Source organism: Microbacterium sp. 05N427, assembly GCF_056397105.1.
Genome location: NZ_JBFTMT010000010.1, coordinates 111,087 through 166,445, shown reverse-complemented (window position 1 = coordinate 166,445; position 55,359 = coordinate 111,087). Strand labels below are relative to the sequence as shown.

The following is a 55,359-nucleotide window of genomic DNA, read 5'->3' as shown; positions in this document are numbered from 1 at the left end:
GTGTCCGCGCTGTTGATCGTGGTCGAAGCCGACGACTGATCGGAGACCGAGAACACGAAGAGGGGAGGTTCGGCACTGACCGAGAACACGCTGGTGGCGGTCAACGCGACCGGTCCGTCGCCCGCTTCCGCGGTGACCAGCGCGACGCCCGCGGGGTGCTCCCGGAACGCCCGTTTGAACTCCTCCGCGGAGAGAGCGTGGGCCCTGTCGAGGTCGTCGCTCTCTCGTCCGTGGCTCTCCACGCCTTTCGGCCGGTCGATCTGCTGAGTCGCCATGACGGATCCCTGCTTCTGCTCGAGACAATGTGGCGGCGCGCGGCACGTGCCGGCTCCGTGGCGCTCAGCCTGCCGCCGCGACGGCGATCGGAACTCCTCTGTGTCGCCAGGTGCAGAACTATTGCGCGCGATGACGTCGGGTGACGACATCCGCCACCGAGCGCACGACCGCGATCTACCGTCACGGTGAGAAGAGCACAGCAGACATCACGAGAGGGGAACGAGGCATGGCGGGCTTGCGAGGCCGTGCGCCCATCCCCCTGCGGATGGCATCCGGATCGGGCGGAGAGGGGCCATGGTGACCGGTGAATGGTATTCAGAGCTGGCGGACGCCACGTTCGCAGGGCTCTCCTCCGCCTCGATGTCCGCCGATCCGCCACCCGACGACCTCGGATCCGAGAGCCTCGGCTCCTATGTCTTCACGCAGGAGTGGCAGCGGTGGCACGACGATCTCGACCTACGCCGGCAGGACCCGCACGGACCTCTCGCGTACACCGGACTGCACTGGCTCGGTGCACGCCCGCAGCGCGTGCCGAGGGTCCCCGGATCCTTCCGCGCGATCCGCGGATCCGTGCTCATCGCCCTCGATCCCGAGGAGCGTGCTCGATACGCCGACGTCGACCTCGCCGGCGAGACCCGCATCGACCCCGGCGAAAACGGCACCCTCGAGTTCGCCGGGGGCACAGCGGAGTTCACCAGGCTCGGCGGCCACGCGGTTCTGCGAAGCCGACTCCAGCCGAGTCCGTTCCTGGAAAGGTTCGAGGACACCCCGACGTTCCCTCCGAACAAGGCGTGGGTGATTCCCGCGGTGTTCCACGCGGATCCGCGCGAGTACGAGGTCGACGCCGCGGTGGGCGACTTCCTTCATCTCCTGCAGTCTCCCGGCACGCTGCGTTTCGCTGTCGGCGAGCGCGTGCATGAGCTCGCCGTCTTCGAAAGCGTGTCCGGCAACGGCTGGCGCCTGCCGTTCACCGACGCCACCTCGGGCCGTGAGACGACCGCCTGGGGCCGCGACGTCGTCCTCAGCCCGGTCCCGGACGGCGAGACCGTGATGGTCGACTTCACCCGGGCCAGCAACCTGCCCTGCGCGTACAGCGATATGACCACGTGCGCGTTGCCACCACGAGAGAACCGGATCCGGACCCGGATCACCGCCGGCGAGAAGACACCCCGCCTGCGCCTCATCGCGGGCGCCCACGGCCCTGCCGTCGTCGCCCAGTCACGGGATGGCTGAGAACGACTACCTCGATGAGGTCGTCGTCCAAGAAGAAACTGACGCGGAAGCAGCCTCACAGATCGCTCGTGATCCCATTCACCCAGTACCTTCGCCGGGTGCGGGATAGCGTGGTGGGATGCGCTCTTTCGAGGAACTGGTGTCGGAGGCCGATGCCGCGGACGTGGACGGGTGGGGCTTCGGCTGGCTCGACGGGCGCGCGACCGAGGAGCGACCGCCCTGGGGGTACGCGAGCCTCCTCGCGGAACGCCTGCGCCAGGCCGGCTCGGCGCTCGACCTCGACACCGGCGGCGGCGAGGTGCTCGCCGAGGCCTCGGTGCTCCCGCCGCGCATGATCGTGACCGAGGGCTGGGCGCCGAACGCGGCGCGCGCCAGGGGGCTGCTGGGTCCGCGTGGCGTCGAGGTCGTCGAGGCCGCGGACGAGCCCCTGCCGTTCCCTGACGGCACGTTCGATCTCGTCACTTCGCGCCATCCGGTGCGCCCAGACTGGCCGGAGATCCACCGCGTCTTGACACCCGGTGGTCGTTACTTCGCGCAGCACGTGGGCGCGGCCTCCGCCTTCGACCTCATCGAGCACTTCCTCGGGCCGCTCCCGGAACAGCGCAAGGGGCGGGACGCCCACGCCGAAGCGGCCGCGGCAGAAGCGGTCGGCCTGGTCGTCGAGGATCTGCGCATCGCACGCTGCCGGATGGAGTTCTTCGACGTCGGCGCGGTCGTCTGGATCCTTCGGAAATGCGTTTGGTGGGTTCCCGGCTTCTCCGCAGCCGAATACGAGCTCCCGCTGCGCGAACTCGATCGCACGATGCGTGCGGGAGAGCCGTTCGTCGCGACATCGACAAGGCACCTGATCGAGGCGTCCAAGCCGGCAGACGCCGTGTAGCCGCCCGGGAGAATCTGCAGGTCCCGTGGGACAGGATCAGACCTTATGAATACGCCCAGACCGTGACCTGATCGTTGCATTCGTTACCCCGCCGTTATACAGTGATCGCACGGTGAAAGTTTTGCTGTGGCTCTCACCGCATGTGATTGCAGGACACTCTTGGTGCAAAGGGACAAAGGCCGGTCGGAAGCCTCTCCGACCGGCCTTTACTGCGCGGCCCTTTGTCCGCCCGGGCGGATATTCTGATGCGATGAGCGATCGGAAGCTGGCCCTGACGGCCTGGGAGACCCTCTTCCGCGCCCAGCACGAGATCTTCGCCGAGATGTCGACCGACTTCGACGGCGCCGATCTCTCGGCTGCGGAGTACGACGTGCTGCTCACCGTCACCCGTTGCGCATCGCACACCGCCCGCCTGCGCGAAGTCACGGCGAACATGCTGATCAGCCAGCCCAGCGTCTCGCGACTGGTCGACCGCATGGTCACGCGGGGACTGCTGGAGAAGTGCCCGGATCCGGAGGACGGACGCGGATCCCTCGTGCACGCGACCGAGGCGGGAACGCGCGCGTTCCGCCAGCTCGCCACCGCGCACGGTCGCTCGATCGCCGAGCGCATGTCGACGCTGGACGACGAGGAGCTGCGCACTCTGACAGCGCTGACGGAGAAGCTCCGCGCCCGGTGACCGCCGTGGCTGCGCCCACTCGTTCCCCACAAGCGGAGCCGCGAGAAAGTTCTCCACAGATCTCGTAGATAGCTTCGAATGTCTTGTAATCCCGCGTAAAATCAAGGCATGACCGGACATCTCGACCCACTGCACGAGGCGCTGACGCGTCTCGATGAGGTGTGGAACGGCGCGCGCGAGGCGGGTGATCTCTCCCGCACGCAGCTGATGGCCGTGACGGAGGCGCTCGGTCTGCTGCATCGCCGGTCCGGGGCGATGCTCGCCGAGGTCGCCGCCTGCGTGGCGCACGAGTCCCGCACCGAGCTGGGCGCGGACTCGCTGGCGAAGGAGCAGGGGTTCCGCAACGCCGCACAGCTCATCGCGACCACGACCGGTGCGACCACGGGCGACGCCTCGCGGCTGGTGAAGGTCGGCGAGGCCACGGCGCCGCGGACGAACCTGGTCGGCGACCGCGTCCCCGCGAAGTACCCGGCCGCGCAGGAGGCGCTCGCCTCCGGCACGCTGACCGCACAGGCCTTCGCCGTGATCCTCGCCCTGCTCGAGCGCGTGCGCGTCAAGATCGGCGCGGCGCAGACCGCCGAGGCGGAGCGACTCCTCGTGGACAAGGCCGCCGGCCTGTCGCACGACGATGTGCGCCGGCTGGTCACGCGCGCGGAGGCATGGCTGGATCCCGACGGGGTCGCCCCACGGGAGCAGGAGCAGCGCGACCGCCAGTCGCTGTCGATCTTCGAGCGCGACGGGCGGATCCACCTCGACGGCGACTTCGACGCCGCTCACGGGGCGCCCATCGTCGCCGCGGTGAACGGGTACGTGTCGGCGCTGTTCGCCGCACGGAAGAACCAGCTGGCTCCGGATGCTCCCGATGCGGACCATCGCTCGGTCGCCGCACTGCGGGCCGAGGCGCTCAGCGCGATCTGCGCGCATGCGGTCGGCTGCGAGAACGAGGCGCCCGCGCTGGCCGGTGCGACCGTGGTGGTGCGGGTCGATCTGAAGGACCTCACCGACGGGACCGGATACGCGACGATCGACGGATCCGACCTCCCCGTCAGCATCGCCACCGCTCGGCAGCTCGCCGCGAGCGGCGGCGTCATCCCGTGCGTGCTCGGGACCGACCGCGAGGTCCTCGACTATGGGCGCCGCCTGCGGTTCTATACGACGGCGCAGCGCCTCGCCCTCGCCGAACGCGACGGCGGCTGCGCGATGTGCGGGCTCCCGCCGTCGATGACCCGCGCGCATCACATCCGCTGGTGGAAACGCGACGCGGGCCCGACGGACCTCGAGAACGGGATCCTGCTCTGCGAGAACTGTCACCATCGGATCCACGACAACGACTGGGAGATCCGGATCGAGGGCAAGGGGCGCCACAGCAGGGTGTGGTTCATCCCGCCGCCGCACGTGGATCCCGCACGCACGCCCCGCCTCGGCGGAAGAGCCCGCTTCGACCTCGCGGCCTGAGGACGGTGTGCCCGCGCGGATGCGCGAGTGCGCGAGTGCGCGAGTGCGCGAACGTTCCACATCCCTCACGGCCGGTTCATAGGTTCTGGCATAGTCGTTCGTGACGCCCTCATCGGGCGCGACCGGAGAACACAGGAGTGCATATGGACCCCGCCGCCCTCATCGGGTTGCTCATCATCATCGGGGCCGCGATCGTCGGCGTCGTCATCATCCTGCTCGTCGTGCTGCTGCTCGCGCGCAGCTGGATCAAGGTCGCCCGCGCCGACGAAGCGCTGGTGATCTCGGGCCGCAAGCAGAAGGTGCAGCGCGCGACCCTGCTGCCCGACGGCTCCACGAGCTCGGAGATATCCGAATCTCCGGTCACCGTCATCGTGAACGGCAAGTCGCTCGTCAACCCGATCACGCAGCGCCACGAGGTCATCTCCCTGCGCTCGCGCCAGGTGCTGCTGAACGCCGAGGCGCAGTCGCTCGACAGCGTCACGCTGAACGTCGACGGCGTCGCGATCGTGAAGATCGGATCCGACCCGCTCTTCGTGCGCCGCGCCGCCGAGCGCTTCGCCTCGCAGGACAAGGCGATCGAGCAGTTCACCACCGAGCAGCTCGAAGGCGCCCTGCGCGGCATCGTCGCGACCCTCTCGGTCGTCGAGCTGATGCGGGAGCGCAAGAAGTTCTCCGACCAGATCGCCGCCGACGTCTCTCAGGAACTCGCCGAGCAGGGCCTGATCCTCGACTCGTTCCAGATCAAGGGCATCACAGACAAGGTCGGGTACATCCAGTCGCTCGGCGCCCCGGAGATCCAGGCGAAGCGTCAAGCCGCCGAGATCGCGCAGACCAACGCCGACCGTGCGATCAACCAGAAGTTCATCGCCAACCAGGAGGCGAACCTCGTCGAGCAGACCGCGCTCGACACCAACACCGCCAACGCGGCCGCCGGCGTCGGTCGCGCCAGGGCCGAAGCCGAGCAGGCCGGACAGCTCGCCCGCGCGCAGTCCGAGCAGGCCGTGCTGCAGCAGCAGGCCGAGAACAAGCAGGCTCAGCTCGACGCCGACGTCAAGCGCGTCGCCGACGCGCAGCGGTACGAGGCGGAGACCCGCGCACAGGCCGAGCTCTACACGCGCGAGCGCTCTGCCGAGGCCGCCGCGATCGAGCAGGTCAAGCAGGCCGAGGCATCCACCCGCATCGCCGAGCAGCAGGCCCAGTCCGACAAGGCCCGCGCCGACGGCGAGGCGGCCGCCGCGGTCGCCAAGGCCACGGGTGAGGCCACCTCCCTGCGCGCCCAGGCCGACGCGGAGGCCGAGGCCCGTCGCGTGCGCGCCACCGCCGAGGCCGAAGCGATCCGCGCCGAGGGAGAGGCCCGCGCCGCGGCCGTCGAAGCCGAGGCCAAGGCCATCGCGTCCAACCAGGAGGCGTTCCTGTCGCAGCGCGTGCTCGAGGTGCTGCCGTCGATCATGGCCGAGTTCGCCAAGGGCTACTCCACGATCGGCAACGTGTCGATCATCGGCGGATCCGGCGAGGACGGCGCATCGAGCGTCGTCGGCGGCGACAACGCGAGGGCTCTGCGCAGCGTGTTCGACAGCGTGCACGCCGCGACCGGCCTCGACCTCGCCGGCATCATCCAGGGCCAGGCCATCGGCCGCGGCTTCGGCGCGGGCCTCGCACAGTCCGAGGCGGCCGAGTAACCCCCTTCGCGAACGGCGCTCGGATCCCTCGGGGTCCGAGCGCCGTTCGCACGCCGGGGCATCCCGGGATCCCGTCTCGGGGCAGACTGGACGGATGACCTCCGCGCCCTTCGACCTGCGTGCGATCGGCGCATCGCTGTCCTTCGCCGCCGCGCTCGACGAGGTGGCCGCCGCGCTCGAGGCCGACACCGCGCTGGTCATCAGCGCCCCGCCCGGCACCGGCAAGACGACGCTGATCCCTCCGCTGCTGGCGTCCCGCGCCCAGGGCCGCGTGATCGTCACCCAGCCGCGCCGCGTCGCGGCCCGCGCGGCGGCCCGCCGGCTCGCGCAGCTCGACGGATCCCCGCTCGGAACCAGGGTCGGCTTCACCGTCCGCGGCGAGCGCGCCGTGAGCCGCGACACACGCGTCGAGTTCGTGACAGCGGGGGTGCTGCTGCGTCGGATGCTCGACGATCCCGGTCTGGACGGCGTGGATGCCGTCGTCATCGACGAGGTGCACGAGCGTGCCCTCGAGACGGATCTCCTGATCGGCCTGCTCGGCGAGGTGCGCGAGCTGCGTGACGACCTGACTCTCGTCGCGATGTCGGCCACCCTCGACGCGACCCGGATCGCCTCCGTGATCGGCAAAGCCGACGCGCCGGCGCCGATCGTCGAGCACGCGGTCCCTGCGCACCCGCTCACCGAGCGCTGGGCGCCGAGCCCCGTGYCTCGGCTGGACGAGCGCGGGGTCACCCGCGGCTTCCTCGATCACTTGGCTCGCACCGCAGGCGACGCCGCGCGGGAACTCGTCCGCGACGTTCCCTCCGCGGACGTTCTGGTCTTCGCACCGGGCGCGCGCGAGGTCGCCGAGATCGCGCGCCGGCTGCGCGAGCGCGGACCGGCGTTCGACGTCCGTGAGCTGCACGGGCAGATCCCGGCGGCGGAGCAGGATGCGGTGATCCGCGGCCGTCGCGCATCCGAGCCCCCGCGCATCATCGTCACCACCTCGCTCGCCGAGTCGTCGCTCACCGTGCCCGGCGTGCGCCTCGTGGTCGACAGCGGCCTGTCCCGGTACCCGCAGCGCGACACGGCACGCGGCATGAGCGGCCTGGTGACCGCCGGCGCCGCCCGCTCCTCCGCCGTGCAGCGCGCCGGGCGTGCCACACGTCAGGGACCGGGCACGGTCATCCGCTGTCTCGACGAACGGACGTTCGCCGCCGCGCCGGCTCGCCCTGTCCCCGAGATCGCCACCGCCGACCTCGCCGATTCCGCACTGCTTCTGGCATGCTGGGGCGCCCCCGGCGGCGCAGGGCTGCGACTGATAGACCCGCTCCCCGCCGAGGCCCTCGCCGAGGCGCAGTCGGTGCTGCACGACCTCGGCGCCACAGACGCCGATGGCCGCGCCACCGCCGAAGGGCGCGCGCTGGCCCGGATCCCGGTCGACCCGCGCCTCGCCCGCGCCCTGATCGAGGGCAGCGGTCTCGTGGGTGCCCGCCTGGCCGCAGAGGTCGTCGCCCTGCTCGGCGGAGACCTGCGCGTGCCGGACGCGGACGTCGCCGCCGCGATCGTCGCGCTGCGGAACGGCCGGGGTCCGGACTCCCGCCGCTGGGCACAGGAGGCCGACCGGCTGCGGCGCTTCCTCCCCGCGGCGCCACCGCCCTCATCGGCGCAGCACGGCGTCGACGAGGCAGGACTCGTGATCGCGCTCGCCTTCCCGGCGCGCGTGGCCTGGCGGGTCGAACGCACGGCCGACGGGGCGACGTTCCTGCTCGCATCAGGAACCCGGGCGGGCGTGCGGCCACCCCTCGCAGACGTCGAATGGCTGGCCGTCGCCGACGTCGCCCGCGCCTCCGGGCGGGTGGCCGGCGCATCAGGAGCCGTCATCCGGGCCGCTGCCGCGATCACCGAGGCGCACGTGGAGCGCGCCGCCGACCACCTGGTCACGGACCGCGTGGAGGCGGAGTTCGCCGGCGCCCGCGTCACCGCCCGGCGCGAGCGCAGGGTCGGCGCGATCGTGCGCTCGTCGGTTCCCCTCCGGCCGAGCGCGGAGGAGGGCCGCGACGCGGTGCGCCGCGCGCTGCACGCGCAGGGACTCGAGGTGTTCACCTGGTCGGAGGCCGCGGATCAGCTGCGCCGCAGACTCGCCCTGCTGCACCATGAGCTCGGATCCGGATGGCCCGACGTCTCCGACGCCGCCCTGACCGCGGCGCTCGACGACTGGCTCGGCCCCGAGATCGACGCGCTCGCGACCGGGACTCCGACGACGAGGATCGATCTCGCCCCGGCGCTGCGCCGGCTGCTGCCCTGGCCCGCCGCCGCGGGGTTCGATGCGCTCGCGCCGGAGCGTCTCGAGGTGCCGACCGGATCCCGCGTCCGGATCGCGTACCCATGGCACGATGATCCCGGCGCACGCCCGGTGGTCGCGGTGAAGCTGCAGGAGTGCTTCGGCTGGTCCGAAACGCCGCGCCTGGTGGGAGGGCGCGTGCCCGTGCTCTTCCATCTGCTCTCCCCCGCCGGACGACCGCTCGCCGTCACCGACGATCTCGCGTCGTTCTGGTCGGGACCCTATGCCCAGGTGCGCGCCGAGATGCGCGGACGCTATCCGAAGCATCCCTGGCCCGAGGATCCGTGGCGGGCCGCGCCGACCCGGCACACCAAGAACCGGGCAGCACGCGACCAGGACGCGCGCCGGCGCGACTAGGACGTGCGCCGGCGCAGGGTCAGCGGTGCGAGCACGAGGAACGCCACGGCGAAGCCCGCCACGATCAGCACCGGGCGCCACAGATCCCAATCCCCGGTGCCGGAGGTCACGGCCTGGATCGCGTCGATCGCGTGGCTGAGCGGCAGCCAGTCCGAGATCGTGTAGAGCACGTCGGGCATCCTGTCCCGCGGCATGAACAGGCCGCCCAGGATGATCTGCGGGAACACCAGCACGGGCATGAACTGCACGGCCTGGAACTCGGTCTGCGCGAACGCGCTCGCGAGCAGACCGAGCGAGGTGCCCAGCAGCGCGTCGACGACGGCGACGAGCCCGAGCTGCCAGAGCGGACCGTCCACGGTGAGCCCGCACACGTACACGGCGAACGCGACCGTGACCACGGCCTGCAGCACCGCCATCAGGCCGAACGCGAGCGCGTAGCCGAGCACGAAGTCGGCCTTGCCGAGCGGGGTCGTCATGAGCCGCTCGAGCGTGCCGGACCGCCGTTCGCGCAGCGTGGTGATCGAGCTCACCAGAAACATCACGATGAACGGGAAGAGCCCCAGGATCGCCCCGCCGAAGGTGTCGAACACGCCCTTGGTGTCGGTGAAGAGCCAGGCGAAGAGCCCGACCAGCAGGCTCGGCGCGACCACCATCAGCGCGATCGAGCGCGGGTCGTGACGCAGCTGGGTGAGCACCCGACCCGCGGTCGCGAACATCCGGCGGGGGTTCATGATGCCGCCGCCTCTCGCTGCTCCCGGCGGGTATGCGGACGGTCGACGGGCTCGGCGGCCTCGTCGCGAGCGATCAGCACCAGGAAAGCCTGCTCAGGATCCGTCTTGCCCGTGTCGGCGAGCAGCTCGGCCGGTGTGGTGTCGGACACGATCCGCCCCTCACGCATGAGCAGGAGTCGGTCGCAGCGCAGGGCCTCGTCCATCACGTGGCTGGAGACGAGCATCGTCGTGCCGGCCTCGGCGATCCGGCGGAACAGGTCCCACAGCTCCGACCGCAGCACCGGGTCCAGTCCCACGGTCGGCTCGTCCAGCACGACGAGCTCGGGCGATCCCAGCAGCGCGACCCCGAGCGACACCCGGTTCGCCTGCCCGCCGCTGAGCGCGGAGACCCGCTGGCCGGCGTAGGGCGTCAGACCGACCTGCTCCATGACGCGGTCCGCATCGGCGTGGCTGACCCCGAGCACCGCGGCGAAATAGCGCAGGTTCTGCCGCACCGTGAGGTCGGAGTACACGGCTGCGCCCTGCGTGCCGTATGCGACACGACGCCGCAGCGAGGCGGATCCGGCCTTCTCACCGAGCACCGTGACCTCGCCGGAGCGGATCCGTTGCACGCCCACGATCGCGCGCATGAGCGTGGTCTTGCCGCAGCCGGACGGGCCGAGAAGACCGGTCACCTCGCCGCGCGGGATCGTCAGCGCCAGGCCGTCGAACACGTCGTGTCGGCCGCGCCGCACGTGCAGCCCGTCGATCACCACCGCGTTATTCATCATGTGATGAATTATGGATCCACGCGGGTCGGCGGTCAAGGGTTACGAGCCTGCCCGACCGTTCTCAGGATGGATCGGGCGATCTCGTCGTGCCGGGGCCGGCTTTCCGCGGATCCGGCGAATCCATCCTGAGAACAGTCACGACCGGACTCGAACTGACGGGAGGACGACGCGACGTCCAGCTCGAGAGGGACGTCCTACTCGAACAGGTAGCGCTGAACCGTGGGGCCCACCCGGGCGACGAGCTCGTCGACGGAAGCGTCGGCGATGGGCTGAAGGCGCGCCACGTAGCGGGTCACGATCAGCCCGGCGATCTGCGAGGCGACGAGCGTGGCGCGGAGAGCCGCGTCGGGCGTCTCCAGTCGTGCCGTGATCCGGCCGATCAGCTCCCGGGACAGGAACCCCACGAGCGGCGGCGACATGACCTTGGATCCGAGTGCGACGCGGATCATCGTCACTCCGCGCCGGCGCACGTCCGGCCGCTCGAACGCCTCGAGCACGTAGCGCACCACGCGCTCGCCGACCTCATCGCGCGGCCCTTCCAGGATCGTGGGGACGTCGACGTCCGGCCGCAGCGGGATGCCGATCACCTCCGCGAACAGATCGGCCTTGGCGCCGAAGTAGTGGTGCACGAGCGCGGAGTCGACGCCGGCGCGCGCGGCGATCGCCCGGATCGTGGCGCCGTCGTAGCCGTTCTCGCCGAACTCGTGCTCCGCGGCGACGACGATCCGCTCCCTGGATCCGGATTCCCCCTTGGGACGCCCGCGCCGCCTGGTCGTGGTCATGCGTTTCACCCTATGCCGCGGGCATGCCGGCGGCGAGGGCGTCCGCTCAGAACACCGGGCGCTGCACCGTCGAGACGAGGACGGGCAGCGCGAGCGCGACCACCGCGAGCACTCCTGCGACGGCCCACTCCCATCCGCGCTGCGGGCTGCGGAGCGCGCGGACCAGGTGCACGATCAGCACCACGACGAGGAGTCCGGCGACCACGGCCGCGACGACAGCGGGGCCGAAGAATGTGGTGTGCTCCGTCGCGCTCCCCTGTGCGGTGGGCAGGTAATACGTCAGCACGATCTGCGAGAGCGCACCGGCCAGGCCGAGGAGGGCGGCGACCAGCATGAGCGATGCGAGGACGATCTTGAGCGGACGCGACATGACCACATCATGCCCGATGCCGGAGGTCCCCGCGAGGGCGCTCAGCACTCGATGACGTTGACCGCGAGGCCGCCCTCGCTCGTCTCCTTGTACTTCGTCGACATGTCCAGGCCCGTCTGCCGCATGGTCTCGACGACGGCGTCCAGCGAGACGTAGTGCTGGCCGTCGCCGCGCAGCGCCAGCCGCGCCGCGGTCACGGCGGTGGACGCGGCGATCGCATTGCGCTCGATGCACGGGATCTGCACGAGTCCGCCGATCGGGTCGCACGTGAGGCCGAGGTGGTGCTCCATCGCGATCTCCGCGGCGTTCTCGATCTGCCGGTTCGTGCCGCCCATCACCGCGGTGAGCCCGCCCGCGGCCATCGCGCACGCGGATCCGACCTCCGCCTGGCAGCCGCCCTCAGCACCCGAGATCGAAGCATTCGCCTTGAACAGGGATCCGAGCGCGGTCGCGGTGAGCAGGAACCGGCGGATGCCGCGCCGACGGTTGGCCTCGGCGAGCTCCTCGGGGTCCTCGAGCGCGCCGACCGCGACGAGCGAGGCCTCCGCGCTGAAGCCCAGCAGGGCGCTGCCGACCAGCTCGCCGTACGGGGTGACCGCGTTGCCCGCCCCGAGACCGGAGTCGGCGAGGAAGCGCCACCAGTACATCGCCACGGCCGGCAGGATCCCCGCGGCGCCGTTCGTGGGGGCGGTGACCACGCGCCCGCCCGCGGCGTTCTCCTCGTTCACGGCCAGGGCGAATGCGCCCAGCCATTCGCCGGGGACGGYGGGGTGCCCGTCGGACTCGACCTCGTCCAGCTGCTCCCGGATCGCACCGGCACGGCGCTTGACCTTGAGGATGCCCGGCAGCGTGCCCTCGGCGTGCAGACCAGCGTCGACGCAGGCGGACATGGCGTTCCAGATCGCGTCGAGGCCGGCCGCGACCTCCTCCTCGCTGCGCAGCGCGGTCTCGTTGCGCCGTGCGAGCTCGGCGATCGTCAGCCCGTTCTCATCGCACAACTCGAGCAGCGAGGCGGCGTCCCGGTACCCGAACGGGAACTCGTGGGCGCCCTTCGTCTCGCTTCGCTCGCTCAGGGACCGGTCCTGGTCCTCTCCGTCGCGGCGGATGAACCCGCCGCCGATCGAGTAGTACGTCTCCTGTGCGAGGTGGATCCCGTCGGCGTCGAGGGCGCGCAGAGTCATCGCGTTCGGATGGCCGGGCAGGCGCGTGCGCGGTTCGAACGTGATGTCGTCCTTCTCGAAGACCACGTCGTGCGTGCCGTTCAGCGCGAGCGAGGATCCATCGGCCCAGTCGGCCCACGCGCGGCGCACATCGGCGGGATCGCAGCTCTCCGGCGTGAGACCGCGGAGGCCCGCGACGACCGCATCGGGCGTGCCGTGGCCGAGCCCGGTCGCGCCGAGGGATCCGTAGAGCGAGCAGGTGACCCGCGCCACCTGCTCGAGCGTGCCGCTCGCGGCGAGCCGTGCGGCGAAGTCGACGCCGGCGCGCATCGGGCCCACGGTATGGGAGCTCGAAGGTCCTACACCGATGGAGAACAGATCGAAGGCCGAGACGTACGCAGTCACCCCTCCAGCGTAATCCGCCGGGCGGCGTCCGGATCCGTGTCCGGCCCCGCGACAGGAAGCGTCACCACGAAAGTCGTGCCAGGACCGGCCCCCACCGTGATCCTGCCGCCGTGCGCTTCGACCACCGCGCGGGCGATCGCCATGCCGAGGCCGGTGCCGCCGCCCTCGCGCGAACGCGAGGTCTCCCCGCGGGCGAAGCGCTCGAACACCGTGTCGCGGACCGCCTCGGGGAGTCCGGGGCCGTCGTCCGAGACGGTGATCCGGACGGACCTTTCTGCAGCCGCGCCCGCCTCATCGCCCGTGCGGCCCTCATCCAGCCGCATGCGCACGGTCGTCCCCTCCGGCGTGTGCACGCGCGCGTTGCCGAGCAGGTTGTCGACCACGCGGCGCAGATCCCCGGCGTCGCCGCGGACGAGCGCGGCATCCTCGCCGAGCTCCAGGATCCACGTGTGGTCGGGGCCGGCCAGGCGTGCGGCGAGCACGGCCTCGGCCAGCAGCAGCCGCAGATCGACCTCGTCCTGCGCGAGCGCGGGCAGCGCGTCGAGGCGCGCGAGCAGGAGCAGCTGATCGATGAGTGCGCCCATCCGCACCCCCTCGACGTCGATGAGAGCGGCGTTGCCGCGGATCTCGGGCTCCTCCGCCTCTGGGCGATCGGAGAGCTGCGCGTAGGCGCGGATCGTCGCGAGCGGGGTGCGCAGTTCATGGCTGGCGTCGGCGACGAAGCGCCGCATGGTCGACTCGCTGGCCTCGCGCTGGGCGAGGGCGCTCTCGACGTGGTCGAGCATGTCGTTCAGCGCCGTTCCCACCTGGCCGACCTCGGCGGTGGAGGCGATGTCGCGGGCGTCGACCCGCGCCGCGAGCCGCACCTCGCCCCGATCCAGCGGTACCGCCGTGACGGCCGCCGCGGTGTGCGCGACGCGCCGCAGCGGTCGCAGGGCCCGCCCCATCGCGACGGCGGCGGCAGCGATCGCGAGCACGATGCAGGCGAGGCCGACCAGCGCGACCACGAGCGTCAGCCGTCCGGTCACGGCCGTGACGGAATCGAGCGGCAGCGCGGTGACCACGCCCACGCCGCTGGGCGTGGTGCGCCCGGCGACGCGGTAGTCCCCGAGCGAGCCGCCGAGGTCGAGGGTGACCGGCGCGGTGCGATTCGCGGATCCGGTGGGAAGGCGCGCGGCGAGGAGCTTCTTCTGGGCGGCGGTGAGATCGTGCCGCACCCCATCGGAGGCGATCCAGCCGCCGAGCTCGAACCTGCCCTCGCGGAAGATCGCGGTGATCGTGCCGGCCGACTGCCCGGGAGCGCCCACCACGTCGTTGCGGCTGGGACGCGCGGACGGCGTCGGCGCCGGGGTGGCTCCGGGCGTCGGAGGCGTCGCCCCAGGAGCGGATCCGGGCCCTCGCCCGCCGGCGATGTCGGCTCCGCGCGCGGCCGCGCCGTTCAGGCGCGCGTCGACCTGGCCCAGCATGTAGTCGTGCAGCGAGAGCACCGCGACCACGCCGACGACGATACTCACCGCCGCGACGAGGGCCGAGGCGATGAGCACCACCTGCAGGCGCAGACTGCGAGGGCGCCTCATGCGCCTCCCTCGGGGAGCGGGTCGGATCCCTCGGGGAGCGGGTCGGATCCGCCGCCCGCACCGTCCGCGACCCGCAGCACGTAGCCGACCAGCCGCACGGTCTCCAGGTTCAGCACCGTGGATCCGGCGAGCTTGCGGCGCAGGCTCGACACGTACACCTCGACCAGGTTCGACTCCGTGCCGAAGTCATAGCCCCAGACCGCCTCGAGGATCTGCGCCCGGCGCAGCACGCGGCCGGCGTTGTTGGCGAGCAGCAGCAGCAGCTCGAACTCCGTGGGGGTCAGTTCGAGCGGGGATCCGCCGAGCTCGGCCGTGGCTTCGGCCTTGTCCACCGCGAGGTCCCCCACCCGCAGCTGCGACTCGGCGGGCCTCCCGATCGCCGCGGCCGTGCGGGCAAGCACGCGCACCCTCGCCTGCAGCTCGGCGATCGCGAAGGGCTTCGTGAGGTAGTCGTCACCACCGGCGCGGAGCCCCGCGATGCGGTCGTCGTGGCTGTCCAGGGCGGTGAGGAACAGCACCCGGATCTCGGGCCGGATCGCACGGATCCGCTCCAGGGTGTCGAGCCCGTCGATGTCCGGCATCATGATGTCGAGCACGACCACGTCGGGCTGGAACTCGCGCACGGCGATGAGGGCGCTGCGCCCGCGGTGCTCGACCCGCACCTCCCAGCCGTCGGCGCGGAGGGATCCGCCCACGGCCGCGGCGAGCGCCTGCTCGTCGTCGACCATGAGCGCCCGCGCGGGCGATCCGTCGGCCCGCACGATGGGCGGCAGACCGAGGGGCAGAGAGACCGTGACGGAAGTCCCCGCCCCGTCGCCGTCCTGCGGCACCGCCTCCGCCATGTCCGTCCTCCCCCCGGACCCGCTCTGCGCGCCCGAATCCATGGTCGGAGTCCTCCCGACGCAACTCCTGTGAGTCAGCTATGCGACGGATGAGGATCCTCGATCGCCATGCACTCCGATCATGCCCCGTAGGCGACAGATCGGCGAGCGCGCCCGCGGAAGGTGTCCACGAGCACGACGGTGAGGGCGATGACAGCGGGCGCACCGCCTGCGAGCAGGAACGTGAGCTCGCCGCCCAGCGCATGCACGGCCCAGCCCGCGGCGAGCGCCCCCGCCGCCTGCATGCCCGTCATGCACACGACGTAGAGCGACACCACCCGCCCGCGGATCGCGCCGTTGGCCGAGAGCTGGGTGAGCGAGTCGTTGCCGATCATGAAGGCTGTCCGCATCAGCATCGACGCGACCAGTCCGACGACGAACAACCCGGCGACCGGCGCGAGGCCGGAGCACGCCCAGATCAGCCCCGCGCCCGCGAGCAGCAGCGCACTGTCGCGGAGGCGCAGCTGACGCCGGCGCGCCGCCAGCAGGCTGCCCAGCAGCGCGCCCACCGCCGATGCGGTCTGGAACAGGGTGTACCCCAGCGTGCCGAGGCCGTATCGCTCGTTCGCCGCCCAGGCCATGAGGATCGACGCCGTCAGCGCGAAGAACGCGAGCGACGAGATCAGCAGCAGTGCGGTGCGGATCTCCGGCTTGCGTTGCACATAACGGATGGCTTCTCGTATCTGCCCCCGCCCTGCCGCGACCTTGATCGCCGGGTGCAGCGCGGAACGCCGGATACCGAGCAGCATCACGATGCCCGCGAGCGGCCCGAGGGGTGCTGCCACGAGTGCCCATCCGGATCCGATGATCGCGACGAGGCCGGCGGTGAGCAGCGCGCCGAGAATCCCGGCGAGCTGCTGCACGGCGGCGTTCAGACTCATCGCGTTGGGCAGTGCGCGGGTGCCGACGACCTGCACGAGCAGCACGGCGCGAGCCGGTGCCTCGAACGCCGCCGCGACGCCGAGCAGGAGCGAGGAGGCGACGATCAGCGGCACGCCCGCCGTGCCGAGGATCGCCGGCACGCCCAGGAAGAGCGCCGAAACCACCACGAGGAGCTGGGTCAGCAGGACCGTCTGGCGGGGTGCGAAGCGGTCGCTGAGCACACCTCCCCACGGTCCGAGCACRATGGACGGCAGGAGCTGCGACGCGACGACCAGAGCGACGAGACCGACATCGCCGGTGAGCTCGATCATCAGCGAATCGGTGGCCAGCCGTGCCAGCCATCCCGCCGCGGAGGTCGCCGCGAGGCCGGCGAAGTAGAGCCGGAAGTTCACCTCCCGCAGCGCAGAGAACGTTGCTCGGAAGGTCGGTCGGGTCGCGAGCACCGGCAGCGGCTCGGTGATCGGATGATCCACGCCCGACACGGTAGACATGCCCTCAACGGTACGGAGGATCGCGCGATCACTCACGATAATTATCGACATAACTGTTATCGGATCTGTGAATGACCAGGATCCGGTGGAACGGGAGCGCGCATGTTCGAGCCGGATCTGCTGCGGTGCTTCGTCGCCGTGGCGGAGAACCGCAGCTTCTCGGAGGCCGGGCGGCAGCTCGGGATCAGCCAGCCGACGGTCAGCCAGCGCGTCCGCCGCCTCGAGGAGCAGACCGGCCGCGCACTCTTCGCCCGGGACACCCACAGCGTCGCCCTTACCGATGGCGGGGAGGCGATGCTCGCGTTCGCGCGCCGCGGCCTCGCCGTGCTCGATGAGGCGCATGCGTACTTCTCCGGCCCGGCGGAACGCGCCACGGTGCGTTTCGGCACCGCTGACGATCTCGCCCTCACCCACCTGCCCGGAATCCTCCGCGATTTCCGCCGGAAGAACCCGCTCGTCGAGGTCGAGATCACGGTCGGACAGTCCGCCGCATTGGTCCGACGCCTGCGGGCCGGCGTGCTCGATCTCGTCTACGTGCGACAGGAGCCCGGGATCGCGGAGGGCCACGTGGTCCGGCGCGAGCAGCTGATCTGGGGTGCACACCCGTCACTGCGACTCGACCCGAGCGACGTGGTCCCTCTGGTCACGTATCCCCGGCCGAGTCATTCTCGCGCCGCCGCAGTCGCCGCGCTCGAATCCGCGGGACGACGCTGGAAGGCGACCTGCACGGTCCGGGACATCGCCGGGGTCCTTGCCGGTGTCCGCGCAGGCCTTGGCGTCGCCGTCTTCCCCGGTGGGATGATGCCACCCGATCTGGTCCGCGCGGACGCGACGCTCGGCCTCCCGCGGCTGGACACCCTCGACTTCGCCCTCATCGACGACCCGGCGGCTCCGCGTGCGCCGATCGAGGCGCTGAGCACGGCGATCATCGACTCCCACACCAACGAGGCCTACAGCCCCGGATCACGAAAGGACTGAGGCGACGGCCTTCGCGAGGCCGGCGATGTCCGCCGGGCCGTATCCGCAGCAGCCGCCGATGCAGCGGGCGCCGGCGGCGACCCAGGCGTCGACCAGCGCGTGGTCGACGGCGTGCGCCTGCGACCAGGTCTTGGCGGCGCTGTCCCAGATGCCGCCCCGGTTCGGGTAGGCGATGCCGGGAAGCCCTGTGACCTGCACCGCCGTCGTGATCGCACCGAGCATGTCCGCCTGCTCCGAGCAGTTGACCCCTGCGGCGATCAGCGCGGATGAATCCGCGAGAGCGGCGAAGGCCTCGGTGAGCGGCTGACCGGCGCAGGTGGCCGCTTCGCGCACGGAGTAGCTGAACCACGCCGGAAGCCCGATGTCGTCGAGCAGCGCGACCAGCACGACCGCCTCCTCGACATCGGGGATCGTCTCCACCGCGAACAGATCCGGTCCGGCTTCCGCGAGCAGCTCCAGCCGCGGACCGTGGAAGTCCCGCAACCGGGCCGCGGAGAGGCCGTAGCCGCCGCGATACTCCGAGCCGTCGCCGAGCACGGCGCCATACGGGCCGACGGACGCCGCGACCCGCAGTCCGGGGCGCACCGACGCGAGCTCGTCGCGCACGTCGCGGGCGATCGTGACCCCGCGGCGGATCAGGGCACGGGCCTGGGCCGCATCGAATCCCGCGGCGAGGAACCCGCGCTCGCTGGCCTGATATGTCGCCGTCGTCGCGACATCCGCCCCCGCTTCGAAGAAGTCGCGGTGCGCCCGCGCGATCCGCTCCGGCTCGTCCGCAAGCAGTCGCGCCGTCCACAGCGCACCGTCCACGACGATCCCCTGCTGCTCCAGGGCCGTCGACAGGCCGCCGTCCAGGATCGTGACGGGCGGCATCATCGCCCCCACCTGATCCGCCCCCGTTCCGCGAACGACGAAGGACGGCGGTCGAGTACGCTCGTGCCATGCCGACCGCCGAAGATCTCGCCCAGGTCAGGACCAGCATGGGCCGCGGCTTCGACGTCCTCTCCGCACTCGCAGAGCTCCTGCCCGACTCCCCCGCAGGTGCCTCGGTCCAGGATGTCGCGCAGGCTCTCGGCCGCGAGCGCTCGCAGGTCTCCCGCACGCTGTCCGCCCTCGCCGACCAGCGGCTCGTCGTTCGCGGCGAGGACCACCGCTACCGCCTCAGCTGGGGCTGGTACGCGGCCGCACAGGATCTGACCGACCGCCGGATGCGCACCACGGGGCTCGAGGTGCTCGACGAACTGGCATCCTCGGTCGGCGAGGCGTGCTTCCTCGGCATCCTCCAGGGCGACAGCACGCTGACGATCGTGGAGAGCATCCCTGCGGGATCCCGCATGATCGGATCCTGGATCGGCCGCGCCTACCCCGCGTTCTGCAGCGACGCGGGGCAGGCCGTGCTGTGGGACGCGAGCGACGACGAGGTGCGCACCGTGTTCGCCCGCACCTCGTTCACCAGCCCCGGCCCGAACGCGCCCGCGTCGGCGGAGGACTTCCTCGGTCGCCTCCGGAAGGCCAGGGAGCGCGGATACGCGATCGTGGATCAGGAGGCCGAGCCTGGCCTCTACTCCGTGTCGGCGCCGGTGTGGGACTTCCGCGGTGAGGCTGCGGCCGCCGTCCAGATCGTCGGCGAGCGACCGACGCTGCAGCCGCGCACAACCGAGCTCGCGACGGCCTGCGTCGCGGCTGCGGACACGCTTTCGGCCGCACTCGGAGCGCCCGGCGCACGCCGTGGACCGCACGGGACTCACTGACCACTCGCGGATATGCTGAGCCGGTCGTGGACCTCGCCGAGGGCCGTCAGTGCCGCACGCGTGCGGCGAGAGCTCTGAGGGGCGCCGCTGATCGCGATCGATGCCACGATCCCGGAGCGCCCGAACACCGGCAGCGCGAACTCCGCCACGCCTTCCGCGTACTCGTCCACGGCGGAGATCACCCCGGCGGCCCTGTCCCGTTCGAGGAGAGCCTGCACCTCCCCGATCGTGCGTGCCGCCGCGGGTCCTCCGACTCCGACGAACTGCACATCCTGGAGCAGCTCGGCGAGCTGTTCCGGGGAGTGGTCCCAGAGCAGCGCACGGCCGGCGCCGGTGCCCCAGATCGGGGTGACCGTCCCGTATCGGGTGGACAGATCTGTGGCGCCGATGCCCGCCTCGGCGCGCAGCACGAGCGCCGCCGCGCCATCGGCGGCGCAGATGCGCGCCGTCATGCGCAACGTCGATGCCAACGTCCGCAGCTCCCGCCGTCCGGTCCTCAGCCAGGGGGCGTCGAGGGCGACGGCGATACCGAAGTAGGCGTCGCCGGCACGGAGGACCGCATCCTCGTCGCGCTGCAGGAAGCGCAGCGCGCGCAGTTCCTGGGTGAGGCGCGACACGCGGCTGCGTTCGATCCCGGTGGCATCGGCGAGACGGGAGGCGTTGAACCCGGACCGCCCGGCCTGCTCGCGCGCGACGGCCGACCCGAGCAGCGCGAGGCCCTGCGACAACGATGAGGGAGCCGACATCCTGCCTCCCCGGTTCCTGCGCCGTTCTCCGGATACGGCTGATCCGGTTCCGGGTCCGGCCAGCCTATCCGGCGCCTTCGCGATCATGACGACTCCCGCCCCGCTCGTGCTCGTCGCGGGAGCAGGCGCCCCCACGCGGTGTACAGATCGGCCGCGATCTGGCCCGATGCGGCCTCGAGGTCCCGGGCGAGGATGGCCTCGCTCTCCTGTTCGCCTGCCAGCACGACCTCGTCCCCGATCCGCGCCTCGGGAACACCGGTGACGTCGATCACGAGAGAGTTCATCGCGAGCTTGTCGACGACGGGACCCGGCACCCCTGCACCAGCACATGAGCGCGCCCACCGAGCACCCGGTGATAGCCGTCCGCATATCCGAGCGGCACGACCGCAAGACGTGCGGCGTGCGGGATCCGATGGACGCGGTCGTAGCCGACCGTGCTGCCGGCGGGGTACGTGTTGATCGCAGCGATCCGGGAGAGCAGTCGCAGCGCGGGACGGAGCCCTGCCACCGGCGCAGCAGTGTCCCCGTACAGCGCCGCTCCCACCCGCACGAGGTCGAATCTCGATGAAGCGACCGTGAGCGCCGCATAGGAGGTCGCGCAATGGCGCTCGAGGCCGGGCGTCCCGCCGAGCAGGCGGACGGCCTCGGCGGACTGCGCACGGAACACCTCGGCGCCTGCGGCGACGTCCTCCTCGTCCTCACAGGGGAAGTGGGAGCAGACGCCCATCGGGCGCAGCCCGGTGAGTCCGCCGATCTCGGCGAGCTCCGCTCTGCCCCGCTCGTCGCCGACGTCGACGCCGTCTCGACTGAGTCCGGTCGAGTTCACGGAGACATGCACCGGGATCCTCCGGCCCACGGTACGCGCCGCCGCATCGATCTCGCGCGCGTGGGCGAGCCCGCCCGCCCACTCCTCGACGCCCACGGAGGCGGCATCCTCGATCTCGTCGCGCAGCGCCGTGCGCAGCCGCATGATGCGACCGCGGAATCCGAGCTCGCGGGCGCGGCTCGCCTCATCGTTCGAGGTGACGCCGATCGTCGAGACTCCGGAGTTCATGAGGACCGGGAGGACGAGGTCGATGCCGTGCCCGTAGGCATCGGCCTTCACCACACCGCACAACGGCGTGGTGGAGCCGACCGTCTTCCGGACGACCTCGACGTTGTGCGCGATCGCATCGACGTCGACCTCGATCCATCCCGGCCCGAGGGTCATCGCCGGCGGCCTGCGATCGGCTCCTCGGCGGCCGGATCCTCACCGAGCTCGACCGGCGCCTCCTCCGAGACCACGACCGCCGTCTTCGCCCCGCGACGTCCGTACCGCCACCAGAAGAACAGATAGCAGAAGCCGACGAAGGGCAGTCCGAAGTAGAGCGCGGCGATCTGGTTGGGATCGAACGCGATCGCGATCACCGAGACGAGCAGCAGCACGAAAGCGACGATCGGCAGGACGGGGAAGAGCGGCGTGCGATAGGGCAGCGTCGACAGATCGCCGCCGCGGCGGAGGAACGCGCGCCGATGGAAGAACTGCGACGCCACGATCGACATCCACACCGCCACGACCGCGAAGCCCGCGATCGACACCAGCGCGAGGTACACGGTCTCCGCCGCGATGACGCTGGACAGCAGCGACACCAGCCCGAGAGCCATGCTGACGCTGAGCGCGACGATGGGGATCCCGCGCCGGGTGAGACGCGTGAACGACCGGGGCGCGTGCCCCTCCTCCGCCAGCGAGAACAGCATCCGCGCGCAGGAGAACAGGCCGCTGTTTCCTGCGGAGAGCAGTGCCGTGATGATGACGAAGTTCATGATGTCCGGCGCGAAAGGCACGCCGGCGTACACGAAGACATCCACGAACGGGCTGCTGGTGACGCTCGCCTTGTCATACGGCAGGATCGCGGCGATGACCGTGATCGAGCCCACGAACAGGACCAGAAGTCGCAGCACCGTGGACCTCAGAGCCCGCGGGATGTTCTTTCCCGGATCCTTCGTCTCGCCGGCGGCCACCCCGATCAGCTCGGATCCGCTGAACGCGTAGAAGACGGCGAGCGACGTCATCAGCACGCCGCCCGCGCCACCGGGGAAGAGCCCGTGCGGCGTCTGGAAGTTGCTGAACAGCACAGCGCCGGCGTGCGTGCTCGACAGCGGCGTGAAGCCGAAGATCGCCGCCCCGCCGAACACGATCAGCGCGACGATCGCGACGACCTTGATGAGCGAGAACCAGAACTCGGTCTCGCCGAACACGCGCGCGGAGATCGCGTTGAGGGTGAACAGCACCGCGGCGAAGACGAGGCACCAGACCCACACCTGCACGCCGGGGAACCAGCGCTGCATGAGGATCCCGGCGGCGGTGAACTCGGATCCGAGGGCCACCACCCAGCACAGCCAGTACAGCCAGGCCGTCGTGAAGCCGGTGGCAGGGCCGATGGAGCGCGCGGCGTAGATGTGGAACGCTCCGGAGACCGGGTACGCGGTCGCGAGTTCGCCGAGGCACGCCATCACCAGGTAGACGACGAGCGCGCCGATGAGGTACGCGATGATCGCGCCGAGCGGGCCGGCCTGACTGATCGTGTAGCCGGAGCTGAGGAACAGGCCCGATCCGATCACGCCGCCCAGGGCGATCATGATCAGATGCCGGGCGTCCATGGAGCGTTGGAGCCGGCGCAGCGGCACCTGCGTGGCCGTGGTGTGGGGCAGGGCGTTGGGCAGCGCCTTCTCCCCGGGAAGTGGGCTCATGATGTCTCGCATTCGAAGGGTGTGAGGGGTGAAACGAACATCTTCGTGCTATATCACCACATCAATGTGCCGATGTTGCATGAAGTGTTTCCGGACATTACCGCGCCGGAGTCCGCCCGCACAACAGCTGGCGGCACGTGCGCGCCCCTGATCGCCGCTTCGGGCGAAACGTCATCGCCGTGGGCACAACGGCAGTGCGCTCGGGCGATCGGGCAGGCGCGCACCGACACCCCGCCCGCTCAGGATGGATCGCGACCTGCCCATCCCCTCCGAGCATCGAAGGAGCACGACGTGAATCGTCATGACCTCGCCCTCATCGGCTTCGGCGGCGTGAACCGCGCCCTCGCCGAGATCATCCACGTTCGCGGAGAGGAGCTGGCGGACGAGCTCGGCTTCGCACTGCGCGTCGTCGCGATCACCGACCTGCGCCTCGGCTCGCTCATGCAGTCCGAGGGCATCGACCTCGGCGCCGTGTTGACGATGACCGATGGTGCCGCCTTCGCCGGACTCACCGGAGGTGTCGCGGTGCCGCAGAACGACTACGTGATCCGCAGCACCACCGCAGACATCGTCGTGGAGGCGACGTTCACCAATCCCGTGGACGGCGAGCCCGCGGTGTCCCACGTGCGCGCAGCCCTCGAGAGCGGCAAGAGCGTCACGACGACGAACAAGGGCCCCGTCGCCCTCGCCGGCACCGAGCTCAACCGCATCGCGGACGCTCGAGGCGTGCGGTTCGAGTACGAGGGTTCCGTGATGAGCGGCACGCCCGTGCTCCGCTTCGCGTCCGACGCCCTGCCGGGCCTTCGGATCTCTGCCGTGCAGGGGATCCTGAACGGCACCAGCAACTACGTGCTGGGGCAGATGGAGTCCGGCATGACTCTGGCGGACGCGGTCGCCGAGGCCCAGGCGCTCGGCTACGCCGAGGCGGATCCGACGGCCGACATCGAGGGATCCGACGTGCAGCTGAAGGTCGTCATCCTCGCCAACGAGCTCCTCGGCGCCGACATCACGACCGCCGACGTCGCGCGGCGCGGGATCTCCGGCATCACCCCTCAGGACATCGCCGAAGCAGCCGCCGACGGCAGGCGCTGGAAGCTGATCGGCACCGCCCGGCGCGATGACGCAGGCGACGTGGTCGCGACGGTCGAGCCCGTCGCGCTGCCCTCGACGCATCCGCTGGCCGGCATCTCGGGACCGATGAACGCCGTCTCGTTCGACACGGATCTGCTCGGCACCGTGACGGTCTCAGGACCCGGGGCGGGACGCATCGAGACCGCCTATGCCCTGCTCTCCGACATCATCGCGATCGACGCCCACCAGCGCGCCCTCGCCGAGGCGATCCGATGAGCGCGCCGATGCTCGCAGATCCGGTCATGGCCGCCGAGTCCGCGGAGCTCGTCGTCCGCAGCCCCTTCGACGGGAGGACGATCGGATCCGTTCCGCAGAGCGCCCTCGCGGACGTCGAAGGGATCCTGCAGCGGGCGCGCGCCGGCTTCGCGGTCTCGCGCGCGCTGTCGCGCTTCGCCCGGCACGAGATCCTCGACCGCGCGGCGGGCCTGCTCCGCGAACGCGCGGACGACGCGGCCGCACTCATCGTGAGCGAGGCCGGCAAGACCATCCGGCAGGCGCGCAAGGAGGTGCGCCGCGCGGTGACGACGCTGTCCCTCTCCGCGGAGACGGCGCGGTCGCACGCGGGCGAGGTGATCCCCTTCGACGCCTTCGAGGGATCCGAGAAGCGCCGCGGGTGGTTCACCCGGGAGCCGCTCGGCGTCATCGTCGCGATCACGCCCTACAACGACCCGCTCAACCTCGTCGCCCACAAGCTCGGCCCTGCGGTCGCCGCGGGCGACGCGATCATCCTGAAGCCCTCCCCGTTCGCCCCGCTCACCGCGGAGTTCCTCGTCGCCCTGCTCGTCGAGGCCGGCCTTCCGGCCGGGGTGATCACCACGGTTCACGGGGATCCGGCGGTCGCGCAGGCCCTCGTGGCCGCGCACGACATCCGGTTGATCTCGTTCACCGGCGGCTTCGCGACCGGCGAGGCCATCGCACGCGGCGCGGGGTTGAAGCGGCTCGCGATGGAACTCGGCGGTAACGCCCCCGTCCTGGTGTTCGCGGATGCCGACGTCCCGGCGGCGGTCGAGGCCTGCGTGTCCGGCGCCTTCTGGGCGGCAGGTCAGAACTGCGTGGGAGCGCAGCGGATCCTGGTGCAGCGCGAGGTGCATGAGCGCTTCCGCGACGCGTTCGTCGCCCGCACGAGGCAACTCATCGCCGGCGACCCGGCGGACGAGCGCACCGACGTCGGCCCGATGATCTCGGCGTCGGCCGCCGAGCGCGCGCAGCGTCTCGTCGATGACGCCGTCGCCGGCGGAGCCCACGTGCTCGCCGGACACCGCCGCGAGGGCTCCGTGTACTGGCCGACCGTCCTGGACCAGGTGCCGTACTCCTGCGCGCTGTGGCAGGACGAGATCTTCGCCCCCGTCGTCGCGCTCGCGCCTTTCGACACGGAGGAGGAGGCGATCGCCCTGGCGAACGAGACCGACTACGCGCTGCATGCCGGTGTCTTCACGGCGGATCTCACCCGGGCCCTGCGGGTCTCCGAGCAGATCGAGGCGGGCGGCGTGATGATCAACGACTCGTCGGACTACCGTGTCGACAGCATGCCGTTCGGCGGAGCGAAGCACGGGAGTATGGGCCGCGAAGGCGTGAGGTTCGCCTACGAGGAGCTGACCCAGCCCAAGGTGGTGTGCATCAGCACCTGAACGGGACCGGCGCCGATCATGGCCTGTCGATGACGCGGGTGAGCGACAGCGATGTGACCGTGTTCTCGACGCCGGGCAGGGCGGCGATCAGCTCCCAGATCTCGCCGATCCGGTCCATGGTGTCGGCCCGCACGGTGACGAAGAGGTCGAACTCGCCCGAGAGGATGTCGCAGCGCACCACCTCGGGGATCCGCTCGAGCGCCGTCACGACGTGCGCGCCGCGCATGCGATCGGCGCGATAGACCATCACGATCGCCGTCACGCGTCGTGCCGCCGCCGCACCGCGCACCACGGTGTACCCCGCGATCACGCCGTCGCGTTCCATGCGTTCGATCCGCTGCTTCACCGCGTTGCGCGACAGATGCACCCGGGCCGCGAGCTCCACGAGGGCGACACGAGCATCCGCCGTCAGCTCAGCCAGGATGCGCTGATCCGTCCCATCCACGCTGCACCTACTTCCATCATGTGCAATATAGACATTTGCTGATGTTGATATCACACGCTAGCGTATTGCCGATGCGATGACCACGACCATCGCCCACACCCAGGAGGACTCCATGACGGAACGTCCCGACCGCACGCGTCCCGCAACCCTGTCCGACGCGAGCCTCGCCGTCCACGCGGGCATCCACGTCGATTCGACCAAGGCCCTGCGAACGCCGCTCGTGATGGCCAACTCCTACCTCCTCCCGGACGATCCGAGCGAGATCAGCTGGTCGGCCACCGCCCCGGGCCTCTACACGCGCAACACCGGCGTGAACCAGCAGGCGCTGCAGGACAAGCTCGCCGCACTCGAAGGCGGGGAGGATGCCGTCGCGCTGGCGTCCGGGGTCGCGGCGCTGCACGCCGTGTTCTTCACGCACGTCCGCGTGGGCGACCACGTGGTCGTCAGCGACGTGACCTACGAGGCGACCTGGCGCCTGTGGACCGAGCTGCTGCCGCAGCGCTACGGCATCGAGGCGACGTTCGTCGACATCACCGACCACGATGCCGTGCGGGCCGCGATGCGTCCGAACACCCGCCTCGTGTGCGTCGAGGCGATGGCGAACCCGACCACGCAGGTGACCGACGTGGTGGCGATCGCCGGCATCGCGCACGACGCGGGGGCCATCCTCATGGTCGACTCCACCTACACGCCCCCGCCCTTCTACCGTCCCCTCGGCGACGGGGCGGACCTGGTCGTGCACTCGCTGACCAAGTACATCAACGGGCATGGCGACGCCATGGGCGGGGCCGTCATCGGGCGCCGCGAGCTGATCGAACCGATCAAGGCGGACGCGATGGTCGACGTCGGAGGGATCATCTCGCCGTTCAACGCCTGGCAGATCCAGCGCGGATCCGTCACGCTGCCGCTGCGGATGCGACAACACCTCGCGTCCGCGCAGGCGATCGCCGAGCTGTTGGCCGACGACCCGCGCGTCGCCTACATCTACTACCCCGGCCTGCCCTCGCACCCCCAGCACGAGCTCGCCGTCCGCCAGTTCGGCGGCGCATTCGGCGGGATGCTCGCCTTCGCGGTCGACGGCGATCCCGACATGCAGAACCGCTTCGTCGCGAACCTGCGGCTGATCACCTCGGGCTTCTCGCTCGGACACGACGACTCCCTCATCGTGCACACGGGCACCGAGGGCGGCCGCGTGGCCACGTACCCCGAGCCCTTCCGACGGCTGGGTCACCTGCGACTGTCGGTCGGGCTGGAGGACACGGACGACCTGCTCTCGGATCTGCGCGCGGCGCTGGACGCCACGTTCGGCTGAGGCCTTGCCGTCTCGCTACGCGGATCCTTGACAGGAGAACGTCGCGGCCGAGAGGGTTGATCTCATTCGGGGAACGAGGTCGGGATGGCGAGGGCGCAACGCCTCTGCGGAACGGCGCTTGTCGTTCTCGCGACGCTGGCCGCTGCGGGGTGCACACCCACACCACCCCCTCCGGACCAACTCGTCGGCAAGAACCTGGAGCAGACTCAAGACAGTCTCGGGGGGCCTTTCATCATCATCGACATCACCCCGAACGTCATCGGCCAGCCGGCCACATACAACGGCGGGGAAGACTCCGCGGGCTGGTCGGTTCTGGTCGCCTGCGCGGCCGACTCGGGCGAGGGATACGTCGTCGGCGTGATCCCGACGGCGTCGGCGACCACAAGCATCGTCAGCTCCGCCAAGGCCGGCGACTACGACTCGTACGTCGCGGGCTGCGCCAAGAGGTAGCGCCAGGGACAAGCGAAACGGCCCGCCGAAGCGGGCCGTTTCTTACTGTCTCAACACAGTGTGCGCCTGGAGGGACTCGAACCCCCAACCTTCTGATCCGTAGTCAGATGCTCTATCCATTGAGCTACAGGCGCATCCGGTCTTTCACAAGACCGCCCGCTCTCGCGGGCCTCGTCAACAATACCTCAGAGGCGACCGGGAACGCGAATCGAGAGCGGCACGAGCGACACCGCCGGGCGTGGCGGCCGTCAGCGCAGCTGCCGTGCGGAGCGCTTCTCCTCGCGCTCGGCCGCCTTCGCGGCGGCCTTGTCGGCCTTCTCCGCGACCTTGTCGACCTTCTCGCGGCTCTTGCGGCGCGCGCGCTGGTCGGAGGCGAGCGCCTGCAGGTCCACGAGCCGGAGCGCCTGCATCCTGGCCTCGCGCATGGTCGCGTAGTCGGGATCCTCGTCGGGCCTCATGGCCTCGACCGTGAGCCGGCTCTGCAGGTTGCCCGCCACGTCGCCCCAGGCGGCGGCGCGCGCGGCCTCGACGAGGAAGCGCAGCGTCTCCGCATCCTCCGCCATTTCGCGCAGGCGATCCGCGACGGCCGAGGACTGCTTCGCGCGGCGCTTGAGGTTGCGCACGTCGCGGTCGCGGTAGTCGTGCGTGCCGTGCGGATCCGAGTACCGTCCGTGCGCGCGTTTGCGCAGCTTGGTGGCGAGTTCCGCCGCCTCCTCCGACTCCGCGGCGAGCGCGAGCAGCGCCTCCCGCGCGTCGTTCATGTACTTGGAGACGTCGAAGGATCCGCCCTGTGCGATCGTGCCCACGAGGATGTGGTTCTTGACGGTCAGACGGGCGGCAGACGTGGCGATCGCCACGCCCTCGGCGATGGCGTCCGCGCTCTTTCCCACTCCGACCTCCTCTGACATCGAGCGTACCGGTTCCCGTTCCGCAAGAGCAGGACCATGGGGCAGGATGGGACCAGCGTCTGCGCCCACCCGACGCATGCGATGAAGCGTGCGAGGGCGCAGCGGTAGGAGGAGCGTTGCCCGTTCTCGACGCATCAGGGCACAGCAGTGCCATCACCGGCGCAGCCCACGGCATCGGCGCCGATACCGCCAGAGCGCTCGCGCGCCGCGGTGCGAACCTCGCGCTGATCGACCGCGACAGGGCGGGGCTCGTCCTCGTCGCCGATGAGCTGCGCGCCGCCGGCAGCACCGTGACCGTGCATCCGGTCGATCTGCGCGACGACGCCGCCGTCGCCGCGATCGGCGAGGAGATCGAAGCGGCCCATCCCGAACTGCAGACACTGATCACGTGCGCCGGATCGTCGATGCTCGGTTCCCTCGACCAGCTCACGATGGAGGAGATGCGCTGGCTGATGGACGTGAACCTCTGGGGCACGGTGTCCATCACCAAGGCGCTGCTGCCGGCCTTGCGCCGCTCCCCCGCCGCCCACATCACACACATCGCGAGCATCTACGCCCTCGCCTCGCCGGGCGGCCGGATCCCCTACGCCATGACGAAGTTCGCCGTGCGCGCGTTCTCCGAGGCCCTCATGCACGAGGTCGAGGGATCCACGGTCACGGTCGGCGCGGTCTATCCCTCCGGCGTGCGCACGGGCATCATCCTGCACGGGCGCTACGCGTCCTCGATCGACCCGGGGGTCGCGGGACGGGCCGCCGCCGCACAGGCCTCGATGTACCACATGGAGCCCGCCGACGCCGCGGAGCGCATCGTGCGAGCCACCCTGCAGCGCCGCGCACGCACACTCATCGGGCGGGAGACCCGGCTCGTGGACGCGCTGGTGCGACTCGCCCCGGTGCGCTACTGGACGCCGATGCGCCGCCCGCTGCGCGAGGCGATCGACACGACGACGCCGATGTCGCCGCGCTGACCCGCGTCACTCGCCGGCGACGGATGCATCCTCGCGCTCGAGCGATAAGGCGTCGCGCGCGGCCGCGGCACGTGCGCGGATCGCTGCCGTCTCAGCGTTGTAGGCCGCGAGTTTGCGCAGGGCCGTCGCGGTGCCCGCGCGGAGGTGGCGCTGCACGCGCAGCCGCAGCGTCGCCGTGTCCCGCGCCGCGAACGACTCGAAGATGCGCGCGTGATCCTCAGCCATCGCGATGAGGTCGTCGTGGTCCCGGAACAGCAGCAGCAGGCGTCCTCGCATCATGCCGAGGATCTCGTTGACCGTCGCGTTATCCGCGAGCTCCGCCATGATCAGGTGGAACTCCGCCCCCGCCTCGCGTGCGGCGGCTGCATCCCCCACTCCTGCCGCAGCGAACTCGCGCTCGAGCGCCGCCTCGACCTTCGCGATCCCGTCCGCCGTGTGTCGCAGTGCCGCGATCTCGAACACGAGCACCTCGAGCACATCGCGCACCTGCGCGATGTCGCGCACGTCGTCCTCGGTAAACTGGCGCACCACGGCCCAGGAGCGCGGGCGCGCGGTGAGCATGCCCTCGGCGAGCAGCTGCCGGATCGCCTCGCGCACCGGAAGCCGGCTCACGGCGAGCTCGTCCGCGATGTCCCGCTCAATCAGGCGGTCACCGGAACGACGCCGCCCGGACAGGATCGAGTCGCGCAGGAGGCGGACCACCCTGGCCGACTCGAGCTCGACACTGCCCGCGTTCCCCATGGGCCCCATTGTGGCACCGACTGCACCGCGGCACCGCTTCGGATCCGATCCGATCCGATCCGATCCGATCCGACGACCGAACCGGGGCCCGCGCCTCTGGGCGGACCACGGCTCGTTCAGGACCGGGTCGGCGTCCCGTGCTCGTCGAGCCAGTCGAGCACCTGCTGTGCGGCCTCCTGCACCGGAAGGGCCGCATCCACGACGAAGCCCGCCTCGTCGGGCCTGAGCGGCTCGAGCGTGTCGAGCTGCGAATCGAGCAGAGACGCCGGCATGAAGTGCCCGAGGCGGCGGCCGAGGCGCTCGGCGAGGTCGTGCTTGGTGCCCTCGAGATGCACGAACTCGACGCCGGGGCGGGCCAGGATCTCGCGGTAACTGCGCCGCAGCGCCGAACAGGTCACGATGCCGGACTCGCCGGCATCCTGCTTGGCCACGATCCACTCACGGATCAATTCGAGCCACGGCCGTCGGTCCTCGTCCGTGAGCGGGATCCCCTCCTCCATCTTGGCGACGTTCGCCGCCGGATGCAGGTCGTCTCCCTCTTGCAGCGCCCAGCCGAGGCGCCCTGCCAGCACTCCGGCCAGCGTGCTCTTGCCGGATCCGGAGACCCCCATCACCACCAGGATCGTCGGCGGCACCGTCTGCGTCGTCATCATCGTCTCCTCGCCGATCAGCCCACGAACACGCCGATGATCATGACGCCGGCGAGGCCGACGACCGAGATCAGGCACTCCATGATCGACCAAGACTTCAGCGTCTGAGGGATGCTCAGGCCGAAGTACTCCTTGATGAGCCAGAACCCGGCGTCGTTCACATGCGAGAGGAAGACGGATCCGGCGCCGATCGCGAGCACCAGCAGGGCGGAGCCGGCCGGCGACAGGCCGAGGTCGTGCACGAGCGGCTGCAGGATGCCGGCCGCCGTGATCGTGGCGACCGTGGCGGATCCCGTGGCCACGCGGATCAGGACGGCGACGAGCCAGGCGAAGAACAGCACGACGGGCAGCGCCCCGCCGATGCCCGAGATCGCGTGCGCGATCACCGTGCCGATCGTGGAGTCGACGAGCACCTGCTTGAAGCCGCCGCCGGCGCCCACGATGAGCAGGATCCCGGCGATCGCGGGGAGCGACGCCGACACCGAGGCACCGACCTGCTTCGAGCTCATGCCGCCCCCGCGTCCGAGCACGACCATGCCGACCAGCACGGCGATGAGGAGCGCGATGACCGGCTTGCCCAGGAAATCGATGATGCCCTTGACCGCCGAGGTGTCGTTCGGGGCGACGATGTCGGTGATCGCGGAGAGCAGCATCAGGACCACGGGCAGCAGGATGCTGAACAGGGTGGTGCCGAATCCGGGGCGCCGGCGCGCCTGCACCTCCCCGGTCTCCCCGGGCTGCGCGGAGTCCTCGGCCGTCTGGAACAGAGCGGGCACGGGCACGTCGACCCAGCGGGCGGCGAGGCGACCGAACAGCGGGCCCGCGACGATGACGGTCGGGATCGCGATGAGGACGCCGAACGCGAGAGTGAGGCCGAGGTTCGCGCCGATCAGGCTGATCGCGGCGAGCGGGCCGGGGTGCGGCGGCACGAGGCCGTGCATGGCCGACAGGCCGGCGAGCGTCGGGATCGCGATCTTCATCAGGGAGACGCCCGAGCGGCGGGCGACCAGGATGATCACCGGCACGAGCAGCACGAGGCCGACCTCGAAGAACATCGGCAGGCCGATCAGCGCCCCCACCAGGCCCATGACCCAGGGCAACGCCGCAGCGCTCGCGCGCGACACGAGAGTGTCCACGATCCGGTCCGCGCCGCCTGAGTCGGCGAGCAGCTTGCCGTAGATCGCGCCGAGGGCGATCAGCACGCCGACGCCGCCCGCGGTGGATCCGAAGCCGTTGGAGAAGCTCGTGACCGTCTGCGTCGCGGACATGCCGGCGACGAGGCCGGTGATGAGCGCGCCGATCAGGAGCGAGAGGAATGGATGCAGCTTGACCCAGGTGATCAGCACCACGATGGTCGCGATGCCGATGAGCGCCGCGAGGATCAGCACCCATTCCGGGGCGGTCGTCGTGGGCGGGACGGGATCGGCGGCCGAGAGGAGTGTTCCGGGGACGGCGGCGAGAAGGTTCGAGGACATGGCCATGAGCTTCCTTGGTCTGGCGGAGAGATTTCGCCTCAGCGTAAGCGATAAGTAGGACTTAATCAAGCAAGACTTTGCTATACGCCCCGCTACAAGCGGACCAGCCACTCTCTTGCCGGGCTATCGCCATAATGGGCTTCATGGCAGAAGGTACGCCCGAGGCGGCATCCGCGCAGCACCACCGGCTGCTCGACGCGATCGGCATGCGCATCGTGGAGGGCGAGCTCGCGCCCGGCGCTCGGCTGCTGACCGCCGACGTGGCCGCGGAGTACGGCGCCTCCCGCTCTGCGATGCGCGAAGTGGTGCGCGTGCTCGAGACCATGGGCATGGTCGAGGTGCGCCGACGAGCCGGTGTGGAGGTCCTGCCTGCCGCACGGTGGAGTCCGTACGCCCCCGAGGTGATCCGCTGGCGACTGGCCGGATCCGACCGGCTCCGCACCCTGCACGAGCTCAGTCAGCTGCGCTCCGCGATCGAGCCGCTCGCCGCACGCCTCGCCGCCGCGCACGCCTCCCCCGAGCAGCGCGCGACGCTCGTGAAGGCGGTGCTCGGAATGGTCGAGCACGGCGACAGGGCCGACGAGCCCGCCTACCTGCAGTTCGACACGGAGTTCCACGCGGCCGTCCTGCGCGGGTCGGGCAACCCCTACCTCGCCGGGCTCACGGGTGTCGTCGCCGAGCTGCTGCACGGGCGCACGGCGCACGCGCTCATGCCGCATCGCGCGGATGCGACCGCCCTGCGGCTGCATCAGGACGTCGCGGCGGCGATCACCTCGCGCGACCCCGAGGCCGCAGCCGTGGCGATGGCCGCGATCGTGACCGAGGCCGACGACGCCGTGGAGGCCATGGCGACGCCCGAAGCGCGACCTTAACCCCGCTGATAGCCGCCGGACAGCGCCCGCCAACGGCCGGCGCGCATCATCGACGCATGGCGAAGGCGAAGAGCGAGGCGGGACGCGGAACACGAGCGCCCAGCGCGCTGCCGCGTCTGCTCGCCGCGTCCGTGCGGGGCGTGCGCCGCGTGCGACGCCCCGCGACGCCGACCGCGCCGGCCTTCGACCTCGCCTATGTGCGCAGCGGAACCCGCTCGGCCACACCGATCGTCGTGATCCCCGGCGGCCCCGGACTCGGATCCGTGCTCCCCTACCGACGGTTCCGGCGCAGCGCCGCCGCGCTCGGGCTCGACGTCATCATGATGGAGCACCGCGGCGTCGGCTTGTCCCGCGCCGACCTCGAAGGCGGCAGCCTTCCGCTGTCGGCGATGCGCATCGTCGACGTGATCGACGATCTCGCCGCTGTCCTGGACCAGGAGGGCGTGCACCGCGCGTACGTCTCCGGATCCTCCTACGGCAGCTATGTCGCGGCGGCCTTCGGCGCCCGCCACCCGGAACGCGTCGCCGGGATGCTCCTGGACTCCGCCCTGCAGTCCGTCGCGGACCGTGATGCCGAGCGCGCGATGATCCGCGGGCTGTTCCTCGACGGCGACACCCGGATCGCCGCCTCGGTGCGCGAGCTGCTGGACGACGGTTCGGATCCGCGCATACTCCTCGGTGTGCTGCGCGCGGCCTATGAGCTGGGCGGAGAGGGCCTGCTGGAGCCGTTGCTGCGCCAGCGCCTGCACGATGCGCGGCGCACGGATCGACGCGGGCGCCCCCGTCACGACTCCCGCGCGCACGGGTCGGTGTGGTCGGCCCTGGAGGCGTACGTCGACAAGGCCGAATCCGAGGCGCACGTGCCGGGGTTCTACGAGTTCGATCTGGTCGGCGCGATCGCGTTCCGCGAGCTGGGGTTCGGGCCGGATCCGGACGGCTCAGCCCTTGACCCCTCGCTCACCTACGCGGCGGTCGCCGACCGGTTCCCCCGATTCGCCGGCGAGCCTTTCGACCTGACCGCCGCGGCGGCCGGCTTCGACTGGCCCACCGTGCTGCTGACGGGTTCGCGCGATCTGCGCACGCCCGCCGCCGTGGCGCGGCGTGTGGCGGCGGCCGCACCCGACACCGTGCTCGTCGAGATCGAGAACGGGCACAGCGCCCTCGAATCGCACCCGCTCGCGCTGCTGCACGCGCTGCAGCGGCTGAGCCGGGGCGAGCAGGGCCGGCTGCCTGCCGAAAGCGCGATGATGAACGAGCTCCCCCGCCGAGGACTCGTCGCGGGCCTGCCCCGGCTGCTCACCACAGGCACGCGCTGGGAGGCGGCGCTGCGGCCCTGAGCCGCACACGCCGGCGAATCAGCCCCGCGTCCTCGGATCCGACCGGAATGGATCCTAGGTCCATTCGGTTGCATAGACCGTGACTTCCTCCCGCTCCGATCTCCTCGCCGCCGACACCGCGATGGGCGCCGTGACGCTGCTCGTCGCCGATCTCGACGCGATGACCGCGTACTACCGCCATGCGGTGGCGCTGCGGGTGCTGTCCGCCGAGGGTGACCGCGTGGTGCTCGGTCGCGGCACGACACCGGTGGTGATCCTGCAGCACAGCCCCGACCTGACACGGGCGGCGCCGCGCGTGGCGGGGCTGTTCCACACCGCGATCCTGTTCGAGACGCAGGCGGCCCTCGCCGCCGCGCTGTACTCGGTCGCCCGGCACGCCCCCGGAACCTTCACCGGCAGCGCGGATCACCTCGTCAGCCAGGCGTTCTACTTCACGGATCCGGAGGGCAACGGTGTGGAGCTCTACTGGGACCGCGACCGCACGCAGTGGAGCTGGGCGCACGGCCGGATCGAGATGGACACCCTCTCCCTGGACCCGAACGCGTTCCTCGGCGAACACCTCACCGAGCGCGGCACGGACGACCCTGTGATCGGCGGCGCGAGCGTCGGGCATGTGCACCTCTCGGTCGGTGACGTGGCCTCGGCGCGCGAGTTCTACGTGCACCGGCTCGGGTTCGAGACCACCTCGGAGCTCGGCGGATCGGCCCTGTTCGTGAGCGCCGGCGGCTACCACCACCACATGGCGATGAACACCTGGAACAGCGCGGGCGCCGGCCGGCGCTCCCCGGCGCTGGGCCTCGGCCGCGTCGACATCGTGCTGCCCGGCGCGGACGATCTCGGATCGGTCGCCGAGCGCATGACGCACTTCGGCGTCCCCGTGCGCGATGACGGGCGCACACTCGCGTTCGAGGATCCCTGGGCGAACGCGATCCGCCTCACGACCGCGGGCTGACAGGCTGCGGACTGAACCGGCCATCCGCGCAGGCTCAGCCGATCCGCACCGTGCTGATCGCGCCGTCGGGCCAGCGCACCTCGACGAGCGCCTCGCCCGCGTCGGTCACGACCGCAAGCGCCGAGGGCGCCGAGTCGGATCCACGGCCCAGGCGGACCGCGGCGATCACGACGTCGCCCTCTCCCACCGCGGCGAAGTCGAGCCGCGGAATCGAGGTGACCTCGCCGATCGGAGAGGCACCGGTCTCGGTGCGCACCGACGCCGTCGCCACGCCCGACAGCACACGCAGCTCGGAACGCAGCCCGTCCAGGTCGAGCGCGATCGCGATATCGCCCGTCTCGGCGATCGCCGCTGCGGTGGCACCGGTCAGCGGCCAGCCGCTCACGCGCACCGGCAGCGGCGCCGCGGCGACGCCCTCCCGGGGCAGACGCCGGGTCGCGCGCACCTCCCACGATCCGCGGACGACGCTCGCCGTCGCCAGCAGCGGGCCGTCCGTCACGGCGCCCGCGCGTCCGGACCCATGGTCATATGTCGGGGCGTCGACGCTCGAATCCACCCAGTGCGCGTCGGCCGTCGAAGTCGCGAACGCCGCGATGCCGTCGTCGCCGATCGCGCCGCGGGCGAACCCGGTGCGGTGGGTGGATCGCCCCTGAGCGTCGAGCGCGCCCGCCATGTTGTCGGCGGGGTCGTCGATCGTCGCGCCGATGAGCGGCGGCAGCGTCGCGCTGGAGTAGCCGAATCGGGCGTACAGCGCCGAGTCGCCGATGCGGTCGCCCTCGAATGCGTGGTCCGCGCCGTGATTGATCACGCGCACGATGCCGTCGGCCGCAGTGCCGCTGACGAGCCAGCCGGCGGGCCGGATCACCCGGCGTACATCGCCCTGCTCGATCGGCAGCGGCTCTTCCACGGCCGTCCAGACCTCGTGGTCCGCGGGCAGCACGAGGCCGAGGAAGCCCTTCGACGCCCAGTACGGCGATCCGGCGCCCGAATACGACTGGGCCATCGCGGGCCACTCGCCGAACAGCCCCATCGTGAGCAGACCGCGCTCGTCGATCGCGCCGCGCTCCACGAAGGCGCGCAGCTGGCCGGAGGCCGCACGACGCAGCAGGCCGAGCGGCAGGCGGGTCGCTCCGGTGATCGCGCCCATCCACAGCGGCGCCGCCGTCGCGAACCGGTAGATGAGGCTGCGCCCCTGCAGCACCGGCATGCCGTCGGCGCCGATGAGCACGGTGTAGTCGTCGAGGAACGCGGTCAGTCGGGCGCGGAACACCGGCGCGAGCGCTTCGGATCCGAACTCCGCGGATCCCTGCGACCCCGCCCACAGCAGCGGGTACAGGTGCATCGCCCAGCCGCAGTAGTAGTCGTAGGCGCGCCAGGTACCGTCGGCCCACCAGCCGTCGGCCTGGTAGTAGTCCTCGATGCGGGCGAGGTCCGACGCGATCCGTGCAGGGTCGTGCGCTCCCCCGACCGAGGCGAGGAACGTCTCGACGGTGATCCGGAACCACAGCCAGTTGTTGTCGGGGTACCAGCCCACCGGATTCAGCGCCAGCCAATCCACGATGCGCTGCTGCGCGGGGGCGTCGAGCGTGTCCCACAGCCAGGGCCGGGTGAGCTGAAGACCCAGGGCGATCGAGGCGGCCTCGACCTCGGCCTGCGCCTGCTCGGTGGGCAGGATCCACCGCTCCGGGTTCGACGGGTCGGTGCCGGCGACGAGCCCGTCGCGATACCAGTCCAGGAACCCGTGCGGATCCGCCCCGCCCTCGCCGGTGAGACGGAAGGAGAAAAGCAGGAACGAGCGCGCGAAGCCCTCCAGACCGTCGCTGTCCGCGCCGCTGCTGCTGGTCTGCCCTGGCAGGCGCACCTGGCTGCGGGTGGGCGTGAAGTACGGCCGCAGCGACAGCAGCAGGTGATCGGCCACGGCGGCCCAGTGATCGCGCGTCCATCCGGTGTGCGGCGAGAGCGCGCGGTCCTCCGGGGGCAGGATCAGACGGGCGGGGTCGAAGGCGGTCACGGGGTCTCCTTCACGAGAGGGATCGAGGCGGTGGGGGTCGAGGCTTTAGGGGTCGGCACGACGGGATCCGCCAGTGCCTGGACGCTCGGCCGCAGCGAGGATTCGCGCACGTGCAGCTCGGGGCTGAGCTTCACGCGGAACGCGGGGCGGCCGCTGCCGGCCTCGAGCCGGGCGATGAGCAGGTTCACGGCCTCGCGCCCGACGTGCTGCTTGGGCGGACGGACCGCGGTGATCGCGGGATCGCCGAAGCGGGCGACGTCGTCGTCATAGGCGACGATCGCGAGGTCGTGCGGCACACGGAGGCCGCGGTCCAGGGCATGCTGCTCGAGCGCGAGGGCTTGCGGATCCGGCAGCACGATGACCGCCGTGGTGGCGGTGTCCCGGATGATCTGCAGCGCGTCGTCCATCGTCTGCTCGCGCCCCGCGGTATCGAAGCGCACGCCGTTGATGCTGGCGGCGTCGGTCGGCAGCCCGAGCGAGCGCAGGGTGCTCTCCCACCCGCGCCGCACGTAGCGACCCGTGGGACGTTCGGTCTCGGTGATCAGGCCGATGCGCTCGTGCCCCTGCGCGTGCAGGTGCCGCACGGCGAGCGCGGCGCCCGCGGTGTGATCCGAGACGACCGAGTCCAGATGCGGCGCCGCGGCCGCCGCGCGCACCCGGCGCTCTGCGAGCACGACGGGCACGGGCAGCGCGTCGAGCCACTCCAGCATCTCGACCGCGTGCTCGCCGAACGTGTCGGGGGCGACGATGAGCCCGTGCAACCCCGGGGTGTTCAGCAGCGCCTCGACCTGGCGGCGGTTGTCCCGCAGGTCGTAGGTCGACGCACGCAGCAGCAGCCGGGCGCGCAGTTGTGCGGCCTGTGCTCTCGCGCCGTGCACGATGGGCGGCCAGTAGTACTCGAGCGAGGGCACGACCATCCCGATCGTGTAGCGGGTGACGGCCGGATCGTGCCCGGCGAGCGCGGGGCTGAGCCCTGGTTCGAGCGCGCTGCGCAGAGTCGCTCCGCCATGTACGCGCGTGACGAGCCCCTGCTGGGCGAGCGTGTTGATGTCGCGCCGGATCGTGAGCTCGCTCACGCCCAGGCGAGCAGCGATCGAGGAAACGCTGACCGAGCCGTGCTCACGGATCTCATCCATGATCCGCTCCCGTCGCTGCAGCGCGAAGAGCGGATCCCGCCCGCTCACGAGAGCTCCTCGATCACGGTCGTGAAAGTGCCGGCACGTCCCGCCACGTCGTAGACGAGGCGGGTGAGCCGCGGACCCCACACCGCGATCAGCTCGGGGTCGTCCAGCTCCCACACCTCGAGCGAGGGCGTGACCGGTGCGTCGCCGTCGCCCGCGGCGATGCGGATGCTCCGCCCGTCCGCCGCGACCTCGACCGCACCGCGGGAGGGCGTGACCTCACCCGCGGCGATGAGGTGGATCCGGTGCGCGCCGTCCTCGCCCAGTCGCCACCGATCCACCACCTCGATCCGGCCCGAGCCCTCTCCGGCGTCGCCGAACCGGAACGTGCGGCGCCAGGAGTCGCCCTCGGGGAGCGGGTAGGCGCCGGCGAGCTCCAGCTCGAACTCGCCCGTGCCCCCGGTCTCTTCCGGCTCGCAGTCCGTCGGCCGGGTCGATGCCGGCTCGCCCCGCGGCGCGGAGATCACCTGAGCGGCGAACGCGGGCCCCTCGCCTTGCTCGAGCCCGAACGGCGCGGGGGCGCTGTGCCAGCCGCTCTGCATCGCGCGGATCAGATACCGCTCGGCGCTGAACGTCTGCGCCGTGTAGGTGGGCTTGCCCACATCGACGAGCAATTGCCTGCCGCCCGCGGCGACGAGGAAGGCCCCGAGGTCCTTGTGGTTGTGGTTCTCGTCGTTCGTGCCGCCCTTCGCGGCGAGCGCGAGCCCTGCTTCGGAGCCGGCCTCGGCGCGGCGCACCTGCACCTGGACCGAGGGCAGCCAGACCGCTGCCGGAAGCGGTGCGGAGGCGGGGACCGCGTCCCGCCAGGCGGTGTCGGCGAGCGCGCGCACGAGCCGCGGCAGCCCTCCCGTGGCATCCGCGACGGGCGCGCCGGGCCGGCGGGCGGCCCGTGCCCACTCCGCCACCCTCGCGTCTCCGGTGCGCCTCCCCCAGCGGAACGGGAGCTGCCATGGCTCGTGCCCGCGCGAGCGCGCCCAGCCATCGGCCACGTTCACGTACCAGTCCCCGCCGAGGTGCATGCGCATCGGGAACCGCAGCACCTCTGCGACCACGGGGATCCCGGCGGCGTCGAGTCCGCCGTCGGTGATCGCGGCCACGGTGTCCAGCATCTCGAGCATGCGCCCCGCGCCGTTCCACCAGTACGCGACGCCCTCGTCGATCGCCCCGTCGGCGGGCAGCTCCGCGACATAGCGGTCGAGGCTGTCGAGTGCGCGCGCGAGGATCCGGGCGACCCGGTCGGCGTCGTCGAGCAGGAGCACGGCCGCCAGCAGCACATTGCCGAGGATCCAGGGATTCCAGTTGTTGACGTCGCGCCAGTATCCGAGCCACCACAGGTCGTCGCGCGTCTCGAAGGGCGTGAACACGCGCGTCTCGGCCTCGTGCCGGATGCGCTCGCGCAGTCCGGGCCAGCTCTCGTCCCAGCGGGGGCCGAGGATCCGGTCCGCGACGGCCAGCTGCACCACGATCTCGCCCGCGACGAGATCGAGGTAGGGCGAGGCGACGTCGGGCAGCACGAACCCGCGCCGGGCGTGCGCGTCGTCGTGCGCGGGCAGCGACCAGGTGCTCTGCTCGCACAGCACCACGACACCGTCGGCCGCCTCGTCGATCCATACCGGGTCCTCGGTCGCGGCCGCCGCGATCACGGCGCGCGTCAGCCGCTCCTGCCGATCGGACACCGCCCGCTCGTAGCTCGCGCGGTCGCCGTCGCGGACGTAGCGGGCGAACAGCGAACCGAGGGCGTCGGCCCAGGGGCGGCCGCGGTCCTCCTCCGCCGTCGCGAGGATCCGTTCGATCGTGATCGGATCCGCCTGCCCCCAGACGTCGCGGTGTTCGATCGAGGAGATCCCGACTCGCTCACGCAGGGTCTCGGCGCCGACTCCCCCGACCACCGTGTGCAACGCCTCGCCGCGCATCGACGGACCCCACTCCGCGAACAGCGGCCCGCGGAATTCCGCGGGGCTCACGGCCGTTCCGGGTGGCGGCACCGCGTGCGCGCTGACCCGGGAGAGGACGTCCGCATCGGGGTTCCGCGTCATGGTTCAACTTTCGCTTGTGCTTGTATCTGTTCGACTCTGAACGTTTCATTTCGTCTCGAACGAGTCCGAGTATCTACTGAGTTCAGCGACGACGCAATGCCCTGCCTCGTCGGGATCTGACGAAGGACGGGACCCCTCGGGAATGACCGCAACGACCACCCCCCACGCTCTCGTCGTGATGTCGCGCGAGGTGTTCGAGCGCCAGTTCGACGCCGCACGCATCGCGCGACTGCGGCGCATCGCGACCATTCAGGAGCCGGTCTTCACGGATGACCTGGACGACCCCGCCCTGGCGGAACGACTGGCCTCCGTCGAGGTTCTCCTGACCGGCTGGGGCGCGCCTCGACTCGACGCCGCGCGCCTGGATCGGATGCCGAACCTGCGCGCGATGCTGCACTGCGCCGGCTCCATCCGCCCGCAGGTGAGCGAGGAGTTCTGGCGCCGGGGGATCCGCGCGGCCTCGGTCGCCGAGGTCAACGCGGTGCCGGTGGCGGAGTTCACGCTCGCCGCGATCATCTTCGCGGGCAAGAAGGCGCCGTTCATCGCCGCCGACCCCGAGACGCGCCGGCAGAACGGCCTCAGGGCGGCGCGCTTCGGCGGGCTCGGCAACCTGGGCCTCACGATCGGCGTCGTCGGCTTCAGCCGCGTCGGCCGCCGCGTGGTCGACATCGTGCAGCAGCTCGAGGACGTCACGGTCCTCGTCGCGGATCCTTATGCGGATCCGTCCGAGATCGCCGCGGCCGGAGGTGTGCACACGACGCTCGAGGAGCTGCTGCCCCGAGTGGACGTGCTGTCGCTGCATGCCCCGGAACTGCCGTCGACCCGCCACATGATCGGCACGGCGCAGCTCGCCGCGCTCCCGGATCACGCGACCATCATCAACACCGCCCGCGGCAGCGTGATCGACACGGCAGCGCTCGAGCGCGAGTGCGCGAGCGGCCGCCTCAACGCGATCCTCGACGTGACGGATCCCGAGCCTCTGCCCGCGGACTCGCCGCTCTACGGGCTGCCGAACGTCATGATCACGCCGCATCTGGCGGGCTCCCTCGGAACAGAGCTGTACCGCATGACCGACGCCGCGCTCGACGAGCTCGAGCGCTTCACCGCAGGGCTGCCCCTGCACGAGGAGGTCACCGTCGACGCCTTGCAGCTCAGCGCCTGAGCCGCCCTCCCCTTCATCCGCACCACCCGATCTCACCCGCATCCATCCCAGATCCATCCCAGAAGGAGAACCTCGCATGAAGCGATCCCTCATCGCCGTCGGCACCGTCGCCGCGGCGGCGCTCGCCCTCGCCGGCTGCGCCGGCACGTCCGCCCCGGCCTCCACCGCCTCGGGCGGCGGCAGCACGACGCTGCGCGTCTCGGTGTGGAACTACGCGCAGACGCCCGAGTTCAAGGCCCTCTTCGACGCGTTCCACAAGGCCAACCCCGACATCACGATCGAACCGGTCGACATCCTCGCCGCGAACTACGAGGACAAGGTCACGACGATGCTCGCGGGCGGCGACACGACCGACATCATCACCGTCAAGAACCTCACCGACTTCGGCGGCTATGCGCAGAAGAAGCAGCTCGTCGGTGTGAACGACCTCGTCAAGGCGCTGCCCGCCGACAAGATCCCCGCGCTCGGCGAATACAAGGCCGACGGCACCTACTACGCGGTCCCCTATCGGCAGGACTTCAGCGTGCTGTTCTACAACAAGCAGCTGTTCAAGGACGCGGGCGTCGCCGACCCCTCCGCCCTCACCTGGGACGAGTTCGCCGCGGACGCCAAGAAGCTCACGAAGGGCGACGGAGCGGACAAGGTCTACGGCGCCTACCTCCATGTCTGGAACTCGCTCGTGCAGGGCTACGCGTCCGCGCAGCAGGACAAGCCCTTCGACAAGCCCGACTACTCCTGGATGAAGGACCAGTACGACCTCACTCTCGGCATGCAGAAGGACGGGACGATCCTCGACTACGGCACCGCGAAGAGCCAGCAGGCCTCGTACAAGACGGTCTTCGAGACCGGCAAGGCCGCCATGGTGCCGATGGGCACCTGGCTCATCTCGGCGCTGCTGGCCGACACGGCCGCGGGCACCACGTCGGTCGACTGGGGCATCGCGCCGATCCCGCAGATCAAGAGCGGATCCAAGGTCACCACGATGGGCGGTCCGACCGGGTTCGGCATCAACAAGAACTCCAAGAACCAGGACGCGGCGAAGAAGTTCCTGACCTTCGCGGCCGGTCAGGACGGCGCCAAGGCCGTCGCATCGATCGGCATCGTGCCCGCCTACCACAGCGACGAGATCACCACTCAGTACTTCGCACTGAAGGGCATGCCGCAGGACGCGACCTCGAAGAAGGCGTTCACGCCCGACACGATCCGCCCCGACGGCGCGACCGGTCCTCTCGCGGCGCAGCTGCAGAGCGTGTTCGACCAGGAGCACCAGCTCATCATGACCGGCAGCAAGTCGGTGGACGACGGCATCTCCGAGATGCAGAGCCGCGTGAAGTCCGAGGTGCTCAACCAGTGAGCCCTCGGGGTCGTTGAGCGCCCTTCGTCTCGTCGCTACGCTCCTCGCTCAGGGACCGCTGCCCACCGGTCCCTGAGCGAGCGCAGCGAGACGAAGGGCCCCACCCAGGCGCCACCCCCCGGTCCCTGAGCGAGCGCAGCGAGACGAAGGGCGCTCGACGCCCCTGATCCCCCTCCCCGAACCGGAGCAGAGAGAGACATGACCACCACCACGGACCGCCCGCCCGCAACGGTGCAGCGCACGGTCGCGAGCCGCCGGATGCGCCGGCACAGCATCCTCGTCGGCTGGAGCTTCATCCTGCCGAACTTCCTCGGATTCGCGCTGTTCACCCTGGTCCCGGTGCTCGCCGCCTTCGTGCTGGCGTTCATGAACTGGGATGCCTACAACCCGCCCACGTTCGCCGGGATCAAGAACTTCACGCGCCTGTTCGGCGACCAGAACTTCCACGTCGCGCTGGTCAACACCCTGCTCTATGCGCTCGGCCACGTGCCGCTGACCCTGGTTTGCGCACTGGGGCTCGCGATCCTGCTCAACCAGAAGCTGCGCGGCATCGCTTTCTTCCGGGTCGCCATCTTCTTCCCCTACATCACCTCGCTCGTCGCGATCGCCATCGTCTGGAACATGCTCTTCGATCCGGTGAACGGACCGATCAACCAGTTCCTGCACCTGCTCGGGATCGCGAACCCGCCGGGATGGACCTCGAGCACCGGGTGGGCACTTCCCGCCGTGATCATCACGAGCGTGTGGCGCGACATGGGCTACTACATGGTGCTGTTCCTCGCGGGGCTGCAGGCCATCCCGCAGGAGTACTACGAGGCCGCCGCGATGGACGGCGCAGGGCGGTGGCGCACGTTCTGGAACATCACGCTGCCGTCGCTTCGACCCACCACCTTCCTCGTTCTCGTGCTGCTGAGCGTGTCGAGCTTCAAGGTCTTCGACCTCATCTTCGTGATGACCGGCGGCGGGCCCGGGCGCGCGACGCTCGTGCTCTCGCAGCTCATCTACCAGAACGGCATCCTGAACGGCCAGTTCGGGTACTCCTCGGCGATCTCGCTCGTGCTGTTCCTGATCGTCCTGATCGTGACCGTGTTCCAATTCCGGATCCAGCAGAGGAGGGAGCGCTGATGTCCTCTCTCACGTCCGACCTCGCCCAGCAGCTCGACAGCGGGCGCGTGCAGCCTCCCGCCGTCTCCCGACCCCGCACGAGGAGGAGCCGCGCGCGGATCGGCCGCATCGGGATGTACGTGCTCCTCGTCGTCCTGCTGACCGTCGTGCTGCTGCCGTTCCTGTGGATGCTCTCCTCGTCGTTCAAGCACGACGACGAGGTGCTCACGGTGCCCGTGCAGTGGCTGCCGACCACCTTCGTGTGGAGCAACTACGCGGAGATCTGGACCCAGATCCCGATGGCCGGCTACCTCGCGAACTCGGCGTTCCTCGCGATCGTGATGACGATCCTGCAGGTGCTCACCGGCAGCTTCGCCGCCTACGGCTTCGCCAAGGTGCGCTTCCCCGGCCGGGACGCCCTGTTCCTCGCCTACATCGCGACGATCGCCGTGCCATGGCAGGCCTACATGATCCCGCAGTACGTGATGATGCAGAAGGCGGGCCTGACGAACACGTTCACCGCGCTCATCCTGTTGCAGGCGTTCGGCGCGTTCGGGGTGTTCCTGATGCGCCAGTACTACATGACCATCCCGGACGAGCTCAACGAGGCCGCCCGGATCGACGGCCTCAGCGACTACGGGATCTGGGCGCGGATCATCCTGCCGCTTTCGAAGCCCGCGCTCGCCTCGCTCGCCCTGCTCACGTTCGTGAACACCTGGAACGACTACATGGGACCGTTCATCTACCTCTCCAGCAACGAGCTGTGGACGGTGCAGATCGGACTCAAGTCGTTCATCGGCCAGTACTCCGCGCAGTACGCCCTGATCATGACCGGATCCGTGATCTCGATCGTCCCGATCCTGGCCATCTTCCTCGCCGGGCAGCGCTACTTCATCAGCGGGATCGCGACGAGCGGGATGAAGGGATGAGCGCCGTGATCGACGATCGCGCCCAGCCCCGTCCGTCGCGGCGCCGGATCCTGCATCTGCGCCAGGAGACCATGGAGTCGATGTTCGCCTACGCGTACACGATCCTGATGACGGATCTGCTGCTCGTGCTGGCGAACCTGCCGCTCGCCGTGCTGCTTTTCGTCTCGCGCGACGCGCTGCAGGCCTGGCCGACCGTGCTGCTGCTCTCGCTCACACTCGCCCCCTCGCTGGCCGGGGCCTTCGAGGTGTTCCGCCGGATGCGCGACGAGGAGCCGCCGCGTCCGTTCGCCGCGTTCTGGCACGGGTACCGCAGCCGCGGCACGGCGGCCGCACTGCTCGGCCTCGCCACGGCGCTCGCGATCGGATTCGTCCTCTACGACGGCGCGATCCTGACCGGCACCGCCTGGGCGCCCCTGGTCGCACCGACGCTCGCCGTGCTGGCCGCCTGGGTGCTCGCGACCTGCACCTCGGCGCTCGCCGGGCTCGTGCTGTACCCGCAGGCGTCGGTGCGCGCGATCGTGAAGGCCGCGATCTACCTTTCCGTCCGGCGCTGGTACTTCAGCGTGTTCGCGCTCGTGCTGCTCGCGATCTCAGCGGCCGCGGTCATCCTCCAGCCCGTGCTCGGCGCGCTCGTGCCGGGGCTCCTCCTTTACGTCGTGTTCGCGAACGCCGAGTTCGCCTTCCGCCGAGCGGTGGAAGCCGAGGTCGCAGGGACGGTGTGATCCGCGCGGCCGAGGCGTTCCGGCCGGACACCGCGCTCACCCCTGGACCCGCGCCGCCGAGGAGCGCATGCTGGGACCATGACCGGTTTCCAGACCACGCATGCGTTCAGCGGGTTCAGCGTCGACGACGTCGACGCCGCCCGGACCTTCTACGGCGAGACGCTCGGCTTGGACGTCTCGACGAACCCGATGGGGTTCCTCGACATCCGGCTGCCGCAGGGGGGATCCATCCTCGTCTACGCGAAGCCGAACCACACCCCGGCGAGCTTCACGATCCTGAACTTCCCGGTCGACGACGTGGAGGCGGCGGTCGACGACCTCAACGCCCGCGGCGTGGTGACGAAGATCTACACGGATCCCGACTTCGGCACCGACGCGAAGGGCATCGCGCACGGCGGCCCCGGCCGCGGACCGGACATCGCCTGGTTCACCGACCCTGCGGGCAACGTGCTGTCGGTCCTCGCGGCGAACGGACCGGATCCGGCTTGACTTCGAGCGCACTCGAAGTCGTAGCGTGGGGCGCATGCAGGACACGACCACGACGCGCTCGATCTCCGAGGCCGCGCAAGAGCTCGGGCTGACCGCGCACACCCTCCGCTACTACGAGCGCGAGGGGCTCATGCTGACACCGGTCGACCGGGTGTCCTCCGACCGCCGCCGGTACACCGAGGGCGACCTCGCCTGGCTCGGGTTCCTGCGCAAGCTCCGCTCGACGGCGATGCCGATCGCGACCGTTCGCCGCTACGTCGAGCTCGCCCGTGCGGGCGACGGCACCAGTGCAGAACGGCTCGCGCTGCTGCGCGAGCACCGCGAGACCGTGCTCGCCCGACGCGCGGAGCTGGACGACGCGCTCGGCGCCATCGACATCAAGATCGACCTCTACAGCGAAAGGCTCTCCTCATGAAGCACGCAACCCTCGGCGCCCTCTCCGTCGGCCGGCTCGGCCTCGGCTGCATGGGCATGTCGGCCTTCTACGCGGGCGCGAACACCGACGAGGCGGAGTCGATCCGCACCGTCCACCGTGCCCTCGATCTCGGCGTCACGATGCTCGACACCGCCGAGATGTACGGCCCGCACACGAACGAGGAGCTCGTCGGCCGCGCGCTCGCCGGACGTCGCGACGGGGTCGTGATCGCGACCAAGTTCGGGATCCATGCCGGCGCCGAGGGCGGTCGGGTTCTCGACGGTACCCCGGAGAACGTGCGACGTTCGGTCGAGGGCTCGCTGCAACGGCTCGGCACCGACCGTATCGACCTGTATTACCAGCACCGGATGGATCCGGCCACGCCGATCGAGGACACGGTCGGCACCCTCGCCGAGCTCGTCTCGGAGGGCAAGATCCTGCACTACGGGCTCTCTGAGGCGGGCGAGGAGACGATCCGTCGCGCGCACGCGGTGCATCCGGTGACGGCGCTGGAGACCGAGTACTCGCTGTGGACACGGGAGCCCGGCGAGCAGCTGCTGCCGGTGCTGCGCGAACTCGGCATCGGCCTCGTGCCGTACTCGCCGCTCGGGAGGGGCTTCCTCACCGGCGCGATCCGCTCGGCCGAGTCTCTGGCCGACGGCGACTTCCGCCGCAGCAACCCCCGGTTCGCCGGCGACAACCTCGACGCCAACCTGCGGATCGTGGAGGCGGTCGAGGCGGTCGCTCAAGAGCTCGGCGCGACGCCGGCCCAGGTAGCACTCGCCTGGGTGCTCGCGCAGGGTGCGGACATCGCGCCGATCCCGGGCACCAAGCGGGTCTCGCGGCTCGAGGAGAACGTCGCCGCGGACACGCTCGTGCTGACGCCGGAACACCTCGCGGCGCTCGGCGCCCTGCCGGCGGCGGCGGGCGAGCGCTACGCCGACATGTCGAGCATCGGACGCTGAGCCGAACCGCGTCGTGCGGACCCGGTCTCGCCGCGGGACCGGTCCGCCGGCGGCGGGGCGGTGCTCAGCCGGCGAACCGGCGCTGCACCGCTCAGCCGGCGAACCGGCGCTGCACCTCCGCATACGGGAGGGCGCCGTCGAGGAAGCCGAGCGTGCCCGTCTCGAGCAGCTCACGCCCCGCGCGTTCGAGTGCGGTGAGCGCGGCTCGGGCGAGGCTGCCGCCGAGGCTCACCCGCTTCACGCCGAGCGCGAAGAGCTCGGGCGCCGGGATGACGCGCGAGGCGAGACCGGCCACGATGTTGAGCGGAGCCGGGATCTCGGCGACCAGACGCCGGATCGTGTCCTCGTCGTTGACGCCCGGGACGAAGATGCAGTCGGCGCCGGCCTCGACATAACGCTGCGCCCGCGCGACCGTCTCGGCGAAGGGGTCCGTGGTCCCGCCGAAGAAGTACGCGTCCGTACGGGCGTTCAGCACGAACGTCCCTCGTGGCGCCGCGTCACGGGCCGCCGCGATCCGCTCGGCCGCCTCGTCCACCCCGAACAGGGCGCCGGCTGCCGTGTCCTCGAGGTTGCCGCCGACCGCGCCGATCTCGGCCGCGCGCAGCACCGTGCGGGCGACGTCCTGCGGATCCTCGCCGTACCCGGACTCGAGATCCGCGGTCACCGGCACATCGACCGCCGCGACGATCGCCGAGACCTTCTCGAGCATCGTGTCGAGATCCAGCGCGCCGCCGTCGGGCACGCCGAGCGACCAGGCGATGCCGGCGCTCGTGGTCGCGATCGCGGGGAAGCCGAGCGGGGCGAGCAACCGCGCGGATCCCGGATCCCACGCGTTAGGGAGCACGAAGCCGGAGCCGTGATGCAGGGCGAGGAAAGCGGACGCGCGGTCGTTCGACATGGTGACCTCCTGGCGGGGATGCTGTTGCCTGCCATTCTGCCGCGCCGAGCAGTTAGGACGCGGCGTCGATCCCGGATCCCGAGCATGGCGGCCACGACATCGGGGCGAGACGGCACCGGAACGCCGCCTCCGTTCAGCGCGAAGGACGCGCTCTCGCCCGCGGATGGACGACCCCCGAGACCGCGCCCAGCACGGCACCGATCAGGGTGTCCACGACGCGCTCCACGATCAGGTCCCAGGGGAGCCCTCCCACGGCACCCGCCGCGGCCGAGATGATGAAGAGGACGAGCGGGGTGATGAAGACGAGCGCGAGCGCGTAATTGCGGACCACGAAGATCTCGATCGCGAACTGCAGCCCGGCCAGCAGGAACGGCAGCACGAAGGCCGGCACCGGCAGCGACCCGAGCAGCGCGAAGAGCCCCGCGCCGACGAGGGTGCCGAGGAATCGCTGACTGCCGCGGATGAACGCCACCCGCCGGCCGACATTGACCCCGATCACGGCGATCCCCGCGCACACCGTCCAGTACGCCCGCTGAGGGTCGACGAGCAGCATGCTGAGGAGCGTCCCGGCGACGGCGACCAGAGCCACCCGCAGCAGCAGCGCCGCCGTGTCCCGGTCCAGCTGCGGGCGGCGGGCGATCTGCGTGCGCACCGGTGGCGGAGTGCCGCCCCGCGTCACGGTGATCAAGAACGCCGCCACCGCGACCAGGTAGGCGATGAGCGCGCCCGCGGCGAGAGCGGCGAGGAAGACCAGCGGCTCGACCAGGCGACGTCCGCCGGAGACCCCGGTCAGGTGAGTGGCCAGCCCATAGACGAGCACGAAGAACACCGGTCCCGGCGGGCCGAGCCGGAACCCGTAGTGCAGGGCGGCAGCGATCACGGAGACCACGACCAGACCGATCGCGGCGAGGATCGGGAACGGCGCGAGCAGGGTCCCGATCGCGGCGAAGCCGAGGATCGCGACGCCGATGACGGGCAGCAGCCGGATCCGCACTCTCGGCGCGGCACCGACGAGGTAGATCGTCGTGAAGGCGCCGCTCGCCGCCATCATGCCCATCGCCGGTTGCCCGAACAGCGTGAACAGCGCGACCGGCACGAACATCGACAGCGCGGCCTGCAGCGCGACCGGCCAACGCCGGGACGTCGCGGGGGCGAGCGAGAAATGGCTCCGCGCCCACACGCGGATCAGAGCCGTCGGCGGGCGCGAGGAGCCGGGATCCTGAGAGCGCGGATCCTGCTCTTCCATACGACCCTGYCGCCTCCCGTCGAGCCGAACGGCCCCGACCAGCCTACGCGGCGGGCGCGGGCGATCAGTCGATCCGGCGGCCGAGCGATCGACCTGGTGGGGACGGCGGCTGTCGCGACTCCGGCCAGAGAGCCTTCCATGCCCGGACCGTCCGCGCCACCCCGGTGGCCTCCTGGCCGTCGCTATCATCGGGTGATGGCCGATTCCTCCGCAGCACCCCGCAGCACCGGCCGATACCGCAAGGGCATCGCCCGACGCCAGGAGATCCTCGACAAGGCGATCGAGGTGTTCGCCCGTCGCGGGTCTCAGAAGACGAGCCTGCGTGCGATCGCCCAGGAGGTCGGCGTCACGCACGCGGCCCTGACGCACTACTTCGGGTCCCTGGAGGAACTGCTCGTGGAGGTCTACCGCGCATCGGAGAGCGCGAAGGATGCGGCCCAGCCGATTCCGCTGGACACCAGCCCTGCGCTGTCGATGCGCACGGCGGCGGAGCGCAATCGCAGCATCCCTGGACTCGTCCAGCTGTACTCGACTCTGGTGTCGATGGCTCTCGAAGACTCGCACACCGCCGCGCAGGAATTCATCACGCAGCGATTCACGCGGATCCGCACCGCGATGTCCGCACAGGTGCGTCACCTCCAGGCCTCGGGCGCGCTGCGCGCCGACCTGGATCCGGATCTCGTCGCGGCCCTCGTCATCGCCGCGTCCGACGGGTTGCAGACGCAGTGGCTGCTCGACGATGCGGTCGATCACGAGGCCGCGCTCGAGATGCTGGACCGCCTGCTCTCCGCCGGCACCGACACCGGCTCCGACTGATCCGGGGATCCCGCGAGGGGCAGAACCCCCGGATCAGGACCGACAGTCGTCGGCTCGGGGCCGCTGACCGGTGCGGCCGCCGGAGCCGACGGGTTCAGAGAGTGGCGGCGAAGGGGTCGAACTCGGCCGGCAGAAGCGGGACGGGCCCGACCGTGCTCTCGACGGCGACCGTCCGGCCTGTGCGCGCCGACTCCTGTGCGGACAGCAGCACGTCCAGCACATGGAAGCCGAGCTCACCGGAGGCCACGTGCGGCCGGTCCGCGGCGATCGCGCGCACCATGTCGAGGGCGCCGAGCCCGCGGCCGATCTCGAGGTCTTCGTGGGTGATCTCCACCCACTCCTGCTCGAACGACATGCCGTCGCGCAGCACGCCGAGAGGCTTCACGTACGCGATCCGCCCGGCGAACATGTTGGGGTCGGGAATCACGATCGTGCCCTCGGTGCCGTGGATCTCGACGACGCCGTGGCGCTCCAGCGCCGAGTCGAAGCTCAGCAGACTCTGCGCCTGTGCGCCCTGCTCGAAGGAGGTGACGATCTGGATCGTCGACGGAACCTCGACCGGGAACAGGGCGCCGGCGTTCGGGCCCGTGCGGATCTCGCGCTCCTCGCGTGCTTTGCTGCCGACCGCCGCAACGTTCGAGACCGGGCCGAGCAGGCTCACGAGCGCGGAGAAGTAGTACGGACCCATGTCGAGCAGCGGGCCTGCGCCCTCGGCGAAGAGGAAGGCGGGACTGGGGTGCCACAGGTCCGGCCCCTGGGTCTGGAAGGTGGTCTGTGCGAACAGCGGGCGCCCGATCACTCCGCTCTCGATCGCCCGGCGCGCGGCTTGGAATCCCGGGCCGAGCAGCGTGTCGGGGGCGGAGCCGACGCGAATCCCCGCCGACTCCGCCTCGCGCAGCAGCGTCGCCGCGGCGTCGCGGTCGAGGCCGAGCGGCTTCTCGCTCCAGACGTGCTTGCCGGCGGCGACCGCCGCGCGGGAGACCTCGATGTGCGCGTCGGGAGTGGTCAGGTTGATGACGAACTCGACACCCGGGTGGGCGAGGACGTCCTCGCCGGAACCCCAGGCCGCGATGCCGTGCTTCTCGGCCTGCGCCTGAGCCCGGTCGACCAGCACGTCCCCGACGATGAGCACCTCGGTGTCGGGGAACCTCGCGAGGTTCTCGAGGTACGTGTCGCTGATGACGCCGACGCCGATGACGCCGATCCCGACCGCGCTCATCGGGAGAAACCGCCCTCGGTGAGGAAGGCGTAGCTCGCGGCGATGTCGTCGAAGACGTCGCCCGGCGCGTTGTCGTACTCGATGATGGCGTACTGCACGGCCGACGCCGCCCGCAGCGCGTCGGCGAGGGGCACGTCGCCGCTGCCCGCGTGGCGCTGGTCGAGGCTGTCCGAACCGAACTCGCCGGCACCCGGGGCGAACGGGTTGCTCTCGGGGGCGATGCCGTCCTTGACGTGCACGGCGACGAGGCGGTCGCCCAGACGGGAGACCAGGGCGGGGACATCCTGTCCGCCGACGAGGGCCCAGTACAGGTCGAGCTCGAGAGCGATCCGCTCGTCTGTGAGCGCCACGAAGCGCTCATAGGCGCTCTGCCCGTCGAAGTCGGCGACGAACTCCTGCGCGTGGTTGTGATAGCCCACGGCGAGGCCGAAGCTCGCGGCGGTGTCGGCGAGGGCGTTGAGGCGGTCGGCGATCGCGGTGACCCCCTCGAGGGTGAACCAGCGCTCCGGTGCGACGAACGGGTCGATGACGGTCTTCAAGCCCAGCGTGGCTGCGGCCTCGAAGACGACCTCGGGGGCGGGCGTGGGAATGGATCCGTCCGGCGTCCACAGCTCGTCGGAGAGCAGCGGCGCGTGCCCGGTGGGCGAGGCCAGCCCCGACGCGTCGAGGGCGGCGCGAATCTCGTCCGGGCGGCGCACGAAGTCGAACGCCTCGACGTTGCGCAAGCCGATGGCGGCGAGCCTGTCGAGCGAGCCCGCCATATCGGCGGAGAACTCCGCCGCGAGCGTGTAGAGCTGAACCGAGGTTTCTGGCAGGGCCACGTCGACCTTCCTTCTCTGCAAGGGACCGGGCACTCGCTGCCCGTGCGGCCAGCGTAACAGAAACCTCCACTTGGAGGTAATATAGATTTCTTGCTCAGCGGCTCATCCGAACCTGACGGACTTGCAGCGGCCGCCGCTGCTGTGGGGCTCAGTCGCGGGAGGTCGCGTTGACACTGCCCGAGCGTTCCTGCCCGCTGAGGTGCGCGATGGCGACCATGATGCGCTCGGTGATCTCGCGACGGGCTCTGCCGTCCGGAACACCGTCGAGGTCGGCGAGGTCGAGCGGCTCCCCGAAGCGCACCTCGAGGCGCGGCCTCCCTGGCAGCAGATGGCTCAGCGGCGTGGCGGAGCCGGTGCCGATCAGCCCGACGGGCACGATCGTGGCGCCGGTGTCGCGCGCCATCCATGCGGCGCCGCCGTGACCGTCGTGGAGCTTCCCGTCGCGTGAGCGGGATCCCTCCGGGAACACCGCGAACACACTCCCCGCCCGCAGGATGCCGGCCCCTGCGTCGAGCGCGGCGCGTGCGTCACGACCGGTCGCGCGATGCACCGGCACGCCGCCGATCGACCTGAAGAACCAGCGTTTGAACCGGCCGGGGATCCCGGTGCCCGCGAAGTACGACGCCTTGATGAGGAACTGCACGGGACGCGCCGCGGATGTCGGGATGATGACGGTGTCGAGCGACGCGAGATGGTTGCTCGCCAACAGCACCGGTCCGCGCTCGGGGATGTGCGCTCGTCCCACGATGCGCGGGCGGTACAACAGCCAGAACAACGGCCGCAGAATCGCCCGCCCCAGATAGTAGACGGCCCCCGGCCGTGGCGCGGAAGCGGGGAGCGATGGACCTGGCACAGTCACGTCGTCACCCTATCCGGCATCGTCGGGGTGCATGCGCGACGAGGGGCATGATGGATGCATGCCCGCCGCCCATCGTCCCGGCCTGCGAGTCACGCCGGGGCTCACGATCCCCGAAGCCGAGTTGTCGTGGCGGTTCTCGCGGTCTTCCGGTCCCGGGGGCCAGGGCGTGAACACCGCGGACTCTCGCGTGGAACTCGCGTGGGATGCGGCGGCTTCGAAGGTCCTCACGGTGCCGCAGCGCGACCGGATCCTCACCCGACTGAGCGGTCGCCTCGTGGACGGAGTGCTGACGATCGCCGCATCCGAGCATCGTGCCCAGCTGCGCAACAGAGACGCGGCACGCGCCCGCCTCGCATCGGTGGTGGCCGAGGCATTGCGCCCGCCTTCGCCCACCCGTCGACCGACGACCGCGACGCGAGGAGCCAAAGAACGCCGCCTGCAGGCGAAGAAACGTCGCACGGGTGTCAAAGACCTGCGCAAACCGCCATCCGAGTAGCCTCCGCTGATGCGGATCCCCCGGGAAGAATGTGGCGGCCGTGTCGGCGTACACATCGGCTGTGTCGAAGGTCGTGATTCTTGCTTCGGGAGCGGCGTGCACGCACGCTGCCGCGGCGTCGTTCTCCACCTGCCGCAGCAACAGCAGGAAGCTCGCTGATTGAGTCGTACGTTGGATGTTTCGTCCGTGGGATCACGGTCGGGACRGAAGCTCTCCGGCGGTGAGGGGGGTCGGTACGGTGGCGGTCACCCGGAAGGAGCCAGCGGCTACGTGACGGTCGGGAATTCCCGGAAGCCGCAGGACGGCGTCGACACCGGCGGGAACCTCCGCCTCCACCGTCAGCTCGTCGCCATCGAGGTTCCATCGCACCACGATGCGGCCGTGCGGGGACTGCAGAGAGGTCTCCGCCTCGGTCAGCCCCCCACCGGGGACCGGCGCGATGAGCACTGATCGATATCCGGGAGAGAGCGGCGACAGGCCGCCGATCACCCGGTGCATCCAGTCGGCGACGGCACCGAGCGCGTAATGGTTGAACGAGGTCATCTCGCCCGGGTTGATGGTGCCGTCGGGAAGCATCGAGTCCCATCGCTCCCAGATTGTTGTGGCGCCCATCGTGACCGGGTACAGCCAT

General features: G+C 70.8%; 54 protein-coding genes and 1 tRNA gene (2 of these 55 running past the window's edge). 26 read left to right on the top strand and 29 right to left on the bottom strand.

Annotated features, from left to right (window positions below; all coding sequences use genetic code 11):
* Positions 1-275: the start of a flavin reductase family protein gene (locus AC1DG4_RS11745; protein ID WP_477378360.1), read on the bottom strand. It extends 313 nt beyond the left edge of the window; 275 of the gene's 588 nt are visible here — the first part of the coding sequence; the start codon lies at positions 273-275; its stop codon lies off the left edge, out of view.
* A gap of 298 nt (positions 276-573) precedes the next feature.
* Between AC1DG4_RS11745 and AC1DG4_RS11740 the strand changes: the two genes are divergently transcribed.
* The 6 genes from AC1DG4_RS11740 to hrpB all read left to right on the top strand — a co-directional run bounded on the left by AC1DG4_RS11740 (position 574) and on the right by hrpB (position 8,882).
* On the top strand, positions 574-1,509 hold the full coding sequence (locus tag AC1DG4_RS11740; RefSeq protein WP_477378358.1) for a DUF1684 domain-containing protein: 936 nt from the start codon (positions 574-576) through the stop codon (positions 1,507-1,509).
* 118 nt (positions 1,510-1,627) lie between these two features.
* Complete coding sequence (locus tag AC1DG4_RS11735; protein ID WP_477378356.1) at positions 1,628-2,389, top strand: class I SAM-dependent methyltransferase; 762 nt, start codon at positions 1,628-1,630, stop codon at positions 2,387-2,389.
* A gap of 250 nt (positions 2,390-2,639) precedes the next feature.
* On the top strand, positions 2,640-3,068 hold the full coding sequence (locus AC1DG4_RS11730; RefSeq protein ID WP_477378355.1) for a MarR family winged helix-turn-helix transcriptional regulator: 429 nt from the start codon (positions 2,640-2,642) through the stop codon (positions 3,066-3,068).
* A gap of 108 nt (positions 3,069-3,176) precedes the next feature.
* Positions 3,177-4,523 (top strand): DUF222 domain-containing protein, encoded by a 1,347-nt coding sequence (locus AC1DG4_RS11725; protein WP_477378353.1) that lies wholly within the window; start codon positions 3,177-3,179, stop codon positions 4,521-4,523.
* A 143-nt stretch (positions 4,524-4,666) separates the two neighbouring features.
* Entirely contained in the window at positions 4,667-6,202 is a 1,536-nt protein-coding gene (locus AC1DG4_RS11720; RefSeq protein WP_477378351.1) for an SPFH domain-containing protein, read from the top strand.
* A gap of 94 nt (positions 6,203-6,296) precedes the next feature.
* The gene (gene hrpB, locus AC1DG4_RS11715) at positions 6,297-8,882 is read left to right on the top strand and encodes an ATP-dependent helicase HrpB (RefSeq protein ID WP_477421247.1); all 2,586 of its coding nucleotides are present in this window, start codon (positions 6,297-6,299) and stop codon (positions 8,880-8,882) included.
* Here hrpB and AC1DG4_RS11710 read toward each other — a convergent pair.
* The 8 genes from AC1DG4_RS11710 to AC1DG4_RS11675 all read right to left on the bottom strand — a co-directional run bounded on the left by AC1DG4_RS11710 (position 8,879) and on the right by AC1DG4_RS11675 (position 16,931).
* The gene (locus AC1DG4_RS11710; RefSeq protein WP_477378348.1) at positions 8,879-9,613 is read right to left on the bottom strand and encodes an ABC transporter permease; all 735 of its coding nucleotides are present in this window, start codon (positions 9,611-9,613) and stop codon (positions 8,879-8,881) included. The genes hrpB and AC1DG4_RS11710 overlap by 4 nt on opposite strands.
* Complete coding sequence (locus AC1DG4_RS11705) at positions 9,610-10,383, bottom strand: ABC transporter ATP-binding protein (protein ID WP_477378346.1); 774 nt, start codon at positions 10,381-10,383, stop codon at positions 9,610-9,612. The genes AC1DG4_RS11710 and AC1DG4_RS11705 overlap by 4 nt, the downstream gene beginning before the upstream one ends.
* A gap of 194 nt (positions 10,384-10,577) precedes the next feature.
* On the bottom strand, positions 10,578-11,165 hold the full coding sequence (locus AC1DG4_RS11700; protein ID WP_477378344.1) for a TetR/AcrR family transcriptional regulator: 588 nt from the start codon (positions 11,163-11,165) through the stop codon (positions 10,578-10,580).
* Between the two features lie 46 nt (positions 11,166-11,211).
* Positions 11,212-11,535, bottom strand: coding sequence for a hypothetical protein (locus AC1DG4_RS11695; protein WP_477378342.1), 324 nt, complete (start codon positions 11,533-11,535; stop codon positions 11,212-11,214).
* Positions 11,536-11,576: 41 nt separating this feature from the next.
* Complete coding sequence (locus AC1DG4_RS11690; RefSeq protein ID WP_477421246.1) at positions 11,577-13,100, bottom strand: L-serine ammonia-lyase, iron-sulfur-dependent, subunit alpha; 1,524 nt, start codon at positions 13,098-13,100, stop codon at positions 11,577-11,579.
* On the bottom strand, positions 13,097-14,677 hold the full coding sequence (locus tag AC1DG4_RS11685) for a sensor histidine kinase (protein WP_477378338.1): 1,581 nt from the start codon (positions 14,675-14,677) through the stop codon (positions 13,097-13,099). Before AC1DG4_RS11685 ends, AC1DG4_RS11690 begins: the two co-directional genes overlap by 4 nt.
* On the bottom strand, positions 14,674-15,519 hold the full coding sequence (locus AC1DG4_RS11680; protein WP_477378336.1) for a response regulator transcription factor: 846 nt from the start codon (positions 15,517-15,519) through the stop codon (positions 14,674-14,676). Before AC1DG4_RS11680 ends, AC1DG4_RS11685 begins: the two co-directional genes overlap by 4 nt.
* 119 nt (positions 15,520-15,638) lie before the next feature.
* Entirely contained in the window at positions 15,639-16,931 is a 1,293-nt protein-coding gene (locus AC1DG4_RS11675; protein WP_477378334.1) for an MFS transporter, read from the bottom strand.
* A 102-nt stretch (positions 16,932-17,033) separates the two neighbouring features.
* On the opposite strand from AC1DG4_RS11675, the gene AC1DG4_RS11670 reads away from it, so the two are divergent.
* On the top strand, positions 17,034-17,909 hold the full coding sequence (locus AC1DG4_RS11670) for a LysR family transcriptional regulator (RefSeq protein ID WP_477378332.1): 876 nt from the start codon (positions 17,034-17,036) through the stop codon (positions 17,907-17,909).
* Here AC1DG4_RS11670 and mmuM read toward each other — a convergent pair.
* Positions 17,895-18,785, bottom strand: coding sequence for a homocysteine S-methyltransferase (gene mmuM / locus AC1DG4_RS11665; protein ID WP_477378330.1), 891 nt, complete (start codon positions 18,783-18,785; stop codon positions 17,895-17,897). The genes AC1DG4_RS11670 and mmuM overlap by 15 nt on opposite strands.
* Before the next feature lie 65 nt (positions 18,786-18,850).
* On the opposite strand from mmuM, the gene AC1DG4_RS11660 reads away from it, so the two are divergent.
* Positions 18,851-19,660: an IclR family transcriptional regulator gene (locus AC1DG4_RS11660; protein ID WP_477378328.1), complete on the top strand. Its 810-nt coding sequence runs from the start codon at positions 18,851-18,853 to the stop codon at positions 19,658-19,660.
* Here AC1DG4_RS11660 and AC1DG4_RS11655 read toward each other — a convergent pair.
* From AC1DG4_RS11655 to AC1DG4_RS11640, 4 genes are all read right to left on the bottom strand, one after another.
* Positions 19,654-20,406: an IclR family transcriptional regulator domain-containing protein gene (locus AC1DG4_RS11655; protein ID WP_477378326.1), complete on the bottom strand. Its 753-nt coding sequence runs from the start codon at positions 20,404-20,406 to the stop codon at positions 19,654-19,656. The genes AC1DG4_RS11660 and AC1DG4_RS11655 overlap by 7 nt on opposite strands.
* Before the next feature lie 83 nt (positions 20,407-20,489).
* The gene (locus AC1DG4_RS11650; RefSeq protein ID WP_477420245.1) at positions 20,490-20,690 is read right to left on the bottom strand and encodes an alanine racemase C-terminal domain-containing protein; all 201 of its coding nucleotides are present in this window, start codon (positions 20,688-20,690) and stop codon (positions 20,490-20,492) included.
* A complete protein-coding gene (gene alr / locus AC1DG4_RS11645) occupies positions 20,687-21,616 on the bottom strand; it encodes an alanine racemase (RefSeq protein WP_477420243.1) in 930 nt (309 codons plus the stop codon). The genes AC1DG4_RS11650 and alr overlap by 4 nt, the downstream gene beginning before the upstream one ends.
* Positions 21,613-23,136 carry an amino acid permease gene (locus AC1DG4_RS11640; RefSeq protein WP_477378322.1) on the bottom strand — a complete coding sequence of 508 codons (1,524 nt, stop codon included), beginning with the start codon at positions 23,134-23,136 and terminating at the stop codon, positions 21,613-21,615. The genes alr and AC1DG4_RS11640 overlap by 4 nt, the downstream gene beginning before the upstream one ends.
* A 291-nt stretch (positions 23,137-23,427) precedes the next feature.
* On the opposite strand from AC1DG4_RS11640, the gene AC1DG4_RS11635 reads away from it, so the two are divergent.
* Positions 23,428-24,483, top strand: a complete 1,056-nt coding sequence (locus AC1DG4_RS11635; RefSeq protein WP_477378320.1) for a homoserine dehydrogenase — start codon at positions 23,428-23,430, stop codon at positions 24,481-24,483.
* On the top strand, positions 24,480-25,895 hold the full coding sequence (locus AC1DG4_RS11630; protein ID WP_477378318.1) for an aldehyde dehydrogenase family protein: 1,416 nt from the start codon (positions 24,480-24,482) through the stop codon (positions 25,893-25,895). Before AC1DG4_RS11635 ends, AC1DG4_RS11630 begins: the two co-directional genes overlap by 4 nt.
* 16 nt (positions 25,896-25,911) lie before the next feature.
* Here the strand turns inward: AC1DG4_RS11630 and AC1DG4_RS11625 are convergent, their stop codons facing one another.
* The gene (locus tag AC1DG4_RS11625) at positions 25,912-26,340 is read right to left on the bottom strand and encodes an Lrp/AsnC family transcriptional regulator (RefSeq protein WP_477378316.1); all 429 of its coding nucleotides are present in this window, start codon (positions 26,338-26,340) and stop codon (positions 25,912-25,914) included.
* A 76-nt stretch (positions 26,341-26,416) separates the two neighbouring features.
* Between AC1DG4_RS11625 and AC1DG4_RS11620 the strand changes: the two genes are divergently transcribed.
* Positions 26,417-27,652 (top strand): trans-sulfuration enzyme family protein, encoded by a 1,236-nt coding sequence (locus tag AC1DG4_RS11620; RefSeq protein ID WP_477378314.1) that lies wholly within the window; start codon positions 26,417-26,419, stop codon positions 27,650-27,652.
* An 84-nt stretch (positions 27,653-27,736) separates the two neighbouring features.
* The gene (locus AC1DG4_RS11615; RefSeq protein ID WP_477378312.1) at positions 27,737-28,102 is read left to right on the top strand and encodes a hypothetical protein; all 366 of its coding nucleotides are present in this window, start codon (positions 27,737-27,739) and stop codon (positions 28,100-28,102) included.
* Between the two features lie 61 nt (positions 28,103-28,163).
* Here the strand turns inward: AC1DG4_RS11615 and AC1DG4_RS11610 are convergent.
* Both AC1DG4_RS11610 and AC1DG4_RS11605 read right to left on the bottom strand, forming a co-directional pair.
* Positions 28,164-28,236 (bottom strand) — tRNA-Arg (locus AC1DG4_RS11610).
* Positions 28,237-28,350: 114 nt separating this feature from the next.
* On the bottom strand, positions 28,351-28,992 hold the full coding sequence (locus AC1DG4_RS11605) for an asparagine synthase (protein ID WP_477378310.1): 642 nt from the start codon (positions 28,990-28,992) through the stop codon (positions 28,351-28,353).
* A 134-nt stretch (positions 28,993-29,126) separates the two neighbouring features.
* On the opposite strand from AC1DG4_RS11605, the gene AC1DG4_RS11600 reads away from it, so the two are divergent.
* A complete protein-coding gene (locus AC1DG4_RS11600; protein WP_477378308.1) occupies positions 29,127-29,978 on the top strand; it encodes an SDR family NAD(P)-dependent oxidoreductase in 852 nt (283 codons plus the stop codon).
* 6 nt (positions 29,979-29,984) lie between these two features.
* Here the strand turns inward: AC1DG4_RS11600 and AC1DG4_RS11595 are convergent, their stop codons facing one another.
* The 3 genes from AC1DG4_RS11595 to AC1DG4_RS11585 all read right to left on the bottom strand — a co-directional run bounded on the left by AC1DG4_RS11595 (position 29,985) and on the right by AC1DG4_RS11585 (position 32,844).
* On the bottom strand, positions 29,985-30,719 hold the full coding sequence (locus AC1DG4_RS11595) for a GntR family transcriptional regulator (protein WP_477378306.1): 735 nt from the start codon (positions 30,717-30,719) through the stop codon (positions 29,985-29,987).
* 116 nt (positions 30,720-30,835) lie between these two features.
* Positions 30,836-31,369 (bottom strand): gluconokinase, encoded by a 534-nt coding sequence (locus tag AC1DG4_RS11590; protein ID WP_477378304.1) that lies wholly within the window; start codon positions 31,367-31,369, stop codon positions 30,836-30,838.
* 17 nt (positions 31,370-31,386) lie between these two features.
* Positions 31,387-32,844: a GntP family permease gene (locus tag AC1DG4_RS11585; protein WP_477378302.1), complete on the bottom strand. Its 1,458-nt coding sequence runs from the start codon at positions 32,842-32,844 to the stop codon at positions 31,387-31,389.
* Positions 32,845-32,987: 143 nt separating this feature from the next.
* Between AC1DG4_RS11585 and AC1DG4_RS11580 the strand changes: the two genes are divergently transcribed.
* The 3 genes from AC1DG4_RS11580 (at position 32,988) to AC1DG4_RS11570 (ending at position 36,005) form a co-directional block, all read left to right on the top strand.
* A complete protein-coding gene (locus tag AC1DG4_RS11580) occupies positions 32,988-33,716 on the top strand; it encodes a FadR/GntR family transcriptional regulator (RefSeq protein ID WP_477378300.1) in 729 nt (242 codons plus the stop codon).
* 56 nt (positions 33,717-33,772) lie between these two features.
* Complete coding sequence (locus AC1DG4_RS11575) at positions 33,773-35,053, top strand: alpha/beta fold hydrolase (protein WP_477378298.1); 1,281 nt, start codon at positions 33,773-33,775, stop codon at positions 35,051-35,053.
* 121 nt (positions 35,054-35,174) lie between these two features.
* Positions 35,175-36,005, top strand: coding sequence for a VOC family protein (locus tag AC1DG4_RS11570; protein ID WP_477378712.1), 831 nt, complete (start codon positions 35,175-35,177; stop codon positions 36,003-36,005).
* Positions 36,006-36,039: 34 nt separating this feature from the next.
* Here AC1DG4_RS11570 and AC1DG4_RS11565 read toward each other — a convergent pair whose 3' ends face one another.
* Genes AC1DG4_RS11565 through AC1DG4_RS11555 form a run of 3 tightly spaced genes read right to left on the bottom strand, consistent with a single transcriptional unit; the run spans position 36,040 to position 41,233 of the window.
* Positions 36,040-38,016: a DUF2264 domain-containing protein gene (locus AC1DG4_RS11565; protein WP_477378296.1), complete on the bottom strand. Its 1,977-nt coding sequence runs from the start codon at positions 38,014-38,016 to the stop codon at positions 36,040-36,042.
* Positions 38,013-39,200: a LacI family DNA-binding transcriptional regulator gene (locus AC1DG4_RS11560; RefSeq protein ID WP_477378294.1), complete on the bottom strand. Its 1,188-nt coding sequence runs from the start codon at positions 39,198-39,200 to the stop codon at positions 38,013-38,015. Before AC1DG4_RS11560 ends, AC1DG4_RS11565 begins: the two co-directional genes overlap by 4 nt.
* The gene (locus AC1DG4_RS11555) at positions 39,197-41,233 is read right to left on the bottom strand and encodes a heparinase II/III domain-containing protein (RefSeq protein WP_477378292.1); all 2,037 of its coding nucleotides are present in this window, start codon (positions 41,231-41,233) and stop codon (positions 39,197-39,199) included. The genes AC1DG4_RS11560 and AC1DG4_RS11555 overlap by 4 nt, the downstream gene beginning before the upstream one ends.
* Positions 41,234-41,375: 142 nt before the next feature.
* Between AC1DG4_RS11555 and AC1DG4_RS11550 the strand changes: the two genes are divergently transcribed.
* The 8 genes from AC1DG4_RS11550 to AC1DG4_RS11515 all read left to right on the top strand — a co-directional run bounded on the left by AC1DG4_RS11550 (position 41,376) and on the right by AC1DG4_RS11515 (position 48,373).
* Positions 41,376-42,395: a hydroxyacid dehydrogenase gene (locus AC1DG4_RS11550; RefSeq protein WP_477378290.1), complete on the top strand. Its 1,020-nt coding sequence runs from the start codon at positions 41,376-41,378 to the stop codon at positions 42,393-42,395.
* Positions 42,396-42,471: 76 nt separating this feature from the next.
* Positions 42,472-43,749 carry an ABC transporter substrate-binding protein gene (locus AC1DG4_RS11545; protein WP_477378288.1) on the top strand — a complete coding sequence of 426 codons (1,278 nt, stop codon included), beginning with the start codon at positions 42,472-42,474 and terminating at the stop codon, positions 43,747-43,749.
* A 198-nt stretch (positions 43,750-43,947) separates the two neighbouring features.
* The gene (locus tag AC1DG4_RS11540) at positions 43,948-44,874 is read left to right on the top strand and encodes a carbohydrate ABC transporter permease (RefSeq protein WP_477378286.1); all 927 of its coding nucleotides are present in this window, start codon (positions 43,948-43,950) and stop codon (positions 44,872-44,874) included.
* Entirely contained in the window at positions 44,874-45,782 is a 909-nt protein-coding gene (locus tag AC1DG4_RS11535; protein WP_477378284.1) for a carbohydrate ABC transporter permease, read from the top strand. Before AC1DG4_RS11540 ends, AC1DG4_RS11535 begins: the two co-directional genes overlap by 1 nt.
* Entirely contained in the window at positions 45,779-46,504 is a 726-nt protein-coding gene (locus AC1DG4_RS11530; RefSeq protein ID WP_477378282.1) for a DUF624 domain-containing protein, read from the top strand. Before AC1DG4_RS11535 ends, AC1DG4_RS11530 begins: the two co-directional genes overlap by 4 nt.
* 78 nt (positions 46,505-46,582) lie before the next feature.
* On the top strand, positions 46,583-46,993 hold the full coding sequence (locus AC1DG4_RS11525; RefSeq protein ID WP_477378281.1) for a VOC family protein: 411 nt from the start codon (positions 46,583-46,585) through the stop codon (positions 46,991-46,993).
* Between the two features lie 34 nt (positions 46,994-47,027).
* Positions 47,028-47,408, top strand: a complete 381-nt coding sequence (locus tag AC1DG4_RS11520; RefSeq protein WP_477378279.1) for a MerR family transcriptional regulator — start codon at positions 47,028-47,030, stop codon at positions 47,406-47,408.
* Complete coding sequence (locus AC1DG4_RS11515) at positions 47,405-48,373, top strand: aldo/keto reductase (RefSeq protein WP_477378277.1); 969 nt, start codon at positions 47,405-47,407, stop codon at positions 48,371-48,373. The genes AC1DG4_RS11520 and AC1DG4_RS11515 overlap by 4 nt, the downstream gene beginning before the upstream one ends.
* A 91-nt stretch (positions 48,374-48,464) precedes the next feature.
* Here AC1DG4_RS11515 and AC1DG4_RS11510 read toward each other — a convergent pair whose 3' ends face one another.
* Together AC1DG4_RS11510 and AC1DG4_RS11505 are read right to left on the bottom strand one after the other, a co-directional pair.
* Complete coding sequence (locus tag AC1DG4_RS11510; RefSeq protein WP_477378275.1) at positions 48,465-49,271, bottom strand: isocitrate lyase/PEP mutase family protein; 807 nt, start codon at positions 49,269-49,271, stop codon at positions 48,465-48,467.
* Positions 49,272-49,404: 133 nt separating this feature from the next.
* Positions 49,405-50,517 carry an FUSC family protein gene (locus AC1DG4_RS11505; RefSeq protein WP_477378273.1) on the bottom strand — a complete coding sequence of 371 codons (1,113 nt, stop codon included), beginning with the start codon at positions 50,515-50,517 and terminating at the stop codon, positions 49,405-49,407.
* A 195-nt stretch (positions 50,518-50,712) separates the two neighbouring features.
* Between AC1DG4_RS11505 and AC1DG4_RS11500 the strand changes: the two genes are divergently transcribed.
* Positions 50,713-51,333: a TetR/AcrR family transcriptional regulator gene (locus AC1DG4_RS11500; protein WP_477378271.1), complete on the top strand. Its 621-nt coding sequence runs from the start codon at positions 50,713-50,715 to the stop codon at positions 51,331-51,333.
* A 94-nt stretch (positions 51,334-51,427) separates the two neighbouring features.
* Here the strand turns inward: AC1DG4_RS11500 and AC1DG4_RS11495 are convergent, their stop codons facing one another.
* The 3 genes from AC1DG4_RS11495 to AC1DG4_RS11485 form a co-directional block, all read right to left on the bottom strand.
* On the bottom strand, positions 51,428-52,552 hold the full coding sequence (locus tag AC1DG4_RS11495) for a Gfo/Idh/MocA family protein (protein ID WP_477378269.1): 1,125 nt from the start codon (positions 52,550-52,552) through the stop codon (positions 51,428-51,430).
* Entirely contained in the window at positions 52,549-53,373 is an 825-nt protein-coding gene (locus AC1DG4_RS11490; RefSeq protein WP_477378267.1) for a sugar phosphate isomerase/epimerase family protein, read from the bottom strand. Before AC1DG4_RS11490 ends, AC1DG4_RS11495 begins: the two co-directional genes overlap by 4 nt.
* Before the next feature lie 148 nt (positions 53,374-53,521).
* A complete protein-coding gene (locus AC1DG4_RS11485; protein ID WP_477378265.1) occupies positions 53,522-54,232 on the bottom strand; it encodes a lysophospholipid acyltransferase family protein in 711 nt (236 codons plus the stop codon).
* Between the two features lie 58 nt (positions 54,233-54,290).
* Between AC1DG4_RS11485 and arfB the strand changes: the two genes are divergently transcribed.
* Positions 54,291-54,728, top strand: coding sequence for an alternative ribosome rescue aminoacyl-tRNA hydrolase ArfB (arfB, locus tag AC1DG4_RS11480; RefSeq protein WP_477378263.1), 438 nt, complete (start codon positions 54,291-54,293; stop codon positions 54,726-54,728).
* 192 nt (positions 54,729-54,920) lie between these two features.
* Here the strand turns inward: arfB and AC1DG4_RS11475 are convergent, their stop codons facing one another.
* On the bottom strand, positions 54,921-55,359 hold the final stretch of the coding sequence (locus AC1DG4_RS11475; RefSeq protein WP_477421245.1) for an alpha-L-rhamnosidase. Its footprint extends 1,847 nt past the window's final position; the window shows 439 of its 2,286 coding nt (coding positions 1,848-2,286); its start codon lies beyond the right edge, outside the window; the stop codon is at positions 54,921-54,923.

What these genes read in the sequence shown, in the direction of transcription:
- AC1DG4_RS11735 (WP_477378356.1), top strand. Translation starts at nt 1,628, where the DNA reads ATGCGCTCTTTCGAGGAACTGGTGTCGGAGGCCGATGCCGCGGACGTG.
- AC1DG4_RS11730 (WP_477378355.1), top strand. Translation starts at nt 2,640, where the DNA reads ATGAGCGATCGGAAGCTGGCCCTGACGGCCTGGGAGACCCTCTTCCGC.
- AC1DG4_RS11725 (WP_477378353.1), top strand. Translation starts at nt 3,177, where the DNA reads ATGACCGGACATCTCGACCCACTGCACGAGGCGCTGACGCGTCTCGAT.
- AC1DG4_RS11720 (WP_477378351.1), top strand. Translation starts at nt 4,667, where the DNA reads ATGGACCCCGCCGCCCTCATCGGGTTGCTCATCATCATCGGGGCCGCG.
- AC1DG4_RS11710 (WP_477378348.1), bottom strand. Translation starts at nt 9,613, where the DNA reads ATGAACCCCCGCCGGATGTTCGCGACCGCGGGTCGGGTGCTCACCCAG.
- AC1DG4_RS11705 (WP_477378346.1), bottom strand. Translation starts at nt 10,383, where the DNA reads ATGATGAATAACGCGGTGGTGATCGACGGGCTGCACGTGCGGCGCGGC.
- AC1DG4_RS11700 (WP_477378344.1), bottom strand. Translation starts at nt 11,165, where the DNA reads ATGACCACGACCAGGCGGCGCGGGCGTCCCAAGGGGGAATCCGGATCC.
- AC1DG4_RS11695 (WP_477378342.1), bottom strand. Translation starts at nt 11,535, where the DNA reads ATGTCGCGTCCGCTCAAGATCGTCCTCGCATCGCTCATGCTGGTCGCC.
- AC1DG4_RS11685 (WP_477378338.1), bottom strand. Translation starts at nt 14,677, where the DNA reads ATGAGGCGCCCTCGCAGTCTGCGCCTGCAGGTGGTGCTCATCGCCTCG.
- AC1DG4_RS11680 (WP_477378336.1), bottom strand. Translation starts at nt 15,519, where the DNA reads ATGGCGGAGGCGGTGCCGCAGGACGGCGACGGGGCGGGGACTTCCGTC.
- AC1DG4_RS11670 (WP_477378332.1), top strand. Translation starts at nt 17,034, where the DNA reads ATGTTCGAGCCGGATCTGCTGCGGTGCTTCGTCGCCGTGGCGGAGAAC.
- mmuM (WP_477378330.1), bottom strand. Translation starts at nt 18,785, where the DNA reads ATGATGCCGCCCGTCACGATCCTGGACGGCGGCCTGTCGACGGCCCTG.
- AC1DG4_RS11660 (WP_477378328.1), top strand. Translation starts at nt 18,851, where the DNA reads ATGCCGACCGCCGAAGATCTCGCCCAGGTCAGGACCAGCATGGGCCGC.
- AC1DG4_RS11655 (WP_477378326.1), bottom strand. Translation starts at nt 20,406, where the DNA reads ATGTCGGCTCCCTCATCGTTGTCGCAGGGCCTCGCGCTGCTCGGGTCG.
- AC1DG4_RS11650 (WP_477420245.1), bottom strand. Translation starts at nt 20,690, where the DNA reads ATGAACTCTCTCGTGATCGACGTCACCGGTGTTCCCGAGGCGCGGATC.
- alr (WP_477420243.1), bottom strand. Translation starts at nt 21,616, where the DNA reads ATGACCCTCGGGCCGGGATGGATCGAGGTCGACGTCGATGCGATCGCG.
- AC1DG4_RS11640 (WP_477378322.1), bottom strand. Translation starts at nt 23,136, where the DNA reads ATGAGCCCACTTCCCGGGGAGAAGGCGCTGCCCAACGCCCTGCCCCAC.
- AC1DG4_RS11630 (WP_477378318.1), top strand. Translation starts at nt 24,480, where the DNA reads ATGAGCGCGCCGATGCTCGCAGATCCGGTCATGGCCGCCGAGTCCGCG.
- AC1DG4_RS11620 (WP_477378314.1), top strand. Translation starts at nt 26,417, where the DNA reads ATGACCACGACCATCGCCCACACCCAGGAGGACTCCATGACGGAACGT.
- AC1DG4_RS11615 (WP_477378312.1), top strand. Translation starts at nt 27,737, where the DNA reads ATGGCGAGGGCGCAACGCCTCTGCGGAACGGCGCTTGTCGTTCTCGCG.
- AC1DG4_RS11595 (WP_477378306.1), bottom strand. Translation starts at nt 30,719, where the DNA reads ATGGGGAACGCGGGCAGTGTCGAGCTCGAGTCGGCCAGGGTGGTCCGC.
- AC1DG4_RS11590 (WP_477378304.1), bottom strand. Translation starts at nt 31,369, where the DNA reads ATGACGACGCAGACGGTGCCGCCGACGATCCTGGTGGTGATGGGGGTC.
- AC1DG4_RS11585 (WP_477378302.1), bottom strand. Translation starts at nt 32,844, where the DNA reads ATGTCCTCGAACCTTCTCGCCGCCGTCCCCGGAACACTCCTCTCGGCC.
- AC1DG4_RS11580 (WP_477378300.1), top strand. Translation starts at nt 32,988, where the DNA reads ATGGCAGAAGGTACGCCCGAGGCGGCATCCGCGCAGCACCACCGGCTG.
- AC1DG4_RS11575 (WP_477378298.1), top strand. Translation starts at nt 33,773, where the DNA reads ATGGCGAAGGCGAAGAGCGAGGCGGGACGCGGAACACGAGCGCCCAGC.
- AC1DG4_RS11570 (WP_477378712.1), top strand. Translation starts at nt 35,175, where the DNA reads ATGGGCGCCGTGACGCTGCTCGTCGCCGATCTCGACGCGATGACCGCG.
- AC1DG4_RS11555 (WP_477378292.1), bottom strand. Translation starts at nt 41,233, where the DNA reads ATGACGCGGAACCCCGATGCGGACGTCCTCTCCCGGGTCAGCGCGCAC.
- AC1DG4_RS11550 (WP_477378290.1), top strand. Translation starts at nt 41,376, where the DNA reads ATGACCGCAACGACCACCCCCCACGCTCTCGTCGTGATGTCGCGCGAG.
- AC1DG4_RS11545 (WP_477378288.1), top strand. Translation starts at nt 42,472, where the DNA reads ATGAAGCGATCCCTCATCGCCGTCGGCACCGTCGCCGCGGCGGCGCTC.
- AC1DG4_RS11540 (WP_477378286.1), top strand. Translation starts at nt 43,948, where the DNA reads ATGACCACCACCACGGACCGCCCGCCCGCAACGGTGCAGCGCACGGTC.
- AC1DG4_RS11535 (WP_477378284.1), top strand. Translation starts at nt 44,874, where the DNA reads ATGTCCTCTCTCACGTCCGACCTCGCCCAGCAGCTCGACAGCGGGCGC.
- AC1DG4_RS11530 (WP_477378282.1), top strand. Translation starts at nt 45,779, where the DNA reads ATGAGCGCCGTGATCGACGATCGCGCCCAGCCCCGTCCGTCGCGGCGC.
- AC1DG4_RS11525 (WP_477378281.1), top strand. Translation starts at nt 46,583, where the DNA reads ATGACCGGTTTCCAGACCACGCATGCGTTCAGCGGGTTCAGCGTCGAC.
- AC1DG4_RS11520 (WP_477378279.1), top strand. Translation starts at nt 47,028, where the DNA reads ATGCAGGACACGACCACGACGCGCTCGATCTCCGAGGCCGCGCAAGAG.
- AC1DG4_RS11515 (WP_477378277.1), top strand. Translation starts at nt 47,405, where the DNA reads ATGAAGCACGCAACCCTCGGCGCCCTCTCCGTCGGCCGGCTCGGCCTC.
- AC1DG4_RS11510 (WP_477378275.1), bottom strand. Translation starts at nt 49,271, where the DNA reads ATGTCGAACGACCGCGCGTCCGCTTTCCTCGCCCTGCATCACGGCTCC.
- AC1DG4_RS11505 (WP_477378273.1), bottom strand. Translation starts at nt 50,517, where the DNA reads ATGGAAGAGCAGGATCCGCGCTCTCAGGATCCCGGCTCCTCGCGCCCG.
- AC1DG4_RS11500 (WP_477378271.1), top strand. Translation starts at nt 50,713, where the DNA reads ATGGCCGATTCCTCCGCAGCACCCCGCAGCACCGGCCGATACCGCAAG.
- AC1DG4_RS11495 (WP_477378269.1), bottom strand. Translation starts at nt 52,552, where the DNA reads ATGAGCGCGGTCGGGATCGGCGTCATCGGCGTCGGCGTCATCAGCGAC.
- arfB (WP_477378263.1), top strand. Translation starts at nt 54,291, where the DNA reads ATGCCCGCCGCCCATCGTCCCGGCCTGCGAGTCACGCCGGGGCTCACG.